Source organism: Aeromonas sp. MdU4 (assembly GCF_041929505.1).
Classification (GTDB): domain Bacteria; phylum Pseudomonadota; class Gammaproteobacteria; order Enterobacterales; family Aeromonadaceae; genus Aeromonas.
The window spans coordinates 1-56,342 of the sequence record NZ_JBHFMW010000028.1 but is presented as its reverse complement, the minus strand read 5'-3'; the positions used below and the strand labels follow the sequence as shown (position 1 = coordinate 56,342).

The following is a 56,342-nucleotide window of genomic DNA, read 5'->3' as shown; positions in this document are numbered from 1 at the left end:
GGTTTAGATACGGCCTGAATTAGCGTGGTTAGCACCTGTCTGGCACTGTGGATCCAAAGCAACAGCTCAAAAAGCCCCGCCATCAGGCGGGGGAAATGTGAGTGGCTCTTTGCGCTGAAAACTCAGGGCCGACAACCGCTGTCAATGTCCGAAACGGGTTGCTTCAAAGCGGTTGAGTAACTGGTGAATGAGGTAACAGGCTACCAGCGTAGCGATGATGGCGCACAGTATGCTGCTTACCCGGTAGAAGGCACTGAACACCAGATCGTTACCCGGGGTGAGAGACTGGCCGAACAGAATGCCCAGGGTGGTGGTTGCGCCAAAACCTACGCCAGACCCGCTTGCCTCTTTTACGTGAGCGTGACTGAACAGCATGGCCCCGAGCCAGAGTAGCGGTGCGATCAGCAGTAGCTGGCCAGACCAGTCATAGAGCACTATTTGACCGAGCAGCCCGAATGTCGCGCCAAGCAGGGTTCCCATGGCCCGTTTTTTGGCATCACTCAGGGCTCCATTCCAGTGCATGGGAAACAGCATCAGGATGGTTGCTGCTTGTGCCGACAGGGAATCGTTTAGGTTTAGAACCTGAAAGGTAAGAAACGAGAGGGTTGCGACAGTGGCGCCTAACAGGGCCTCATGGCGCATTCTGTGCGGGGCCTTGGGATGTGGCACATGTTTGGGGCGCTCTGTTACATCCGGTATGAGTGCGGTCATTGTGTAGGCAATTAACACCGACAAGACACAGGCTCTGAAGTTGTTGAAGATCAGCTCATTGAGATTGAGCTGTGGGTAGCTGGCAAAGTGCAGCATGATGCTGAGCGTCAGCACGCCATAGGCACCGAACAGAAACAGGCTGCCCCGCGACATGGCAGTAAACCGGTAGAAAAACAGCAGAAAGGCGATCGGTGTCATCAACCCCGGATGACTGCCAAATAGCCCTCCCAGTAATCCCACTTCCAGTCCACTGATAGATGATGCGGCAATAATCTGGCGTGCGGCATGGCCGTTCATCACGGGGACAATGCCCAGCAACAGCATGGGCGTGACCGTGTAGAAAACCCCGTAATTCCAGTTACACAGCTTGCATAGCAAAAATCCCGTGGTACAGCCAAACGCGATGCGCAGACACTGGCGCAAGTCGTTGGTCGTAAGGGGCCGGTGCCAGAGATTGATGAGCGCTTCACCGGTTGAACGAGTCGGCCCGCTGGCAGGAGAGGAGCCCGAGTGGATAGCTCCTGCGGTATTAGTCGACACGGTATCAGTAGACCCAGTATTAGTAGACATAGTGCAGCAGACTGAGCAGATGGATCTGGCCACGAGCCAGCAGGGCGGTCAGCGGATTTTCTGGCAGCAACTGGACGGTCGCCCGGGCCCCGGCTGGCAGGTTGCTTGGCATAGTGTCCAGCTCCAGATGCAGGCGCATCCGTTGGGCATCCCGCACCCAGCGATCCGATTCCACCGGTGCTGCCAGCCGACCGTTGGCATCAAACTGGCCAGCACTGACGCCGGCATCCATGCTGCTCACCCGTGCAGCGTAGAGCTGGCCCGGTTTCCCATCGAAGGCAACCAGTGCCCGGGTATTCTCCCCAACATAGCGCAGGCTCTTCTCCCGAAAATCGGCGATCACGTCTACCTGCTCTGATACCAGCGCCAGCAGGGGGTTACCCGTGGTGGCTATGCTGCCTGGTTTAAGCTGCAGGTTGGTGATGGTGCCATCCTGATCTGCATGTACCCGGCTGTAAGCGAGTGCCAGCTTTGCCTGTGCCAGTTTGTTGCGAGCCTGGCGCAACAACAGATTGTCATCGCCTCCCAAGCCGCGACTCGCTTTGAGCTGTGCCAGTTTTGCCTGACTCGCCCGCAGATTGGCTTGGGCACTGCGCAGGGCGCTGTCGGCTTCATCTTTTTGTTGCAGAGAAATCATGTGGCGCTGGAACAGGGCATCTGTCCGTTCCGCTTCCCGCCATCTCTGGCTGGCAAGGGTCTCTCTGGCGTTGATGTCGGCGGCGGCTGCGGTCAGGGCGGCATCCAGCTCGTGGTTTTGTTGCTCAGCTTGAGCCAGTGCCAGTTGTGCCTGCTCCACGGCCAGTTCGAATGGTTCTGGAGCCAGGGTAAATAGCAGGTCTCCCTTTTTTACTCGCTGGTTATTGTGAACAGCGACATCGATTACTTTGCCGCTAACCTGAGGCGCCAGTTTGGTGACAACCCGGGTTGCCATTGCCTGGGGGGTGAGGGGCATCAGCAGATCTGCCATCAGAAAATAGGCAAAAAGTGTTGCAAAGCCAGCGATGGACCATTTGATCCAGCGGGCAAATTGTTGATCCGGGGTCATCTTATTCTCTCTCTTCTGCAGCCTCGGCATTGGACGGGCTGAGCTCGTCTCCGACCTGTTTATCTTGGTGTTGTTCGATTTTGCTAATGGCATTGGCCGAGATCTGTTGCACCGTCTCTTCAAACAGACGCAGCGTCTGCTCATCTATATTTCCCAGCAGCTCTCTGCGCAGTTTCATGAAGTGATCGGAAAGTTGATCGAGCAGCTTTTGACCAGATGGTGTGACGCTCACGATGCGGGCTCGTTTGTCCTGACTGCAGCAGTGGCGCTCGATCAGCCCTTGCTCCTCCAGCTGGCCCAGGGTACGCATCAGAGACGGGAGCTCTATTTCGAGGGCATTGGCCAGGTTTTTTTGGCTGACATTGCCTCCCATGCGAGAGAGTCGCCAGAGTGCACTCCAACGGGGATGGGTCAGACCCAAAGGAGCAAGCTCCAGCTCGGCCGCGGTGCGCCATAATCGGTGCATACGTGCCACTTGCTCGGCGAGCGATAGCTCGCGCAACCTTTCCAGATCCGTCATTTAGTCCTCTCGACTTACTTAGCATGCTAAGCATTATACTTAGTTAGCAGGCTAAGTAAATGGCAATGATGCGCCATCTTTTCAGGCTGGGCTATCAGGGAAGAAAATGAGGTTCATCGGAATCTGAATTTCTGTTCCTGGTGAATATGGGTCACAGCTATTTGCTTAGCGGGATTCCACATGCCGGTTTGGTGATATTGGCCACTATTTTCAGAAAATTTTCAGGTTCAGCGAGCGGCTCATTTTTTATCCGCTAATATAGATGGGGTTATAAAAAAGGGGGAAACGGGTTGTGGATGGATATGACAGTGGATGTGTGTATCTGGCAATTGAAACTCTGCTGAGTGATAGGGAATATGGTGCAGAGTCACCTTATGGCGTGAATCGGGATGATGCGGTCAGCAGTACCGATATCAGTCATGATTTTGACCCCGCCAATATTCCAATGTTGTTGGCAGAATAGACCTGACCGTGTGTGAACCTTGTGAGCTCAAGCCAGTGCTGTGGTGTTCGCTGGCTTGACTCATCACTATTTCAATGATCTTCCTTGTATCTCTCCTCCCACCATTTTTCATCTCGCTTGGCTTGCTGCCTGCGCTCTCGCACAAACCTTGATACGGCCTGCCGTGGCGCTCGCATCATCGCGATGACGTGACCTGCGGATAATCACTCACAGGTTTTGTGAGGATAAATGGTCGCAGGGTTTGCCATCTGACTCTGTTATTTCCCGAAAGGGGATAGATCATCGCATCACTATTACTGCTGATCACCAAAATAACCGCTATTCATGTCGCTCGTTTTCTATTCCAATTTCCTTGTCGGGTCGGATTTCGGTGGCATGGTGATCTATTGAGCTGCGCAGTTTGGCGGCACCATGATGTTTAAGTTTTTAATGTTTTTATATGGCTTTGCAGCCTGGCTAACCGACAAGGGCGAGGGGGATCAATAAAGTAGCGGCCACAATCACACGCAGAGACCATAACAATGAAAAACCTCTCTACCCTACAAACCACACAAGAAAAGGCCGCTTTTATGGGCGGCCACCAAATTGCCGGTATGCCGCTCTTTATATTTCTCGGGTTGGCGACCTGCGTTCTCTTTTCCGGCTGGAACGGTTCGCTTCCGCTCGGCATGGTCGGGGCGCTGGCGCTGATGTTCGTGCTGGGTACCCTGCTGACCGAGCTGGGTGAGCGGATCATGCCGATCCGTGAATATCTGGGGGGCGGCACCATCCTCGCCATCTTCGGCGGTGCTGCCCTGTTCGAATATCAGCTGCTGCCGGTGCAGGCCGGACAGGTCATCACCAACTTTATGAAGGAGGGGGGCTTTCTCAACTTCTTTATCGCCAGCCTGGTTACCGGCTCTGTGTTCGGCATGAGCGGCGCTTTGCTGAAAAATGCCGCCATGCGCTATCTGCCGGTCATTCTTGGCGGCGTCGCGCTGGCGCTGCTGAGCGTTGGTCTGGTCGGCTCCCTGATGGGGTACGGCTTCAAGAATGCGGTGCTGCTCATTGGTTTGCCGATCATGGGCGGCGGCATGGGGGCGGGCGCGGTGCCTTTGGTGGAGATCCTCTCCGGCCCGATGCAGATGTCCAGTGCGGATCTGCTGTCACGCATGGTACCGGCGGTGGTGATCGCCAACACCCTGGCCATTCTGGTGGGCTCCCTGCTGGCGCGCCTTGGTCGCCGCTACCCCTCCCTGACCGGCAACGGCAAGCTGATGGTCAAAGAGAATAGCCAGCGCATCGCTGACGAGCAGGCCGAAGCGCCGACTCTGCAGAGTCTGGGGATGGGCCTGTTTATCAGCTCCAGCATGTTTGTACTGGGCTCGCTGCTTGGCAACTTTATCCCCATGCACCCCTTCGCCCTGATGATTCTGGCGGTCGCCTTTATCAAGGTGAGCGGCGTGCTGCCGCGCCGTTATGAGCAGGCGGCGGCCGACTGGTATCAGTTTGTGGTGAGCAACCTGACCCCCTCGCTGCTGGTGGGGATCGGTGTCGCCTACACCAGTATTCCGGAGCTGATCAGCGCTTTTTCCATCAGCTACTTCGTGCTGGTCATGGTGACCGTGATTGGCGGTGCCCTCGGTGCCGCGCTGGTCGGCAAGATGATTGGCTTCTATCCCATCGAGGCAGCCATCACCGGCGGACTCTGCATGGCCAACATGGGCGGTACTGGCGACGTAGCCGTGCTCTCGGCGGCTCAGCGGATGAAGCTGATGCCCTTTGCCCAGATCTCCTCCCGTCTCGGCGGTGCCGTGATGCTGATTTTGGCTACCGCGCTTATCTCTCTGCTCGCTTGATCACTGAATACAGGAAACAGACATGAACGACATCATGATGGGCACCAGCCTCCCCTATGCCGAACGCAAGCGTCAGGGCGTGCGGGGTCGCATGCCCCACAAGGAGGAGTCCCTCTCCCAGCAGCGACGCCGGATCTACCGGTTGGTCAGCGCCATGCAGAGTCCGTTTGACCAGCATCTGCTGCTGCGCCAGCTGCAGGAGGACAACCCGGTGCTCTTTTACGATCTGGTGCGCCACCACCTGCCGGAGCTGCTGCCGATCATCTATACCCCGGTGGTGGGGGAGGCGTGTCAGCGTCACAGCGACCTCTATCTGCGCAGCCACGGCCTCTATCTCTCCTGGCATGACAGGGACGATCTTGACGACATCCTCGAGTCGGTGGAGCAGGAGGTGGACGTGATCGTCATCTCCGATGGCGAGCGGGTACTGGGGCTCGGCGATCTCGGTATCGGCGGCATGGGGATCTGCATCGGCAAGCTGGCGCTCTACTCTGCCGCGGGTGGCATCAACCCGGCGCGCACCCTGCCGCTGTGCGTTGATGTGGGCACCAACAACCCCGAGTTGCTGGAGGATGACTCCTACCTCGGCTGGCAATCCCCGCGCATCGACGGCGAGAGCTACTACCACTTCATGGACAAGGTGGTGGCTGCCATTCGCAAGCGCTGGCCGCAGGTAGTACTGCAGTTTGAAGATTTTGCCGGCAAGCACGCCGCCAACCTGCTGAGCCGCTATCGCGACGAGCTCTGCATGTTCAACGATGACATTCAGGGGACGGCGGCGGTCGCTTCTGCCTGCGTGCTGGCCGGGTTGCAGCAGGCGGGTACTGCTCTGTGCGATGCGCCCGTGCTGATCGTCGGTGCTGGCTCGGCCGGTTGCGGCATTGCTGCCATGCTGGCCCAGCTGGCGGGGAGTCACAGCGGGGTCTGGCTGTTTGATCAGGATGGGGTGGTCTGCCGCGATCGTGCCACTCTGACCCGCGCCCAGCAGCCCTTTGCCCGCGAGGTGAGCGAGGCCTGCGGTTCGCTGCTGGAGACCATCCGTCAGGTGCGACCGGCGGTGCTGATCGGGGTGAGCGGTCAGGGTGGCCTCTTTACTCAAGAGGTGCTGCAGGCGATGGGCGAGGTGTGCGAGCAGCCGGTGATCCTGCCGCTCTCCAACCCGACCCGCAGCGCCGAGGCAACGCCCGAGCAGGTGTGGGCCGCCACCGATGGCCGCGCCCTGCTGGCCACCGGCAGCCCGTTTGCGCCGGTGACGGTAGCGGGCGAGCGGCGGGTGGTCTCCCAGTGCAACAACGTCTATGTCTTTCCGGGGATTGGCCTCGGAGCCTGCGCCGTCAAGGCGCGCCGCATCAGCGATGGCATGTTGCTGGCCGCGGTTCGGGCGGTCGGTGCCTATCCGCTGCTGACTGGGCGATTGCTGCCCCCCATCGAGCAGGTGGGGGAGGTGGCCCGCGCGGTCGCCAGGGCGGTGGCGCTCTGCGCCCGTGAGGAGGGATTGGCCGATTTTAGCGGTGATCCGTCACCTTTGATTGACCAGACCTGGTGGCATCCGCACTATTGGGTTGCGTCCTGACGTTTTAAGGTTTGTGCATGAAACTTCGCCATCAGCTGGTCACCCTCTCTTTGGGGCTCTCCCTGCTGCTGATCATCATTCTGGGCAGTCTGCTCGCACTGTTCATTCGCCATATTCTGGAGAGCAATCTGGAGGATAAAGGCGGCGATTTGGCTCGTATTCTGGCCGCGGATACCCGAGTGGTCACTGCCCTGCAGCAGGGCAGTGACCCGACCCTGCGCGACTATGTGGAGGGGATCTGCAGCCGTACCGATGCCACCTATATGGTGGTGACTGACGAGCATGGTCGTCGTCTCAGCCATCCCCGCCCCGAATTGATCGGCCAGAAGTTCCGGGGGGAGGATATCTGGCCAGCATTGCAGGAGCGGCGCAGTTACTGCTCCAGAGATCGGGGCACCATGGGGCTGGCGATCCGCTGTTTCTCACCGGTGCTGGGGGCGGATGGCCGCACCATGGGGGCCGTGGTGGTCGGCTATTTGATGCAAAAGGTCGAGGGCATATATATGGAGCGGGTTGCCCTGCTCATCTGTGCCATCGTGGCCGTGCTGGGGTGCGGCTTGCTGCTGGCGCTCTGGGTTCAATATCTGCTGCGCAAGACCTTGCTCGATCTGGAGCCCGAGACCATAGTGCGCCGCTTCACCCTTCAAGATCTGGTGCTGGAACATATCACCGAGGGGGTCATCGCCCTCGATAGCAGCGGCAATATCAGCATGATCAACAGCACTGCCAGCTATCAGCTGCGGTTACCCGCCACCGGGCGTCATGCCCTGCTGGGGCAATCGTTGCCCGAGCTGGTACCCCCTCTCGCTCCCTGTCTGGAGCAGGAGGCGGGCGAGGTGAGTTTCACCATTCAGGGCGATGATTTTGTTGGCCGTTGGCAGGCGGTGCAGGGCAAGACGCCGGGGCGGCTGCTTATTTTCAGTCGTCCTGAAGTGGCGGCCAGTCTCGGGGTGCAGGTGACCCACCTGCGCCAGTATGCCGAGATGCTGCGGATGCAGAGCCATGAGTTTGCCAACAAGCTGAGCAGCCTCTCCGGCCTGCTGCAACTGGGTCATGTGGATCAGGCGGTGGAGCTGATCCAGCAGGAGAACGAGGCGTGCCAGACCATGCTGCAGGAGCTGTTGCGGCTGATCGATAACAAGCCGGTGGCGGGGCTTATTCTCGGCAAGTTCAGCCGGGCCCGCGAGTTGGGGGTGACGCTGGAACTCGATCCCGATTCGGCGTTGGCGGAGTATCCGGCTTCAGTCTCGGCCGATCTCATCACTCTCATTGGTAACCTGCTGGACAACGGCCTGCAGGCGGCCTGGCGCAACCGCCAGCAGCGTCCGCCCCGGGTATTGCTCTCTCTCTGTGACGTGGGGCGGCGACTGGTGATCGAAGTGGAGGACAGTGGTGAAGGGGTTGACGAAGATCTGGCTGATCATCTGTTTGATTACGGTGTGAGTCGTCAGAGCGGCGATCACGGGGTAGGCCTCTTTCTGGTCAAGGAGACAGTAGGTCGGCGCGAGGGTGTGATAGAATGGCGGCGAACTGCCGAACAGACCACCCTGTTTGGTATCTACTTGAATAAAAACCAATTAATGTGAGCCATGGACCCAATAATCACGCTTGTTATTGAAGATGACGATCGGATCGGTGCCATCTTGTCAGAGTTGGTGGCGGCTACCTCCGGTTTCTCCCTGCTGGGGCGGGCTGGCACCCTGGCTCAAGCCGATGCCATGATGGCCGGTGTGGTGCCCCAACTGCTGCTGGTGGATGTCTCCCTGCCTGACGGCTCCGGCCTCGAGTGGGTGAGCCGCTTGCGCAGCCACAACCGCGAAGCCTATGTCATCATGGTGACCGCCTCGCGGGATGTAGAGACCATCCAGCAGGCCCTCAATCTGGGGGTTCATGACTACGTCATCAAGCCATTGCGACTGTTTCGCATCCAGCAGAGTCTGGACGAGATCCTGCAACTGCACAGCCGGTTGTGCGAGCGTGGCCGGTTGGAGCAGGAAGATCTCGACAAACTGCTGGGCAAGGGGGGACGCTCCCAGATCAAGGAGATGCGTGTCACCCCCAAAGGGATCGACAGCATTACCCTGCGTCAGGTGCTGGATCTGCTGGCCGGTGAACCGGAGAACGTCTTCTCCACCGACACGGTGGCGCTGCGCTTGTCGCTCAGCCGCACCACGGCGCGCCGCTATCTGGAGTATCTGGAGTCGGAAGATCGGGTGGATGTGGATCTCAACTATGGTCAGCGGGGGCGGCCGGAGCGGCGCTACCGTTGGCGTAGGGCGGGCTGAGACCCCGGTGGATGCCAACACGCACGTGTAAACAACAAGGGAGCCAGCGGCTCCCTTGTTGTTACTTGATGAGGTGTGATCTCAGGTGGCTTCGCTGGCGACCAGCGGAGCACGCCTCTTCCACTGGGAGGCGATCACCCCGCCGATGATGAGGCCACCGCCCAGCAGGTGATAGCCGTGGATTGGCTCCCCCAGAGTGATAACGGCGATCAGGGCAGTACAGAGTGGCAGCAGGTTCATAAAGACTGAGGCGCGAGCTGCCCCGAGGCAGACGAGTGCACGCATCCAGCTATAGGCGGCCAGCAGGGAGGAGGCGAGTCCGGCAAACAACACCAGCCCCCACCCTTCGGCCGGTACCGCCAGCGAATCGGCACTTAGAGCAACCGGTACCAGCAGCAATACTGCCAGCAGGATCTGCATATAGAGATTGAGCCAGGGGCCGAACGGCAGCTGCCAGCGGCGGATCAGCAGTCCGTAGAGGGCGTAGCTGACAGAGCCCAGCAGCATCATGCCATCACCGGGGTTGATGCCGTTGTGCAACAGCGCCAGCGGCTGGCCCTTGCTCAACAGCCAGAATACCCCGAACAGCGAGATGATCATGCCTGCCAGCGCCTGTTTGCCGGGGCGTTGACCGAAGAAGAGAGTACTCAACAACAGGGTGAGCAGTGGAACTAGCGAGCCGATGACCCCCATATTGGTCGCCGAGGTGCTATGGGCCGCGTAGTAGGTGAGGCATTGGAACAGCACCATGCCCAGCGCCGCCAGCACCAGCAGCTTGCCAAACCAGGGGCGGATTTCGTGACGGCGGCGCAACAGTTGGGGCAGACAGAAAGGAGTCAGCGCCAGAGCGGCGATCACCCAGCGGTAGAAAGAGATGGCAGCAGGATCAAGTACGCTGGCCGCGGCCTTGGAGACTACTGTGTTGGTAGCCCAGATCAGCACCGCCATCAGCGGAAAGAGGAGGGGGGAAAAGATTCGCATCAGAGGCTCCTTAATTAGCAGGGGGCAAGTCTAACCTTGTCTTTCTGATGTTAAGTAGCGTAAAAAAGACAAATGATCCTGAAGAAAGGACAACCCACCATGGTGGCCCATCACTATCATCCCACTGACAGCGAATTGCCCGCGCCCAATCCGCTCTATTTCCGTTATCAGCAGTTGCGGGCGGACAGTATTACCTCACTGCACTCTCACCCCTGGGGGCAGCTCAGCATGATCAGTCTGGGGGTGATGGAGATGGCGTTAGGTGAACAGCGGCTGGTGGCGCCAGCAGACTATCTGATCTGGATGCCTGCGGATCTGGAGCATGCCGCCTATAACGAACAGGCGCTTGACTACACCTCCATCTACGTCAGTCACGAGCAGGCGGCCAAGCTGCCGCCAGAGCCCAGATTGCTGCTGTTGACCCCGCTGATCCGCGCCCTGCTGAACGATTTTTGCGAACGCCGGGTAGGTCACATGATGGATGAGTGGGATCAACGGCAGGCCGAGTTGCTGGTCGAGCGGCTGGCTGGCACTCGCTGTCAGGAGAGTTACCTGCCGATGAGTCAGGATAAACTGTTGGCCCCCATGCTGGCAGTGTTGCACCAGGATCCTGCAGATCATCGCACTCTGGCCCAGTGGGCCGGGCAGTTGCATACCACTGAGCGCACTCTGGCGCGGCGCTGTCTGCGGGAGCTGGGCATGAGCTTTGGTCAGTGGCGGGCGCGTCTGCGGCTGCTCAAGGCGCTGGCATGGCTGAAAGGGGATTTGCCGATCCAGGAGATCAGCTGGCGGCTCGGTTATGGCTCTACCTCTGCCTTTATCGCCATGTTCAATCGCGAGTTGGGCTGTTCACCCCAGCGTTATCGCCAGCAGTCGGCTGAGCGTGGCAGCGCGATGGTGGGAAAAGGTGACGCAGCGCTGTAAACATCTTGATAAGTGACATGTTTCTTATCGTTTCAGGCGTTATTATAAGGGTCTTGTTAGCGCAAGCCACTATGGGGCGAAGGCGAGTCGCCCGCCCCCATCTTCTGGTTCGTGCATCCACATTTGATGCGATGGGGTAAGCATGATTGCTTCCAGCTCCCGTTTTGCCGAGTCGCTATTCTGGTATCTGCTGGTGCTCACCGGCTGCGCCATACTGCTGTTCGAGTTCGGCCCCGAGCGGGTGCTGGATATCAAGGCGTGGCCGCTCACCGTGGCCGTGCAGCAGCCAGCGGATGCTGCATCCGGGGTGGCTCGTTACCGCCCTTCGGTAGAGGGGCATCCGGGGGTGGAGTGTACTCTTGTCACCAGTCCAGCCAGTTATCCTGGTTGTGGTCTGATCCTCACCCTTACCTCCCGCGACCAGGGGATTAATCTGGCTCGTTTTGCGACCCTTCATATCCGGTTGAGCGTGACCGGGAGCGGCGAGCAGGATTGGCGTTTCTATCTGCGCAACTTCAATCCGGTATACGACCAGAGCGATGATCCCGTGCAGCCCAAGTTTAACGAGATCATCTTTCGACCAGCCGATTATGGCCAAGAGCATGAGGTGCCGCTGGATGTGTTTACGCCAGCGACCTGGTGGATTAAGCGCTACAAGGTACCGCTCCAGCGGCAGGGGCCCGATCTGCATCGGGTATATGCGATGGAGATTGTTGCCGGTTCAGAGATGTTGCCGGGCGTGCACAGGGTCGTGATCGAGGAGCTGCAGTTTCACGGCCCCTGGCTTGATCCCACCCTGTTCTACCGACTGATCCTGCTGGTCTGGTTTATCTATGGCAGTGGGGTCTTGCTGATCAACCATCTCGCCATGAAGCAGCGTTTGCAGCATGCCCATCAAGCCAAACTGGAGGTGGAGGCGCTCAACCGGAGCCTGAGCGAAGAGAGCCGCCGCTCGCGCGAGCTGGCTTGCTACGATCCCTTGACCGGCGCCCTCAATCGACTGGGTGGTGAACGGTTGCTGGCCGAGCTCGGTGAGCTGGCGTGCTCCTTCATCTATATCGATGTGGATCACTTCAAATTGATCAACGATACCCATGGCCATCCGGTCGGTGACGAAGTGCTCAAGCATCTGGTCAGCAAGATCCTGCTGCACTGCGATGCTCTCTGCCATCTGGTGCGTTGGGGCGGGGAGGAGTTTGTGCTGGTTTGTCTTCATTACGATGCGCTGCGAGCCTGTGCCCTGGCCGAACGGCTGCGCGCCGCTCTGGAGTCCTGCCCTCAATGGCCGCTTGCCTTGCGGGTGACGGCATCGTTCGGAGTGGCCGAACGGACGAATGAATCGTTGGATCAGGTACTCAAGCGTGCCGATGAGGCGCTCTATCAGGCCAAGACGCAGGGGCGCAATCGGGTGGCCTGCAATTAATCGCGGTGCATGAAAACATCGTGCCGCTGTCTATGAACCTCTTTTTCTATATGAGCAAGCTGATATGACACGACAATTCCTGGGGGCTCTGACCCTGCTGGTGGCCGATTATGACGAGGCCATCACCTTCTTTACTCAGGGCTTGGGTTTTGAGCTGCTGGAGGACACCGCGCTCGATGAGCCGGGCAAGCCGGGCAAACGCTGGGTGCGCGTTGCCCCCAAAGGTGCCCCCGGCTCAGCCCTGTTGCTGGCGCAAGCCGCGAATCCGCAGCAGCAGGCCGCCATCGGTCAGCAGGGGGGCGGACGGGTATTTCTGTTCCTCGAGACCGATGACTTCTGGGCTGATTACCAGCGGATGCAGGCGTACGGAGTCCATTTTTGTGAACAGCCTCGCGACGAACCCTACGGCATGGTCGTGGTGTTCGAGGATATCAGTGGCAACCGTTGGGACCTGCTGCAACGTGCTGCTGCCAACTGAATCTGAAAACGTTTATCATCCCGTAGCCGGTCATAGTCATAAAAGTGTCACAGAAAGTTCTAATAATTGGCGCACCCATCTTCATAGAGGAGAGAGAAGGGAATGGCTAAGCGAATTCTGGTGGTCGAGGACGAAGCACCGATCCGCGAAATGCTCTGTTTCGTGCTGGAACAGAAGGGATATGAGACGATTGAAGCGGAAGATTTTGCCGATGGACTGGCGAAGGTGCGCGAACCCTACCCGGAACTCATCGTGCTCGACTGGATGATGCCTGGTGGCAGCGGTATCCAGTTCATCAAGCAGCTCAAGCAGGATGAAGTGACCCGCCAGATCCCGGTGGTGATGCTGACCGCACGTGGTGAGGAGGAGGACAAGGTCCGTGGCCTCGAAGCGGGGGCAGACGACTATATCACCAAGCCGTTCTCGCCCAAGGAGCTCACCGCCCGTCTTCACGCGGTGATGCGCCGCGTCTCTCCGACCTCGGTGGACGAAGTGATCGAGGTGCAGGGTCTTAAACTGGATCCCGTCTCCCACCGGGTCAGCGCCGAAGAGAGGGCGCTCGACATGGGGCCAACCGAATTCAAGCTGCTCCACTTCTTCATGACCCATCCCGAGCGGGTCTACAGCCGCGAGCAGCTGCTCAACAATGTCTGGGGTACCAATGTGTACGTCGAGGACAGAACCGTGGATGTCCATATTCGCCGCCTGCGCAAGGCGATCGAAGAGACCGGGCATGACAGATTGATCCAGACGGTGCGTGGAGCCGGATACCGCTTCTCAACCCGTCTCTAGAGGCCGTTATGTTGCAACCTTATGCCTGGCGGCGACAACTGTGGCGGATGGCGTTTTTCTACGCGCCCTTCGCATTGGTCGGCTGGCTGATTGATCATCTTTCCCTCAGCCTGCTGGTGGCCGCTGTACTCCATCTGGGGTGGCACTATCGCTTCCAGAAACGGCTGTCTGACTGGTTGTGGCACGACCGCAGCCTGGTTCCTCCCAATGGCAAAGGCAGTTGGGAGCATATCTTCAACGGCATTTACAAGTTGCAGCAGCGTCACCGCGCGCGGCGCCGCGAGCTGGCAGGTCTTATCCGCCGTTTTCGGGAGGGGGCCGAGGCACTGCCCGATGCTGCCGTAGTGCTGCGCGATGATGGCAGCATCCTCTGGTGCAACCGACTGGCGGAGCAGTTGCTCGGTTTTCGCTGGCCGGAGGATGCCGGTCAGCATATTGGCAACCTCATTCGCAATCCCGCCTTTGCCGCCTATCTGGGAAAAGGGGTTTATGACGAGCCCCTTGAGCTGGCTTCACCGGTCAACGAAGAGCGGTTTCTCGAGTTCCGCATCATGCCCTATGCCGAAGATCAGGCGATGCTGGTGGTGCGGGACGTCACCCGCCTGCGCAGTCTCGAGAAGACCCGCAAGCACTTCGTCTCCAACGTCTCCCACGAGCTGCGCACCCCGCTGACCGTGCTCAAGGGCTATCTGGAGATGACTGAAGAGCCGCCCCCGCCCGCCATGTGGGCCAAGGCGCACAAGGTGATGATGGAGCAGACCATCCGGATGGATAATCTGGTCAATCAGTTGCTCACCCTGTCCCGTATCGAGGCGGCCCCCTCGGTGGATCTCTCCCATCTGGTGGACATGCCCGCCATGCTGGGGCTGCTGGAGCAGGAGGCGCGGGCACTCTCGGGCGAACGGGCCCACCAGATCGAGTTCGTGGTGCAGCCCAACCTCTTGGTGCGCGGCGATCAGGAGCAGTTGCGCAGCGCCGTCTCCAATCTGGTCTACAACGCAATCAATTACACCCCGGCTGGGCGCAAAATTAGCGTGGAGTGGCGCAAGCAGGGGGCGATGGCGCTGTTTGCCGTGAGCGATGAGGGGGAGGGGATCGCGCCTGAACATTTGGCCAGGCTGACCGAACGCTTCTATCGGGTTGACCGCGCCCGTTCTCGCCATACCGGCGGCTCCGGTCTTGGCCTTGCCATCGTCAAGCACGCCTTGAGTCATCACGACTGCCAGCTCGACATCGAGAGCCGGGTTGGCTTCGGCAGTCGCTTCAGCTTTCTCATCCCCGGCCGGATGGTAGTGATAAAATAGTCTTTTATGACAAGGCGTTAGATATACCGGCAGGGCTGCGTTGGCAGCCCTTTGCCATTTAAACAAAAGCGCCACCATGTCATTAAAGTGTCACATTAAATCCATAAATTTGTCACTGCCAGGTCAGATACTGGCGCCGTTTTAAGAACGGACCTTCTGTAACTTTGGAGAGATTGGATGAAACTCAACAAACTGGCTGGTGTAATCGGATTCACCGCAGCAACCCTGTTTTCTGCCAGCACCCTGGCCTATGGTGTCGATAAAAACCTGCCGGAATACACCCCGACCAGCGGCATCTCGGGCAACCTGTCCTCTGTCGGCTCGGATACCCTGGCCAACATGATGACCCTGTGGGCTGAAGAATTTAAGCGCATGTATCCCAACGTCAACGTGCAGATCCAGGCTGCCGGCTCCTCTACCGCGCCGACCGCTCTGACCGAGGGTGTTGCCCAGTTTGGCCCGATGAGCCGCGCCATGAAGGCCGGTGAAGAGGAAGCATTCGAGAAGCGTTACGGTTACAAGCCGACTGCCATCCGCGTAGCGGTCGATGCGCTGGCCGTGTTCGTCAACAAGGACAACCCCATCAAGGGGCTGACCATGCCGCAGATCGACGCCATCTTCTCCAGCACCCTCAAGTGCGGCGAAGCCAAGGCGGCCACCAAGTGGTCTGATCTGGGTCTGGATGGCAACTGGTCCAGCAAGGATCTGCAACTGTTCGGTCGCAACTCGGTATCCGGTACCTACGGTTACTTCAAGGAGCACGCCCTGTGTAACGGCGACTTCAAGAGCGGCGTGAACGAACAACCGGGTTCTGCCTCCGTGGTGCAGTCTGTCTCTGCCTCCCTGAACGGTATCGGCTACTCCGGCATCGGTTATGTCACTTCCGGCGTACGCGCCGTCCCGCTCTCCAAGGATGGCAAGACCTTTATCGAAGCGAATGCTGACAACGCCATCACCGGCAAGTATCCGCTCTCCCGCTTCCTCTACGTTTACGTTAACAAGCATCCGAACAAGCCGCTTTCTCCAATGGAGCAGGAGTTTGTCAAAATGATGCTCTCCAAGGCGGGTCAGGGCATCGTAGCCAAAGATGGTTATGTGCCGGTACCGGCCAAGGTCGCACAGGCCGACCTCAAAAAGCTCGGCATCATGTAACTGCCCGCTGCCAAGATGTGATGAACAACGAGCCCGCTACGGGCTCGTTTTGTTTTGAGTGATATCTGTGTTGTTAATGGTTGCCCCGGGATCTTTTTCGACGTACCGGAGGATGGCTCCCTTGCGTCGCGGGGCGGCATTTCCGAGAATAGGGCATTGTTATGGCAAAGGATCCTTTCATGATTGCGTCCCTCACCAAGTTTGGCCTGGTAGCCCTCTGCAGTTCCCTGCTGGTCGCCTGCGCCCAGTCGCCAACTGGTCGTAGCCAGATGTTGCTCTACTCTCCCCAGCAGATGAACCAGCTGGGCGCCGACTCCTTTGAGCAGATGAAGCAGCAGGAGAAGGTGAGCAAGGATGCCAAACTCAATGCCTATGTCTCCTGTGTTGCCAAGGCGGTGACCGCTCAGGTGCCTGCCAGTTATGGCATTACCAGTTGGGAAGTGGTGGTGTTTGACTCCCGCCAGGTCAACGCCTTTGCCCTGCCTGGCGGCAAGATCGGGGTCTATAGCGGCCTGCTCAAGGTGGCCAAGAATCAGGATCAACTGGCGACCGTCATCGGCCACGAGTTGACCCATGTGCTGGCCCAGCACTCCAACGAGCGGCTCTCCCGCAGTCAGCTGGCCGGTATTGGTCTGGCGGCGGCAGATATCGCCATGGGGGGGAGTGAGTATAGTGGCGCCACCATGGCTGCGCTCGGACTGGGGGTAGAGGTGGGCATCATGCTGCCTTATGGCCGTACTCAGGAGAGTGAAGCGGATCGGCTGGGGCTGGAGCTGATGGCCCGTGCCGGGTTCAATCCGGCTGAGGCTGTTCCGCTGTGGCAGAACATGAGTGCCGCCGCCGGTGGCAACACGCCACCACAGCTGCTCTCCACCCACCCGAGTAACGAGAACCGGATCGCCGAGTTGCAGGCACAACAGGCTCAAGTGTTGCCGCTCTACGAGCAGGCGCGAGCCAACGGTCTGGTGCCCCAATGCAAGGCATAAGCTTGCGCATGGCGCGTAGCGAAGATGCTGCCGCCATGACGGTGGTGCAGCGGGCCAGCTGGCTCGCTGCCTATGGTCAGGTGCTCGGTGCCGATATGCTTGAGCAGCTGGATGTCAGCGCTCACCTGCAGATCTGGCAGCGTCGTCTGGCGGAGCCCGGCCCAAGGCCCATGCTGCTCTGCCTCGATGAAGTGGTAATTGGCCTGCTTTACTGGCAATCACAGCAGGAAGAGGGGCAGAACTGCGCCCTGATCCGCGCCTTTTACCTCCATCCCGATCACTGGCGGCAAGGCTATGGCAAACGGCTGTGGCAGGCGGTGGCGATGCAGATGCGTCGCGCTGGTTGTGGCCGCGTCAAATTGTGGCTGCTCGACGGTAATCACATTGGCGAGGGGTTCTACCTGCGTCGCGGCTTCGTTTTCGATGGTCAGGAGCGCGTCCTGACCAGCCTTGGTCAGCCCTGCCTGCAGCGACAAATGAGTCGTTTGCTCTGATTTCTCTCCCGTTTTTCGCCCCCGGTCACTTTATTTTTTTTGCGAATTAATACAATGTCCCCCCTGAACAGAGTTGGATGAACACGGGCTGACAAGGGAGTGCGGGCATGTATTACGGCTTTGATATCGGTGGAACCAAGATTGCCTTTGCGGTGTATGACGGTGCGTTGAACCTCTGCCACGAAGAGCGAATGAGCACACCTGGCAACGATTACGCAGGGCTGCAGCAGTTGATCCGTAGTCGGGTCGAACAGGCGGATGCCCGCTTCGGTGCCAGAGGCTCGGTCGGCATCGGTTTCCCCGGTGTCATCAACAGCCACGACCACAGCATAGTGGCGGCCAATCTTCCCGCCATCAATGGTCGCCATCTGGATGCCGATTTGGCGGAGCTGCTGGAGCGGCCGGTCAAGGTCGATAACGATGCCAACTGTTTCCTCTGGTCCGAAGTACATCAGGGGGCGGCCGACGGCGCAGGCAGTGCGCTCGGCGTCACTATCGGCACCGGTATCGGCGGCGCCGTCTATCTGGGGGGTAAGCTTATCCAGGGGCGTAACTGGCTGGCTGGCGAGATTGGTCACTACCCCCTGCCTGCTACCATGCTGATGAAGTACCCCGATCTGCCCCGTCCTCGCTGCGGCTGTGGCCGTCTGGTCTGTTTTGAAACCTATGCATCCGGCACCGGTCTGGAGCGTCTCTATCACCACTTCCATGGCCAGCGCGCCACGGGTCACCAGATTGTGGGGCGCTTCGAGGCCCATGAGCCCCATGCGGTCGAGACCGTCGACTGCTGGTTGGAGATTATGGCCGCCGGACTTGCCACTGCCATTTCGGTGGTTGATCCCGAGGTGGTGGTGTTGGGCGGGGGGCTCAGCGGCCTGCCCGCACTTTATGAACAGTTGCCGCTGCGTCTGCCCGGTCATTTGCTGCCCGGTGTGGCGTTGCCCGAGATCCGCCAGGCCCGCTTCGGTGGTGCCGGTGGGGTGCGCGGCGCCGCCTTGCTTAATTTATGAGATCAGATGTGGGGTCTGATCTCCCCGATTAAAGGAGTCCTCATGACCCGTCTTGAAATCTGTATCGACAATCTGGAATCCCTCTTTACCGCCCAGCAATCTGGCGCGAATCGCATCGAGCTCTGCTCTGCACTGGGACTGGGGGGGCTTACGCCTTCCTATGGTTTTATGCAACTGGCTGCCCGTCACGCCACCGTGCCGGTGTACGCCATGATCCGTCCTCGCGCCGGGGATTTTTGTTTCAACGACGGCGAGTTCGAGATGATGCTCTTGGATATCGCGGCCGCTCGCGCTGCGGGCCTGCAAGGGGTGGTGGTTGGTCTGCTTGATGAGGAGGGGCGGGTGCCTGCCGCCAAACTCAAACAGCTGGTAGATGCAGCAGGCCCGCTGGGGGTCACCTTCCATCGCGCCATCGACCTCTCCTCTGACTGGCGACTGGATCTGGAGACCATAGTCGCCGCCGGTTGCGAACGCATTCTGAGTTCAGGACACGCGGCGACAGCACTGGCAGGATTGGAAACCCTGCAGGAGATGCATCAGGTATTGGCAGGCCGCGCCAGCCTGATGCCTGGGGCTGGGGTCAATGCCGATAACGTGCGCACCATTATCGAATTTACCGGGGTGAGCGAAGTGCATATGTCCGGTATGGGCTGGCGTGGCGGCATGGTGCCCCATGGTGTCAACATGGGCACGTCAGACGATGGTCGGGTCAATATCACCGACGGTGCCAAGGTTGCAGCAGTCAGATCGCTGCTCGACAAGGCGTGAGGAAAGCCGGATGGTGCTTCTCTAGGCTCGCGGTCGTCAGAGCCTTGCGGGATCGCGGTTAAGCAGAGCGCCGCCGTTGGGCGGCGTTCATCCGCTTCTTGTGTGAAGTTCCTCCCACTGACGGGGAAATCAGGGGTACCCCCGGCAGCACCTCGGACAAAAGTCTGATATTATCCCGCCTCTTTACTACATGGATCTGGAGCAACGTCTCAATGTCTCAATACGACTCTATCGAACAGAAGGCCAGCTATGGCATCGGCCGCAACATGGGTGATCAGCTGGCGCAGCAAGCTTTCGCCGGTCTGGATATCCCGGCCCTGCAGCAAGGTCTGGCAGATGCCCTGAATGGTCTGGAGTTCGCGGTCAGCCGTGACGATATCAATGATGCCTTCCAGGTGATCACTGCGCGCATGCAGGAAGAGCAGGAAGCCGTTGCCAAGGCTGCCGCTGCTGATGGCGAAGCCTTCCTGGCTGACAATGCCAAGCGTGCTGAAGTGAACGTGACCGATTCCGGTCTGCAATACGAAGTGATGGTTGAAGGTAACGGTGCAGTACCGGTAGCCGGTCAGTCCGTACGTGTACACTACCACGGTACCTTCACTCACGGTGGCGTGTTCGACAGCTCCGTCGCTCGCGGCCAGCCGGCCGAGTTCCCGGTGACCGGCGTGATCGCTGGCTGGGTTGAAGCGCTGCAACTGATGCCGGTTGGCTCCAAGTGGAAGCTCTACATTCCGCACGATCTGGCTTACGGTGCTCGTGGTGCTGGTTCCATCCCGCCCTACTCTGCACTGGTATTTGAAGTCGAGCTGCTGGACATCCTGTGATCCTGCTTGCTTGATACTGACGGCGACCCTCGGGTCGCCGTTTGTTTTTGGCGCCCTTGTGATAGACAGCATTTGTCGCGGCCAGCGTGCGGCGGGGGAGTAAATGGCAACACTTTTGTCTCCTTGGCTGGTTTTTTCAAAAACGGGCGCTGGCATACTGCGACTGATTCGACAGGATAAGGAGAACCCGATGAGCAAGAAGATGAAGAAGGTAGCGGGGCTGGCCCTGTTGTTGCTGAGTATTCCGGCCAGTGCCGACGCCATGCGTTGCAAGAACGCGCTCATTACCGAGGGCGACAGTACCGCCGAGATGCTGCTCAAGTGCGGTGAGCCCATGTTGCGGGAAGAGATTACCCGTAACGAGGAGAATCAGTACGGCAACGTGGTCGAGGTCAAATATGGCGAACGCTGGACCTACAATTTCGGCAAGAACGAGTTCATGCGCTTTGTCACTGTGCGCAACGGCAAGGTGATTGACATAGAAAATGGCCCGCGTGGTGAGTAGCCAGCGGGCGAAAGGCATGGATGCACAACAGACAGCAGGGCACGTCCCTTGACTCACATCTCCGGCAAGGGGTCGCGGTGACCAAGTTGGCTGACCGCCAGATTGATCTGGCGAGCAAGCCTCAGCCGCTGGTGGCAGGTCAGGCCATGGAGGGCGATCCTGCCAGCGTTGAATTCAAATGTCCCCAATGTATCGATGGCAAAAGAACCTCGATGAAAGCTCTTGATGTAGCGAGCGATCTGGCGTGGGGATAACTGCTTGAACACCTTCATCACAACAAACCCTGATTGAACCGGACGGGGGATATGATGGGACTCGTATATGACATGCTGATGACGGTTCTGCGCGTACCTCATTAATCCGGCCACGATCACGTACGGCAACGCGATCATGAAAAAGTTGTGCGGTGCAAAGGGTTAGCCCCGATATACTGCGAGCACTTTGACTGGATGAGCAAAAGGGCCTGCGCGTGGAATGGGTTGATGTAGTGGATGCGGATAACCGGGTGATTGGCGTGGCCGAGCGGGCCAAGGTGAGGCGCGAGAATCTCTGCCATCGGGCCAGCTACATTCTGGTGCTTGACGAGGCGAACCGCATCCTGGTGCAGCGGCGCACCCTCAGCAAGGATTTCTGCCCCGGCATGCTGGATGCCTGCGCCGGTGGCGTAGTCACTACCGGGGAGGCGATGGAGCCCTCTGCCCGGCGTGAACTGGCCGAGGAGCTGGGGATCCGCGATGTGCCACTCGATGCATTCGGTGAATTCTATGCTGAAGGCGAGGGGTATCGGGTCTGGGGCGGTCTTTTCAGTTGTCGTTATCAGGGGCCGCTGCAGTTACAGGCAGAAGAGGTGAGCGAGGTGCAGTGGATGACTCTGGCCGAGATTGCCGAGCGAGCCTCCGAATTTACCCCCGACTCTCTGCTCGCCATCGCCACCTGGCAGGCGCGGCGTTAAGAGTGCAGTCACAAAAAACGGGCAGCCTGTGGGCTGCCCGTTTTTGTTTCGTGGCTCTTTTTTTCGTGTCTCTTTTTTCGTATCTATAGGAGCGTGAGCTGGTGGTTGGTGCGCCCGCAACGGCTGGCTCTGGTCAGCCAGTAGCCCTGCCAGTCGGTGGCCAGACGCAGCAGCGGATACTCCAGATCGAGCCTTGTCACCACCAGTTGTCCCGGCTCTTCCCCCGCTACCGGCTTACCGCTGGCCGGGTCGATGATCTCGACGATACAGCTCTCGTTGACGATAAAGCCCTGACCGGGTCGACTCTCGTAGGCCACCACCCCGACATCCTGCCACAGCAGACAGTTGAAGGCGGCAATGCCGTGGATCGCTTCAAGCGGCGCCGTCTCGGGGTGGGTCACCTCACACAGTAGCGCGTGGCGCAGGCATTCAGTGGGGGTCTCGGCCAGCTCGGCGGCTTCCAGCAGATCGAGCAGAGTGACCAGCGGGCCGACGAAACCGGTGGGTTGATAGCGACGCAACGCTTCGAGCTGGCGCTGGGTGTCGTGGGGACCGCAGGGCACCACGGGGCAGCCGAGTTGGCGCGCCCCGTTATCGAAGATGAAGGCGGTAGGGCCTGCGTGATAGTCGTGGCAGTTGAGCAGCACCTCTCCCGCCTTGAATCCGGCAGCAAAGAGCGCCCGTGCGGCACCCCACCAGTCGGCACCGGCATATTCGGGGATGGCCAACTGCCCGGGGCAGGAGAAGACCCGCAGCGCCTGACTGGATGGCCGACCGGTAAGACCGGCAAAGGGGGGATAGGCTTGCTGGGCGGCAAAGAGATCCGTGCTGTCGAGCAGCGGCAGGGAGGCGAGTTGCTCCAGATCGTCGAGACGGCAGTGGCGATAGGCGCTGGAGTAGCCGGAGCAATACTGGCTGACATGGGCGAGTTGATGATTGAGCTGATCCAGCTGTTGCTGTGCGCGCAGGGCGGGAGGACGAATTTCCAGCCCGTCGTAATGGTTATGCATGAAGGCCTCCTGAGTCGGCTGATCCTGCTCAAGATTAGTTCAATTGGCCCCGGTAGAGAGGGGCCTGTGTCACATGGTGGGGGTGAGGTAGACTGAGGCTCTTTTCAGCTACGTATTTCCACTTACTTATTCCCACTTACTTAAGGACGAGCACGATGATTGCGATGGGTCAGCCTTTGCCTGCAGGCGAATTTACCTTCATCACTCCAGAGGGAAAGCAGCAGCGAGATACGCTAAGCCTGTTTGGCAGCAAGCGAGTGGTGCTGTTTGCGGTGCCCGGTGCCTTTACCCCCACCTGTTCCAATGCCCATTTGCCGGGTTACGTGGTGCTGGCCGACCAGTTCATGGCCAAAGGGATCGATGCTATCTGTTGTCTGTCGGTCAACGACGTCTTCGTGATGAAGGCGTGGCAGGATGCCCAGAACGCTGGGGCCATCACCATGCTGGCCGATGGCGATGGCAGCTGGACCCGGGCGCTGGGTCTTGCCAAAGAGACCGGCGCCTTTGGCGGCGTGCGTGCCCAGCGTTTTGCCCTCATCGCCAATGACGGGGTGGTGGAGCAGCTTTTTGTGGAGCAGCCCGGCAAGTTCGAGATCTCCGATGCGGCGAGTGTGCTAAGCAGATTGTAGAGATTAATCATTGTTTGATTTCCCCTTGAATTGACAGGCGGCGCCGTTACACTGGGCGCCACTTTCCGATGGCGCCAGCAGCGTTTGCTGGCGCTCCTGTTTACTGGCGATGGGATAGAGACCTTATGACCCTGGCTTTTGTTGCCCTGATTGCCGGACTGGCGCTGCTGGTCTGGAGTGCTGACAAGTTTGTGGACGGGGCGGCGGCGACCGCCCGTTATGCGGGGATGCCGCCGCTGCTGATCGGCATGGTGATCATCGGCTTTGGCACTTCGGCTCCCGAGATGGTGGTGTCGGCGCTGGCCGCCTCTCAGGGTAATCCCGGCTTGGCCCTTGGCAATGCCTATGGCTCCAACATCACCAATATCGCGCTGATCCTGGGTCTGACGGCACTTATCAGCCCCATCGCAGTCGCCTCTCAGGTGGTGCGCAAAGAGATCCCCATTCTGCTCGGTATTACCCTGCTCTCTGGTGCCTTGCTGCTTGATGGTCATCTGGACCGGACGGATGCCGCCATTCTCGGGGTCGTTTTCGTTGGCCTGATGGGTTGGTCCATCTGGGCTGGCATGAATGGCAAAGGGGATGCGCTGGATGTAGAGACCGAAGAGGATATCGCAAGCGAGGGGATGTCCCTCAAAAGCGCCATCTTCTGGCTGGTCATTGGGCTGGTGCTGCTGATCGGCGCCTCCCGCCTGCTGGTGTGGGGAGCTGTCACCATCGCCCAGACGCTGGGAATCAGCGATCTGGTGATTGGTCTCACCATCGTCGCCATCGGCACCTCGCTGCCGGAGTTGGCCTCATCGCTGATCGCCATTCGCAAAAACGAGCATGATCTGGCCCTCGGCAACGTGCTGGGCTCCAACCTCTTCAACACCCTGGCGGTGGTGGGTATTGCGGCGGGCATTCATCCGCTCGATGTGGCGCCGGAAGTGCTCACCCGTGACTGGAGCATCATGATGGGGCTCACCTTGCTGCTGCTGGTGATGTGTCTGGGTCGCAAGGGGCAGGGGCGGATCAACCGGCTGGAGGGGGGCGTATTGCTCACCTGCTTCGTCGCCTACACCGGCTGGCTACTGGGTAGTCAATTCGTCTAGCCATAATCAGGCAAGATGAAACGAAAGAGGGGAAGCCATGGCTTCCCCTCTTTGCATTTTGTTGACGGCGCTTAAGCGACGGCCACCAGCTTCTGCCCCTTCTGGCTGCTGTCGAGCACCAGAATGTTTGCTTTGGGGAAGAAGTTAAAAGTGGAGGCTGAGGCCCAGGTGTAGGCACCCATGACGCGACCCACCACCAGCTCGCCAAGCTCGAGATCCGGCAGCATGATGCCCTCGCGGATCACATCCACGCTGTCGCAGGTTGGGCCGGAGAGCACCGAATTGTGCAGCTCGCCGCTGGCATAGGGCGTACTCACCGGATAGGTGACGTGGTCGTAGAGCTGGCCGTTGTAGCTGCCATAGAGGCCGTCATCCAGGTAGTACCAGATCTTGTCGCCGCGGTGGGCCTTGCCCATTACGCTGGAGACCGAGGTCATGGCTGGCGCGCTGATAAAGCGGCCCGGTTCGGCAATCTTCTGCACGGTGGCCGGCAGCTTGGCCAGCGCCTCGCGGATCGGCGCGCAGAAGCCGTCGATGTCGAACTCGCCACCCTCATAATCGACCGGGAAGCCGCCGCCGATATCCAGCACCCAGGGCTTGAGCCCGAGCGCCCAGGCCTGCTCCATGATCTCGCGGCAGGCGTCGATGGCCTGTACATGGCGACGGGCGTGAGGCACCTGCGAGCCGACGTGGAACGACAGCCCCATCACCTTGATCCCCTTGGCGTGGGCCAGCTGCAGCAGCGGTAGCGCCTGCTCGGGGGTACAGCCGAACTTCTTGGAGAGGTCGACCTTGGTCTCGGGGTTGGGGAAGCTGACCCGCAGCAGCAGTTTCACTTCGTCCTTGTAGGGGATGAACTTGTCGAGCTCCAGCGGGTTGTCGTAAACAAACACGGTGCAGCCGTACTCCAGTGCATAGCGGATATCGCTGTCGCGCTTGATGGGGTGAGTATGAATGCAACGTCCCGGGCGAACTCCCTGACTGCGCACCAGATCCACTTCGCCATTGGTGGCCAGATCAAAACAGGCCCCCTCTTCTTGCAGAACAGAGACCACCGCCTCATGGGGCAGGGGTTTGAGTGCATAGTGCAATCGTACATCGGGCAGGGCGGCGGCCAGCGCCCGATACTGTTTGCGGACAGCTGCCTTGTCGAGCAGCAACAGGGGGGAGCCGAATTGTTCAACCAACTGGCGGTAATCTTGTGCGACAAGGGTCTCGTTCATTCTCTTTTGGTCATCCTTAGGGGGCGTGATATGCCCAAGCCATATGCGATTGAACCGGCGACGGCCGGGTCAGGCGAGTGGTCCGGTGGGACCAACCGAACACAATGCATAAATTGATGGCAAAGTGCTTGGTTATGCGTCGGATTATCTGCTTATTGACTCTGTGTGCAAGCTATTTGATTGGATATGTTGGCAAGATTTTCTGGCCGAAACGAGTGAGAGCATTGTTATCAATTCAGCCACTTTCCTTATCGAACCGTTTCGCTGCCGATCGAGCTTAACCTGTTGATAGTTAACTAACATTTAACATGTTGGCGAGGGTTTGAGCGCAGGACAAAAAAGTGCGGCAGCGGGGTTTCAAGTGCGAGACAGCTCACATTTTTTGGATTAACATGCCCGCTTCCTAATCCAAACTAGTTCGGATGAAGGTAGCAGGAGAGCGATGGTTAACCATCCACCGAAGAAGTGAATCTTTCAGGTACCGGGCAACCGGTGTGGACTGCTACTGGACGATACTCTGGAGAGACCCGTTTAATCGGGCGCCGAAGGAGCAAGGCACCATGATTGCATCGCAATCTGGCGCCGGAAACTCTCAGGCAAAAGGACAGAGGGGATGGGATGGTTGTACCTGAGCTTGGAACTGTTCACGATCTGTAACGAGAGGTCGTCAGCAAGGTAAAGTGCAGCGCAGGAACCAGAGTGTATGTGAATACATGAGCCTCTTGGTCCGACATAAGCGAGCAGCACATGCGCCTTGATCACGTCCTCGTAGTAAGAGCGTAAACAAGTTCTTGGCCCGCATCCGATCGCCTCTGGCCGATCGCGACACCTATGGGAAGATCATCCTTCTCCTCCTTAATTTTTGTTTCTTAAGGAGGATGCATGTCATCAATTCAATCGGCGTTAACCGCCATCGATAGCTTTATCTGGGGGCCACCCCTGCTGATCCTGCTGGTCGGGACCGGTATCTACCTCACTTTGCGTCTGGGTCTGCTTCAGGTCGTGCGCTTGCCGCTCGCTCTGCGACTGGTCTTTGGGCGCGATCAGGGCCATGGCAAGCAGGGGGATGTCTCCAGCTTCGGCGCCCTCTGTACTGCGCTTTCTGCCACTATCGGCACCGGCAACATCGTCGGCGTCGCCACTGCGATCAAGCTGGGGGGCCCGGGTGCCCTGTTCTGGATGTGGATGGCGGCGCTGTTCGGCATGGCTACCAAGTACGCCGAGTGCCTGCTGGCGGTCAAATATCGCGAGCAGGATGCCAACGGCCAGATGGCTGGCGGCCCCATGTACTATCTGGAGAAGGGGCTCGGATCCAAGCCGCTCGCCAAACTGTTTGCCCTGTTCGGCATCGGCGTCGCCTTCTTCGGCATCGGCACCTTCCCGCAGGTCAACGCCATCTCCGACGCCATGAGCCTCTCCTTCTCGGTACCCCGTGAAGCGACTGCCGTGGTGCTGACTCTGATCGTGGCGCTGGTGACCCTGGGGGGCATCCAGTCCATCTCCAGCGTGTCGAGCAAGGTGGTGCCTTTCATGGCCATCTTCTACATCGTTGCCTGTCTGGGCGTGCTGGTGAACAATGCCAGTGCCCTGCCGGAGGCGATCGCTCTGGTGATCGATAGTGCCTTCACCGGCCATGCAGCGACCGGTGGCTTCGTCGGTGCCGGTATCATGCTGGCCATTCAGTCCGGGGTGGCACGCGGGGTCTTCTCCAACGAGTCGGGACTGGGCTCGGCCCCCATTGCGGCAGCGGCAGCCAAGACCGACTCCTGCGTAGAGCAGGGGCTGGTCTCCATGACCGGTACCTTCATCGACACCATCATCATCTGTACCATGACTGGTCTGACTTTGGTGGTGACCGGAGTGTGGAGTGGTGATGCGAGCGGCGCAGCCATGACCAGTCTGGCCTTTGCCCAGGGGCTTGATGCCCATGTCGGCCAGTATCTGGTGAGCATTGGCCTGTTGTTCTTCGCCTTTACCACCATCCTTGGCTGGAACTACTACGGCGAGCGCTGCACCGAGTACCTGTTCGGGGTGAAGGCGATCAAGCCCTACCGCATTGTCTATCTGGTGTTGGTGGCGAGCGGTGCCTTCCTCCATCTGGATATGATTTGGCTGCTGGCCGATATCGTCAACGGCTTGATGGCGGTGCCCAACCTCATCGGTCTCATCGGCCTGCGCCACGTGGTGATCGCCGAGACCCGCGCCTACTTCGGCCGCGAACAGGATGGTGAAGCGGAGCCGGAACCGCAGACTGCCTGATCCCGCAACAATCTATTTAAACGGAAAAAGCCACGACCCGGGTCGTGGCTTTTTTATTGCGCTCTGTTCGTCGAGCGATCAGAGAGGCTGTTTGCTGCGCTTGGGCAGCAGCAGGTTCATCAGGATGGCGGTGAGGCCGCCGGTGGCGACACCGTAGGAGAGCACGCTTCTGGCCAGCTCCGGCAGGTGCTGCAGCACTTCCGGCACCTGCGCCACCCCGAGGCCCATGGCTAGCGACACCGCCAGGATCATCAGGGCGCGGCGATCCAGCTCCTCGCGGGAGATGATGCGCACCCCGGCCGCGGCGATAGTACCGAACATCACGATAGTGGCGCCGCCCAGCACCGGCTCGGGGATCTGCTGTACCAGACTGGCGACCGCCGGGAACAGGCCGAGCAGGGCCAGCATGGCGGCGATAAAGAGGCCGACATGACGGCTGGCGACGCCGGTCAGCTGAATAACGCCGTTGTTCTGGGCAAAGGTGGACATGGGGAAGGTGGAGAACACCGCCGCCAGCATGGAGTTGGCGCCATCGGCCAGCACGCCACCCTTGATCCGCTCCATATAGACAGGCCCTTCCAGCGGCTCGCCGGAGATGTCGGAGGTGGCGGTCATATCGCCGATGGCCTCGAGCGCCGTCACCACGAAGATGATGGCGAGCGGCACGAACAGCTGCCAGTCAAAGCCGAGCCCGTAGTGGAGCGGAATGGGCACCATCAGCAGCGGACCGTCGAAGGTAGGGGCGTTGACCTTGCCCAGTAGCAGCGCCACGGCATAGCCCGCCAGCATGGCGATCATGATGGCGGAGAGGCGCAGCCAGGGACTGCGGCTGCGCTGCAGCAGCACGATGAGGCCGAGCACCAGCAGGGAGAGGAACAGGTTGGTGTGGCTGGCGAAGCTGCCGTCCGCCAGCGCGCCGTAGCCACCACCCATGCTGATGAGGCCCACCTTGATCAGGGTCAGGCCGATCAGCAGCACGACGATGCCGGTCACCAGCGGGGTGATGATCCGTTTGACCAGATGGAGGAAGCGGCTCATCACCACGATAGTGAGGGCGGCAGCCAGCATGGTGCCGAACAGGGTGCCCAGCAGGTCCTCGGTGGGCATGGCTGCCTGCTTGAGGGCGAGGCCGGAGGCGATGATGGGGCCGAGGAAGTTGAAGCTGGTGCCCTGCACTGAGAGCAGGCCGGAACCGATGGGGCCGAAGCGGCGGGTTTGAATGAAGGAGGCGATGCCGGACATGACCAGCGACATGGAGACGATATAACGAGTGTCGGCGGCAGGGAGGCCGAGGGCGTTGGCAATGATGAGAGGGGGGGTAATGATGGCGACAAACATGGCGAGCATATGCTGCAGGGCGGCGAACAGGGTCTGGGGCAGGGGCGGGACATCGTCTATGCCATAGACCAGTTCGCTATGAGCTCGCCTGGGGGGATGGGCCTCTCGGGTTGCGCGTACGGCAGCAGCCTGTTCCATAAGTACCTCGAATGTGTGGGGGAGGGGGGAGAAAATTGGCCGCTATTTTAGTGATTGAAATGGCGCTGACCAGCGTTAATCAGGAGAAAAAAGGTTTATTTTTTGATGGGTTGAAACGTTTGCGCGGCGCGATTATCATCTGTCGGTTTGTGTGATATTCATCACGGTTTATTTTCCCCTAATTCCCCCCCAACTCGGTGTAGAATGAAACCTTTGTGGTTGTGGGGAGATCCCGGTGCTGAAATTGGCGGAGTTCTGGAGTGCCAAGGTTCACTCCGAAGACTTTACTCGTACCCGTATGGGTTTTATGACGGTGCGTTTACGTCTGCTGACCTGTCTGCTGATGCTGGGCCTGCCCGCCTGGGCCGTAGTGGATTGGGCCACTTTGCCTTCCATTCATTTCGAGCAACTGTTTCAGGTCAGGATCTTCTGTACCCTGGCGCTTTCGCCGATCATTCCGCTCTCGTACCTTATTCACTTCAAACGGGAGCGGATGAAGCTGGCGCTGGGCTATTTGATGGCTGTGATGATGCTCTTCTCCCTCTTCTGTCTGCACAGTTTTGGCGCCGAGCAGGAGTTGCAAGCGGGCTACGTTGCTTTTCCCTATCTGCTGATCTCCCTGTTTGCCATCTTTCCCATCCCACTCTCTCTCGGTTTGCAACTGGCTGGCGTGGTGTTGACGACCATGCTGCTGGGTCACTGGTTGCTGGTGGGGCAGAGCCTCTGGAGTCAGGCCACCCTGAATCAGGTTTGGGTGCTCGGGATGTTCACTATGGCCAGTTGCTGGGTGCAGTGTGGCCAGCTCAACATGCTGCTGCGGCTCTATCGGGAATCGACCACCGATGAGCTGACCGGCATGATGAATCGTCGGTTGCTGATGAAGCAATTGGAACAGGCCAGAGAGAAGCTGCAGGCCAAAAAGAGGCCGTTTGCGGTAATGCTGCTGGATCTCGATCGTTTCAAACGGATCAATGATATCTACGGTCATCTGGCGGGGGATGCCGTGCTCAAGGAGGTGGCTACGACACTGGGTGAGCAGCTGGAGCCTGACATGGTGCTGGGGCGTTATGGGGGCGAAGAGTTTGCCATCCTGATGCACAACTGCAGTGACCCGGTGCTGGCGTGCAAAATGGCCGAGCGGCTGCGGATTGCGGTCGAGGCGCGGCTGGTCAAGAGCCCCACATCCGATGAACTGCTTGAGGTGACGGTGAGTATCGGGATTGCTATGGCGCGTGCCGACGACAGCATTGATCTCCTCATCAACCGTGCTGACGAGTGTCTCTATCAGGCCAAGATGGCGGGGCGCAACTGCGTGGTGGTCGAGCACCGGCAGAACGAAAAAACAGATGCCGCCTGAGGGCGGCATCGTGCGGGCTGTGTGCTGGCGAGATTAGCTCAGCTTGTATTTGCCGGAGAGCTGCTGGGCCAGCAGCTTGAACATATTGAACACCGCCATGGTCTTGCCGGTCGGGGTGCCATCTTCAGCCAGGAAGAACTCCCCCTTGAACACCAGAATATCCCCCCGCTGCTCCACCGAATCGGCGCGCATACCGTGGATGAAATCTTCGTGGCTCTTGATGATCTTGTTGGCCATCTCAAGCAGGGCAGTCTCGGTGATCAGCTCTTTCTGTGGTTGCATGCTCGTCTCCTTAAACGACTACTGGGCAGGGGCATTGAGCCATTGCATGTGGCGGCGCCCTGCCTCTGATTGAAGAGGCGGCTAGCATACTGCAAACGGGGTTTTTCTGTCATTGATATGACCCCGATTTGTGGTGGTTTATCCCATCACCAGATTCTTCAACCAGCGGCGCTGGCGAATGCGACGCTGCACCAGCAGTACCTTGGAGAGCTCTTCCAGCAGCACTACGGCAACCACCCAGGAGAGGGGCCAGCCGAGCAGGCTGACTGCCACCCAGGCGAGCGGGATGCCGATGCACCACATACCGACGATGTCGATGAAGATGGTGTAGTTCACATCGCCGCCAGAGCGGAGTACCCCGATGATCCCCACCATGTTGAACACCTTGAGCAGCATCCCCAGACACATGATGCCGAGTACCTGTCCCGCCTCTGCCATCAACTCGGCAGGCAGGTTGCCGACCCACTGCAACAGATTGGTTTGCAACAGCCAGACGGTGAGCCCCACCAACAGGGCGCCAATGGGAGCGAGCAGCAGAAAGAGCTGGGAGTGCTGCCAGGCGATATCGTACTCCTCGGCGCCGAGTCGATGGCCAAGCAGGGTGGAGCAGGCCACCGCCAGCCCGAAGAAGAGCGAGATGAGGATGCTCTCCAGCGTCCCGAGGGTGGTCATGATGGCCAGCGAATCCGTGCCCAGATGGGCGTAGAGAAAGCCGTAGATCAGCATGCCGAACGCCCAGAGCCCGTCATGGAACAGCAGCGGCAGGGCGATCAGGGTAAAGCGCACCACCTCCTTGCGCTTGAAGGCGGCCAGCCAGTCATTTTTTCGCGGGATCAGGCGCGCCTCGTAGCGTCTCACGTAGAGCAGCAGCAGGGTGGTTTGCAGCAAGCGCGAAATGGTGGTGCCCCAGGCCGAGCCAGCCACCCCCATCGCCTCGAAGCCAAAATGGCCGAAGATGAGGGTGTAGTTGAGGATGACGTTGGCAATGATGGCGATGATGCCGATCCGGGTGGGGGCGGCCGCATTGCCGACTGAGCGCAGGGCTGACTCCAGCGGTACCACAATAGCAGTGCAGAGGATGGTGGCGCCGGTGATCATCAAGAACTGATCCGCCAGTGCTCGCAGTGCCGGCTCCTGGCTGGCAAAACCCAGCACGCTGCCCGGTGATAACACATAGATGAAGGCAAAGGGCAGGGTGACCAGCAGGGCGCCTACCAGCGCCAGCGCCAGTGAGCGGCGTACGCCAGCCATTTCGCCACGCCCGAAGTATTGCGCTGCCAATACCGAGACCCCGCCTGCGAGGCCTGCTATTACCAGCAAATTGAAAAAAAATACCCGGTTACCCAAGCCGACCGCTGCCACAGCTGTGGTGCCAAGCTGGCTCACCATCATGATATCGATGAGGCCGAGCAGGGAGAACATCATGGATTGCAGCGAAACCGGCAGAGCCAGCCGCCACAATCGGGTCATGAACTCGCGATCGGTGGTTTGTTTTAAAATCGCTTGCCAATAATTCATAGTTGTTAACCGGGCATGAGAAAAGCAAGGTTCGTCAGGGGTATGATAGGTGCTTGTCGGGTAGTGGCCACTGTGTGCAGCTCTCGATTTTCTTGTGCAAAACTATCCTGTTGAGGTGTTATGCCATTTATCAGAGAGTGTCTGGAGATAGCGCCAGCCTGTGAAGAACGGATGCTGGGACGTGAAGGTCTGCCCCTGCTCGGCGAGGCGGGCATCTTCCTGACCGGCCTCTCGATGATCCGTGATCACTACCTGATCCGGCGCAACTCTCCCGAGTTTCACATTCTGATGGTGAGCCACGACGGGGGCGGTGCGCTGCTCACCGATGCGGGGGAGCAGCCCATTCCCGCTGGCTCGCTCATTTTTCTGCCTGCCGCCGTGCCCGGTGGCCTCAAGCTGATTGGCGAGAGCTGGCAGATCAGCTGGATCCTGCTTGATGACGTGCCGCGCTGGCAGCACCTGCATCGCCTCGGTCACCGTATCTGGCAAGGGGATGGCGGCGATCAGCTCTACCATCTGCTTAGTTTGATGCTGGGGGAGGGCACTCGCTCTTCGTTGCAACCCCAACTGCTCAGCCTGTTGTTGGCGCTACTGGAGCGAACGCTGCAAGGGGAGGTGCGTGGCACCCCGGAGCTCAGGTTACAGGCACTGTTTCGCCGGGTGGAGGCGCGGCTCGACGAGCCCTGGAGCGTGGCTCTGCTGGCCGAACAGATGGCCTGTTCGGTTCCACATTTGCATCGCCTCTGCCAGCAGATGTTTGGCATGGGGCCGATGGCGCGGGTGACCGAGCTCAGAATGAACAAGGCACGCCAGCTGCTGCTCTACACCAACTGGCCGCTCAGCGAGCTGGCGGCTCGGGTGGGTTACAGCGATGGGGCCAACTTTGCCAACCGCTTTCGTCGTCTGACGGGTCAGACCCCGGGATCATTTCGTCGCCTGGGTCGCAAACCTTTTGCAACGGATATGCAAACTCTTTGAAATTAATGACACAAGCCCATAGGATCGGCGGGTTCCTGCGTCTAGCTAACCGTTTAGGTACCAAGATCCATGTTTGAAGATAATAACCAGAAACGTCCCCTCTACATTCCCTACGCTGGCCCCGCCCTGCTGGAGACGCCGCTGCTCAACAAAGGTAGCGCCTTCACCAGTGAAGAGCGCAGCAACTTCAACCTCGAAGGGCTGTTGCCCCAGAATATCGAGACCATTGAAGAGCAGGCCGAGCGCGCCTATCGCCAGTTCATGGCGTTCGGCAACGACATGGACAAGCACATCTATCTGCGCAACATCCAGGATACCAACGAGACGCTGTTTTATCGTCTGCTGCACAACCACCTGACTGAGATGTTGCCCATTATTTACACCCCGACCGTCGGCAAGGCGTGCGAGGAGTTCTCCAACATCTATCGCCGCGCCCGTGGCCTGTTCATTTCCTATCCGGACAAGGAGAGGATCGATGACATGCTGCAAAACGCCACCAAGCAGAACGTCAAGGTGATCGTGGTCACCGACGGAGAGCGGATCCTGGGTCTGGGTGACCAGGGAATCGGCGGCATGGGTATTCCCATCGGCAAGCTCTCCCTCTACACCGCCTGTGGCGGTATCTCGCCCGCTTACTGCCTGCCGGTAGTGCTGGATGTGGGCACCAACAACCAGCAACTGCTGAACGACCCCTTCTATATGGGCTGGCGCAATCCGCGTATCTCCGGCGAAGAGTATGCGGAGTTTGTCGATGCCTTCATTCAGGCGGTCAAGCGCCGCTGGCCCGACATCCTGCTGCAGTTCGAGGATTTCGCCCAGAACAATGCCATGCCGCTGCTCAATCGTTACAAGAACGAGCTCTGCTGCTTCAACGACGATATTCAGGGTACCGCCGCCGTGACCCTGGGCAGCCTGATTGCCGCCTGCAAAGCCTCCGGCGCCAAGCTCTCCGAGAAGCGGGTCGCTTTCCTCGGTGCGGGCAGCGCCGGTTGCGGCATTGCCGAGCAGATCGTGGCGCAGATGAAGGCCGAGGGGCTGACCGATGCGCAGGCTCGTGGTCGGGTCTTTATGGTGGATCGTTTCGGTCTTATCACCGACAAGATCCCCAACCAGCTCGACTTCCAGCGCCGTCTCTCCCAACCGGTGGAGCGCATCGCCGACTGGCCGGTGGGGGACAATATCTCCCTGCTGGAGGTGATGGAGCACGGTCGACCGGATATCCTGATCGGAGTCTCCGGCCAGCCGGGGCTGTTTACCGAGGAGGTGGTCAAGACCATGCACAAGCACTGTGCCCGTCCCATCATCTTCCCGCTCTCCAACCCCACTTCCCGGGTCGAGGCGACACCGGCAGATCTTATTCGCTGGACCGACGGTCAGGCGCTGGTGGCAACCGGCAGTCCGTTTGCACCGGTGGAGTACAAGGGCAAGCGTTACGTCATCGCCCAGTGCAACAACTCCTTCATCTTCCCGGGGATCGGCCTTGGTGTTATCGCCTCCGGTGCCACTCGGGTGACCGATGCCATGCTGATGTCGGCCAGCCGCGCGTTGGCGGAGTGCTCGCCGCTGGTGAAAGGGGAGGAGGGCTCTCTGCTGCCGGATCTGGCGGATATCCATCAGGTCTCCCGCTACATCGCCAAGATGGTGGCCAAGACCGCCATGCTGCAGGGCAAGGCGGTGCAGACCCCGGACGAGGTGATTGAGCAGGCGATCGAAGCCAACTTCTGGCACCCGGAGTATCGCCGCTACCGCCGTACCTCCTTCTGATACAGATCAGCGCTAAATAGCCGTAAAAACAAAGGGATGCCATGGCATCCCTTTTTGTATCCAGAGGGGATGCAGCTACATCCCCTTGATGTTGTCAGACGTGATTACTGAGTCACTTGCTGGACGCCGGTGACGCGCACTTCAACGCGGCGATCCGGAGCCAGGCAGGAGATCAGCTGAGCTTTGCCCTTGATGCCGTTGCACTGGGTGCCGGTGACAGGGTTGGCTTCGCCACGCCCTTCGATGGCCACTTTGCCAGCGGGCAGACCTTTACTCACCAGGAAGTCGGCGACGGTACGGGCACGGGCTTCGGAGAGCTTCTGGTTGTAAGCGTCGGAGCCGATGCGGTCGGTGTAACCGACCACCACGGCGCTGCCATCTTTCGGCTGAACGTCGACGATCTGCTGATAGAGGGTGTTGAGCGCTGCGACACCTTCTGGCTTGAGAGTGGATTTGCCAAAGGCAAACAGCACGTCAGAGCTCAGGGCGAAGTTCTTGTCGACCACCACTGGCTCGGGAACCGGCTCAGGGGCGGGGGCGGCAACCGGGGCAACATAAGAGGTGCGGTTGGGGTGCATCACCAGTTCCAGCGTGGCGACACTCATGTCGCTCTCCCAGGTTTTCTGCTCGCTGCCCAGATTCCACAGGTAGCGATAGCGGGCTTGCACATCGATAAGGTCAGAGAGCTTGGCGGTCAGTCCCAGACCGGCCAGTGGCGCAGTGCCGTTGTCGCTGTTGCCATTGCCATTGACGTGATTGAAGTAGGCGCCACCTTCAGCGAATACGGAGAAGATGTCATTGAGTGGCAGACGTGCAATACCGGAGAGGGTGCCCCCCTGGGTTTTGAAGTCGGTGCCGTTAACGCCCGCTTTACCGGCATAGAGATAGCCCAGCTCAGCCGCGTAGTAGTCGTTGAAGTTGTAGCCACCGAACAGACTCAGTGCGGTAGCGTCTTTATCAGTATCCTGACCCTGCACATCATCCAGATTGTGGGCATATGCCCAACCTGCGCCGATACCGGTATACCAGTCATCGGCAGCCTGTGCCGTCGTCCCTGCTGCGGCCAGCGCCAGAGCGATCAGGGTAGGTGCCATTTTGATTTTCATCGTTATATCCTCGTTGCGTAAGCCCGGATCGGGCATGCAGTGCACTTTTATTGTTGCGAATAGTCGCCAACAAAGCGGATAGCGGAACGCTTTTGGACACTCATGATGCGTTGGCGTCATGGACAACAGGCCGGACAAGAAGCGCTTTCTGGTGCTTATCCAATACCTTACAGGCGCAACTACTGTATTCCTTTGGGGGATGGCAGGCAAGCTGGGGGAGGGAAGTGGCGGTGAGCAGAAAGGGCGGATAGAGAGAAACAAAAGGGGATGCAATAGCATCCCCTTTTCGCATTATCTGAATCAGATCAGATTACTTCTGAACTTCTTGTACGCCAGATACGCGAACTTCTACGCGACGGTCCGGAGCCAGGCAGGAGATCAGCTGAGCTTTAGCTTTCACGCCGTTGCACTTGGTGCCGGTCACCGGGTTGGCTTCGCCACGACCTTCGATGGCAACCTTGCTGGCAGCCATACCTTTGCTTACCAGGAAGTTGGCAACGGTGCGGGCACGGGCTTCAGACAGCTTCTGGTTGTATGCATCGGAACCGATACGGTCGGTGTAACCAACAACAACAGCGTTGCCATCTTTCGGCTGGAACTCAACGATCTGCTGGTACAGAGCGTTCAGGGCAGCAACACCTTCCGGCTTCAGGGTCTCTTTGCCAAAGGCAAACAGCACGTCGGAGTTCAGTGCGAAGTTCTTCTCAACGATCTGCGGAGCGACCGGAGCAGGGGCTTCTGCAACAACCGGAGCAGCGACCGGTGCTACGTAGGAGGTACGGAACGGGTGGTATACCGCTTCCAGAGTGGCAATGCTCTGGTTGGACTTGTAGCGAGCAGTGGCAGCGTTGCCATCTTCGTCATAACCGGAGATGTTCAGGTCAGCCACGTCCCACATGTAGCGATAGCGAGCTTGCAGATCCAGCGCGTCGTTTACTTTGTAAGTCACACCGGCGCCTGCCAGCGGGGAAACTTTAGTGTCGCTTATACCCAAGCCATCGGTGTGTGCCCAGTAGGCACCCGCTTCGGCAAACAGGGAGAAGCCGTTGCCAACCGGCAGACGGCCAATACCGGATAGGGTTACACCCTGGTTCTCGTAACGATCACCATCGGTGCTGCCACGGCCGGCGTACTGATAGCCAAACTCGGTACCGAAGTTTTCGTTGAAGTTGTAACCGGCGAAGGCGTTGGCAGCAGCAGCGTCTTCAGTGCCAGAATAACCACCACCGTTGATCTTGTTCAGACCGTTGAAGTGAGCAGCACCGACACCGGCACCGAAGTAGATGTCGTCAGCAGCGTGAGCAGCGGTAGCACCCAGAGCAGCCATAGCGATGGCGATCATGGAAGGAGCCATTTTCATCATAAAAAAATCCTCGTTGAGATCGCACGTTGTTCACGTGCTTCGCACTTTTTAATTTATGTAAGCTGCAGGCTCCGCCGTACGGCTGGCGTCGAGTCTGGCAGATGACCCGGCAAAACCGGGTTGCACACTCTCCTGGTGTGTCGAGTACGCTGGCATGGCACGCAATGCGTGATAAACCACTGCCAGGCAACTGATGTCGGTCCGATGACGAGGCGCACTCTATGCCGATTTTAAAACATGATCAAGCTCACAAATGAGCCCTATGGCAAATTGTGTCGTGTCGTTAAATGGCTGTTTTATCCAGATTAATTAGTGATCCAGATAAGCCCTGTGCAGTTTCTTTTCAAGTGTCATATAGGACTGAACCCAGTCGGAATGCGGGTTGGCCGGATTTGCTCTGGCGGCAAAGACAGCGAGGTAGTTCTCTTCCGTCGCATTTTGCAGCAAGGGAGTAAACGTCGTCAGGAAATGGCGAGCCAGATAGGGGTCAAGTGGCCAGATATTGAGGATGGCCCGCGCTACCGGCTGCACTGCCGCTGCGCAGAGAAAGTGGCGGTGTCCCGCTTCCAGCCAGTTGGCCATTTCAACCATACCCGTTTCGGGTACCAGCCCCCCATCACCCGGCGTGGTGGCCAGTGTCATGGTCTGGTTATTGAGGGTGATGACCTTGCCATCATTATGCAATTTGCCATCGTGGCTGCGCAGAGGAAGATCCTGATCATCCTGCTCAAGAAACAGACTGCATTTGTCTGACAGTGTGGCCAGTACCTCGCGCGCATGGCCGTGCAATGCGGCGGGGAGCCAGCATGCTTCGGCGCGATACTGTTCCCCTTGACGGAGTTGCAGCTGTAGTTGGGTCACGGTTGAAACAGGGTGCAGGCGAGAGATAATGCCGGGAAACGCCATACTTATTCCTCTTTATAGGTAGACTGCGGATTATACGAATTATTCGGGTGGCAACAATAAGGTTTCTTTTCGAGACTGTTTACCTGAAGCGGCGGAGCGATTACCATCCCCCGTGAAGGCAAGGGTTGTCGCCGAAAGGCGCTCATAAAGAAAGAGGCTCGACCATAACGAGTCCGTACAAAACTGATACACTTGACTACGAGTCGTCGCGAAAAATACAGGCGGAGTAAATCCGCCGAACGGAGTATGGAACATTATGAATTCAAATATCGTCACTGTTGGCAAGAAGATCCGTCAGATCCGTGAAGCGGTCGGTTTGAGCCGTCCGAAGTTTGCAGATTTGCTGGGTGTCCCTCCCACAACCCTGAAGAACTACGAGCTGGGTTATCGTGAAGTCGGTGGTGCCTTCCTGGTTGCCCTGGCTCACCACCCGGATCTGCACAAGTTCACCCTCTGGCTGCTGGCGGACAAAAAAGTCGCCGAAATCGGTCAGATTGGGCCGGATGATCTCACCAAGGCGTGAGCATCAATGTGACTGGAAATGCCGCCTTTTGGCGGCATTTTTTTGTTTGTAAAACAGCGCGTTTGGCACCGCTTTTTCGTTATTTGTGCTCTATATAGGGCTTTTGCTCAAAAAATCTTGGCAAGCCACCATAAACCTCAGAAAATTCCCATCCTGAAAATCCGGTTATCCTCGCATGATGCGACAGAGAGTGAGACAAGCATGAGTCAAACCACCCCCAAGGCCAGAGATGGCTTCACCAGCAAGTTCGGCGTCCTCGCCGCCACCCTCGGCTCTGCCGTAGGACTCGGCAATATCTGGAAATTCCCCTATCTGACCGGTGAAAACGGCGGTGCCGGTTTTCTGCTGGTCTATGTGATCGCAACCCTGTTGGTCGGCCTGCCGGTGATGATTTCCGAAATCATGCTGGGTCGCAAAAGCAAATCCGATGCGGTCACAACCCTGAGCAATCTCGCTCCGAAAGGGCAACCCTGGTGGCTGATTGCGGTGATGGGGGTGCTGGCTGCATTCCTGATCATGTCCTTCTATTCGGAAGTGGCAGCCTGGGTCTTTGCCTATATCTTCAAGGCGATCGACGGCTCCATCCTCTCGACCGATCCCAAGGTTACCGGCGCGGCGTTCGGTGCGCTGATCAGCAACCCGCTGCAGAGCCTGCTGTGGCAGTGGCTGGTGCTGGCGTTGATGGGCGGCATCCTGCTGATGGGGGTCTCCAAGGGGATCGAAGCGGTCACCAAGAAGCTGATGCCGGTGCTCTTTATCCTGTTGTTGATCATTGGTGTCCGCAGTCTGACCTTGCCGGGCGCCAGCCAGGGTCTCTCCTTCCTCTTCTCGCCGGACTTTTCCAAGATCACCGGTGCCGTGGTGCTCACCGCCATGGGGCTGGCCTTCTTCAAGCTCTCCATCGGCATGGGTTGCATGATGACCTACGGTAGCTACTTCCGTGATGATCAGAACATCCCGCTCACCGCGTTCCGGGTGATGTGTGCCGATCTGTTCGTCTCCATGCTGGCTGGTATCGCCATCTTCCCGGCGGTGTTCGCCTTCGGGTTCGAGCCGACCGCCGGTCCTTCCCTGCTGTTCATCACCATTCCGGCGGTGTTTGCCAGCATCCCGTTTGGCCATGTGTTCATGGTGCTCTTCTTCGTGCTGTCGGCCATCGCGGCCACCGGTGCCATGCTCTCCATTCTGGAAGTGCCGGTCTCGGTGCTCTCCGAGCGCTTCAAGATGAGCCGCCCCAAAGCGACCCTGATCAACCTGCTGGTGCTGGGTGCGGTGGGTTCCACCTGCGCGCTCTCCAACAGCGCCATGGCGGATGTGCAGATTGCGGGCAAGACCTTCTTCGATCTGTTCGACTACCTCTCCTCCAACATTCTGATGCCCCTTGGCGGTATCTTCCTCTGTCTGTTTGTGGGTTGGGTATGGGGTGAAGAGAAGATGCGCGATGCTCTGACCAATGGCGGTGAGCTGGTTCTGCCGATCCTCAAGCCGCTGTTCTTCATCATCCGCTACGTATCGCCGTTGCTGATCCTGATCGTGATGCTCAAAGGGTTGGGGCTGTTCTAAGCCAGCCGTTCCCGCATAGCAAAAGAGCGCCGCAAGGCGCTCTTTTTGTTGGAGTTGGCGCAGATGGTGGCGTTACAACAAGCCAAGCCGAGCCAGTTCATCCTTGAGCTGATCAAGGTTGCGCTCGACGCAGGCCTCCCCCTCGTTGATGGCATCGCTGGCGCGATGAAAATCCATGATGGAGAAGCTGCCAAGACGCGGACAGAGCTGGATCTCCGGCGGATCCCCCGCCATCCGGGCACGGGTAATCCGTTCCTGCATGATGTTGATGGAGCCGCTCATCACGCTCCACATGCCGGGCGTGGCAGGAGTCGCTTCGCCGCGATTAAGCCACTGGCTGAGCAGGCCACTGCTGCCCGGTTGATCGGGCTCGTCGGTCCAGGGCTGGTGCATGTCGGTGTTGAGGTTGACGGCGATGACCACTTCAGCGCCCATGGCGCGGGCCAGCGAGATGGGCACCGGATTGACCACGGCACCATCCACCAGCCAGCGGTCGTTGACCCGGGTCGGGGTGAGGATCCCCGGCATGCCGCAGGAGGCGCGCACCGACTGGCGCAGTGGCCCCTGTTGCAGCCAGATCTCGCGGCCGGTATCGAGTTCGGTGGCGACGCAGGCGAAGGGGATGGGCAGGCTTTCGAGCTCAGGGTTACCCAGATGGCTGGCGGCGAGGCCAAATACCTTCTCGCCACGAAACAGGCCGCCGGAGAGGGCCGGGTCGAGCAGGCTGACCACCTGCAAGCGGGTAAAGCCGCGCACCCATGACTCCAGCCGATCCAGCTCACCGGCCGCATAGGCGGCACCAACAAAGCTGCCGATGGAGCAGCCTGCGATCAAATCCGGTTTGATGCCGAGACGCTCAAGGGCGCGGATGACGCCAATGTGGGCCCATCCTCTGGCGGCGCCGCTCCCGAGAGCGAGCCCTACACGGGGTTTACGTGGCACGACGTTCCTCCAAAAAGGGGTTGGAGCGACCAGCTTACTCCGAGAGTCAGGAAGCGTCACCCTGCCATCTTTCGCAGCGGTTGCGGCCGTTGGCCTTGGCCTGATAGAGCGCCACATCGGCCCGGCGCACCGCTTCGTGCAGCGGAAGATGCGCTTGGTGGGGGTGATAGCCGAGGCTGATGGTGACGATCAGGCCGGATTCGATGGCCGCCCAGTCGTGGTTGGCGACGGCGCTTCTGAGCCGCTCTGCGATGTCGCTGAGGCGAGATGCGTCACCCTGGCCAATCAGCAGCAGAAACTCCTCGCCGCCCCAGCGGATTAATCTGTCCGATGGGCCGAGGTGCTGCTGGCAGATCTGCACCAGCCGGATCAGCACGATGTCGCCAACGGCATGGCCGAAGTGGTCGTTGACCCGTTTGAAGTGATCCGCATCGAACATCAGGATCCCCGCGCGCAGCCGTGCCAGTTCCCCCGCCTGTTCCTGCTGCACCAGATAGTGGCGATTGAAGGCGCCAGTGAGGGCATCATGGCAGGAGAGGTAGTTGAGCCGCTGGTTGAGGCGATGGGATCTCAGATTGGAGAGCGCGGCCAGCAACATAAAGAGGATGGCGAGCAGGGTCGGGGCGGACTGGCCGAGCATGGTCCATGCCAGCGGCAGCAGGGTGACCTTGTGAACCAGCAGTAAAGGGGTGTCGGGGATTGCCAGCGTCAGTTGCAAGGCGCCCTGTCGCCAGCGGTATTGCCTGCTGGGCGCCAGATCCCCGGGAATAACCGGCTCCCGCACACTGCTGGCCAGCACCTGATGGTATTGATTGAGCAGCAGATACTCCCCCAGCGCCGGTGTCAGCTGCTCAAGTTGTTGCTGCAGGCGGGCGAGCAGCACATCCATGCTGATCATTCCCACCAGCGCCCCATCTTTGTAGAGGGGCTGTGACATGGTCACCATGGTGCCAAGACCGGCGAAATCCTCATAGGGGCGGGAGAGGATAGTGGTCTTGGTCGGGTTGGGTGACATCACCGCGTCCTGCCAGTAGTGCTTGTCATAGACGGAGCTGGAAAACTGGAACTGGCTGGAGGGGAGCCAGGGATAGAGATAGATAAAGTCATCTACTCCGGTGAAGTAGACCCAGGCGATCTCCTTGCCGAGGTGCTGACTGGCGGTGCCCAGCAAGGGGGAGAGGCTCAGGGCCAGATGAATGCGAGCCTCCCGTTCACTGCCGGGTGGTGGCAGTGGTCCGGCCCCGGTGAGGTTGCCAGCCAGCCCGGCGGGCAGGTTGGCGGGAAGGGTGTCGAGGACCAGCCCTTTATCCGGTTGCTGCTGAATCTGGCGGTAGAGCTGACGGGTCAGGGTGGATTGGGGGTCGCTGCGCAGCCGCTCTTCGGCCTGACCGCGCATCGCCTCGAGAAACACCTCGATCTTCTTGAACTGATCCCGCAGGTGAATGGCGCTGTTGAGGGTATCGCTCTGGTAGAGGTTCTCAATCTGTTTCAGATTTTGCCGCAGGGTCAGACCAATCAGCAGGGTGACCAGGGCAAACAGCAGCCAGGTCAGGCGAGTGAAAAAGCGTTGGTCAGACATATTGGGCATAGGCAGGTATCGGATGTGGCGAACAAATGTGTCGTCAGTGTATGCGAAATGGTCTGAAAACAAACTGAACTGCACCCAGCCAGGTGATCTCGCCCCGTTCTTGTTACGTTTTGTCACATTTATACATAGTCACGGCATAGTCTGGGGCTAAAATGGCCCCCATCTCGATTTACCCTTTCACTCTTCATGGACTGTTCGATGAAAATGCGAATCTGGCTCGGCTTGGGCCTTCTTCTAATCGTTGTTGCCGGCATCTGGGCGCTGCGTCACAGCGAACCCGCTACCAAGGCCCCGGTCAGAGAGGTCAATATCCGCACCCAAACCGTCAAGCAGAGTCTGGCCGAGCCGACCCTCAAGCTGGTGGGCAAGCTGGTGGCCAACAACTCGGTGGTGATCAGCCCCGAGGTGACCGGGCGTCTGGTCAAGATTGCGGTGCAGTCGGGTCAGCAGGTCAACAAAGGCGATACCCTGATCGCGCTGGATACAGGCAAGCAGCAGGCGGAGCTGGCGGAGCAGAGCGCCAGCCTGCGCGATGAAAACCGCAAGCTGGGGGAGATGCGCAAGCTGGTTGCTCGCGGTGCCGTCACCCAGTCGGTGCTGGAGGGCCAAGAGGCCGTGGTGGCACAAGCGCAGGCTCGCCTTGATGCGGCCCGCTACGAGCTCTCCCTGCGTACCCTCACCGCTCCCTTTGCCGGTACCGTGAGCCTGATCGATCTCAGTGAAGGGGCGCTGGTTAACAGTGGCGATACCCTGCTGCATCTGGACGAGATCGACACCCTGCGTCTCGATCTGGCGGTGCCGGAGCGCTACCTCTCCCTGCTGCGCCCGGGCATGGCGGTCAACGCCACCAGCGCGGCCTGGCCGGATCAGCACTTCAGCGGCACCCTCACCACCCTCGATAGCCGCGTCTCCGACGAGACCCAGAATATCAAGGCGCGGGTGCTGATCCCCAACGGCAACGGCCAGTTGCGGCCGGGCATGTTGCTCAATGTCGAGCTGGCGTTGCCTGCCCAGCAGCTCACCCTGATCCCCGCCCAGTCGGTGGAGTACGCCGGTGAGCAGCGCTTCGTCTATCGCCTTGAGGCCGATGGCCGGGTCAAGCGGGTGCCGGTGGTACTTGGCGAGACCGAAGGGGAGACCGTCTGGGTTACCGAAGGGCTCAAGGTGGGTGATCGCATTGTGGTCGAGGGGCTGGTCAATCTCCGTGATGGCGTCAAAGTCCACGATCTGGCGGAGGTAAACGGCTGATGTGGCTCTCCGATATTTCCGTTCGTCGTCCGCTGGTGGCGGTGGTGCTCAGCGCCCTGCTCACCGTGTTTGGTCTGGTTGCCTTTAGCAAACTGACAGTGCGGGAGATGCCCGATGTGCAGACCCCGTCGGTCTCCATCACCACCTCCTATGAGGGGGCAGCCCCCTCGGTGATGGAGAGTCAGGTCACCAAGCCCATCGAGGATCAGCTCTCCGGCATTAGCGGCATCAAGAACATCAACTCCATGACCCGCAAGGGGCGCTCGATGATCACCGTCGAGTTCAAGCTGGGCTGGAACATGGTGGAAGGGGTCTCCGACGTGCGCGATGCCCTGACCCGCGCCAAGCGCAACCTGCCGGAGGATGCCGATGATCCGCTGGTGACCAAGGATAGCGGCAGCGGCGACGTGGCGATCTGGCTCAACTTCAGCAGCAGCCAGATGGATCGCACCGCCATGACCGACTATGCCAACCGGGTACTGGTCGATCCCCTGAGTCTGGTGGACGGGGTGAGCGAAGTGGAGCTCTCCGGCGATCTGACCCAGGTAATGTATGTGCGGCTGCGCCCCGCCGACATGGCCGCCCGTGGTATCACGGTGGCGGATGTGCAAGATGCCCTCAAGCGCGAGAACATCGAGCTGCCGGGCGGCGAGATCCGCAACAACAGCATGACCATGGCGGTGCAGATCGCCCGGCTCTACCACAGCGCCGAGGATTTCCAGCAGCTGCAGATCCGCACCGCGGCCAACGGCCAGAGCGTCTATCTGGCCGATATCGCCGATGTCGAGGTAGGGGCCAAGAACGAAGACAGCGCCTACCAGCGCAACGGTAAAGAGAGTCTGGGGATCGGCATCGTTGCCCAGTCCACCGCCAACCCGCTGGCGGTGGCACAGGGTATCGAGCAGAAGCTGGTGGAGATGCAACGCTTCCTGCCGGAGGGGGCGCAGCTTGAGGTCGATTACGACTCCACCATCTTTATCAAGCAGGCGATCGACGAGGTCTACCTGACGCTGGCTATCTGCGCCGTGCTGGTGGTGGCGGTGCTCTATCTGTTCCTTGGGCAGGGGCGCACCACGCTGATCCCGGCCATCACGGTGCCGGTCTCCCTTATCTCCGCCTTTATCGGCGCCTGGTATTTCGGTTTTTCCATCAACCTCATCACCCTGCTGGCGCTCATTCTCGCCATCGGTCTGGTGGTGGATGATGCCATCGTGGTGGTGGAGAACATTCACCACCACCTGCAACGGGGGGAATCGCCCTTGCTGGCCGCCTGGCACGGCACCCGCGAAGTGGGTTTTGCGGTCATCGCCACCACCGCGGTGCTGGTGATGGTCTTTATTCCCATCGCCTTTATGGATGGCATGGTGGGGCGGCTCTTTACCGAGTTTGCGATCCTGCTTTCGCTCGCGGTGCTCTGCTCCTCGCTGGTGGCACTGACCCTGACCCCCGCCATGGGCTCCTGGTTGATGCGCCCGCTGGATAAACCAAACTGCCTGACCGCCAGGCTCGATCGCGGTCTGGGCTGGCTGGAGGAGCGTTATCGCCAGCTGCTGGGTTGGCTGCTGCCCCGCTCGCGCTGGATGCCGCTGGTCGTACTGCTCTGTCTTGGCGGGATCGGTGCCCTGTTCAGTCAGGTGCCCACCAGTCTCACCCCGACCGAGGATCGCGGCGTGGTCTTCGTCTTCGTCAAGGGGGCAGAGGGGACCAGCATCGAGCGAATGAAGCGCAACATGCAGCAGGTGGAGTCCGCCGTCATGCCGATGCTGGGCAAAGGGTTGGTGCAGGCGCTGAGCTTCAGTACCCCCGCCTTTGGCCGTGGCGGCGATCAGACCGGCATGGTGATCATCCAGCTCACCGACTGGGCCGCGCGTGATGCCACTGCCACCGAGTTCTCCCGTTCGCTCGGGGCCAAGCTGTCGGGCATTCCCGATGTGATGATCCGCACCTTCCAGCCCGGTTTTCGCGGCGGTTCGACGGCGCCGGTGCAGTTCGTATTGCAGGGCAACGACTATGCCGAGCTCTACCAGCAGGGATTGGCGTTGCAACAGGCGGCGCAGGGCAGCGGCCTGATGCTGAGCCCGGATCTCGACTACGCCGAGAAGACCCCCGAGCTACAGGTAACCATCAATCGCGACAGTGCCAGCCAGCTCGGCATTCCGGTCTCCACCGTCGCCAGCACCTTGCAGACCCTGCTGGGCGGGACGAGCAAGACCACCTATGTGGATCGGGGCGAGGAGTATGATGTCTACCTGCGCGGCAACCAGAGCGAGTTCAACGGTATCTCCGATCTGGCGCGCATCTATCTGAAAGCGGCCAACGGCGAGATGGTGAGCCTCTCGACCCTGGCCACCGTCAAGCAGGTGGCGACCGCCAACCGCCTCAACCACTACCAGCGCCAGAAGGCGATCACCCTGACGGCGGATGTGCACCCCGATCACACCCTCGGCGAGGCGCTCGACTTCCTCGATGGCTGGGCCAACACCAACCTGCCGACCGGCATGACCGTCGATTACGCCGGTGACTCCAAGGATTACCGCGATAATCAGGGGGAGATGGCGATGGTCTTTGGCCTCGCCCTGCTGGTGGTCTATCTGGTGCTGGTGGCCCAGTTCGAGAGCACCCTGACCCCGGCGGTGGTGATGATGACGGTGCCGCTCGGCATCTTCGGTGGCCTGCTCGGCCTCTGGCTGACGGGGCAGGAGATGAGCATCTACAGCCAGATCGGCATGATCATGCTGATCGGCATGGTGACCAAGAACGGCATTTTGATCGTCGAGTTTATCAACCAGTTGCGCCAGCGCGGCGAAGGGTTTGAGGCCGCGATCATCGCAGGCTCGGTGCGCCGTCTGCGCCCGATCCTGATGACCTCGCTCACCGCCATTATCGGCGCGGTGCCGCTGATGCTCTCCATGGGGGCGGGTTACGAGAGCCGGATGGCGGTCGGCACCGTGGTCTTCTTCGGGCTGTCGTTGGCAACCCTGGTTACCCTGCTGGTGGTGCCCGCCATCTACCATCTGCTGGCGCGCCATGCCGGGATGACCGGACAGCGGGATCAGCTGGTGGATGAAGCGCTGGCCGCCAAAGGGGCAGGGGAGTCGCAACCTCCAACTCCCTGATCTGAATCCTGATCAGAATCCAATAGAGGCCGTTGCCAGCCTCCATCACCACAAGGGCGCCTGCGAGCGCCCTTGTTATTGCCTGTCGCAGCCCTATCCCGCGGCATCTATAGGGACAAAAAGCCATCGCTCCGCTTCGGTGCAATCGGTATAATGCGCGACCCGAATTTTTCCAGGTGTTCAAAATGCAGCCGGTACCCAACCTTTTCTCCTATCCCCGCTATTGGGCCGAGTGCTACGGCACGGCGCCCTTCCTGCCCATGTCCCGCAAAGAGATGGACAAGCTGGGTTGGGACAGCTGCGATGTCATTCTGGTGACGGGAGATGCCTATGTGGATCACCCGAGCTTCGGCATGGCGGTGATTGGCCGCATGCTCGAATCCCAGGGCTTTCGGGTCGGCATCATCGCCCAGCCGGACTGGTCATCGAAGGATGACTTTATGCGTCTGGGCAAACCGAACCTCTTCTTCGGGGTCACCGCGGGCAACATGGACTCCATGATCAACCGCTACACCTCCGATAAAAAGCTGCGCCACGACGACGCCTACACCCCGGGGGATGTGGGCGGCAAGCGGCCGGACCGCGCCACCCTGGTCTATACCCAGCGTTGCAAAGAGGCGTTCAAAGAGGTGCCGGTGCTGATCGGCGGCATCGAGGCATCCCTGCGCCGCATCGCTCACTACGACTACTGGTCCGAGACCATCCGCCGCTCCATCCTGCTCGATGCCAAGGCCGATATCCTGATTTACGGCAACGCCGAGCGGCCGCTCGTCGAGGTGGCCCACCGCATCGCGGCGGGGGAGAGCATCGACACCATGCAGAATATTCGCGGCACCGCCGTGATCCGCAAGGAGCCGCTGCCGGGCTGGAAAGGGGTGGATTCGAGCAAGCTCGACCAGATTGGCCGCATCGATCCCATCATGAACCCCTATATGGAAGGGGCCCCATGCTCGGATGATGCGACCGAAGCGGCCCCTGCCGCGCAGGAGGCCAAACCGGTGCTGGTGCAGCCAGCCAAGCCCAAGCCGTGGGAAAAAACCTACGTCAAGCTGCCGGCGTTCGAGCGGGTGAAAGAGGACAAGGTGCTCTACGCCCACGCCTCGCGCATTCTGCACCACGAGACCAACCCCGGCTGTGCCCGCGCCCTGTCGCAAGCCCACGGCGATCGCATTGTCTGGGTCAACCCGCCCGCTTTCCCGCTCGAAACCGAGGAGATGGACGGCGTATTCGGCCTGCCCTACCAGCGGGTGCCGCACCCGGCCTATGGCAACGAGAAGATCCCGGCGTTCGAGATGATCAAGACCTCGGTCAACATAATGCGCGGCTGCTTTGGCGGCTGCTCCTTCTGCTCCATCACCGAGCACGAAGGGCGCATCATCCAGAGCCGCTCGGAAGAGTCGATCCTGAAAGAAATCGAAGATATCCGTGACAAGGTGCCGGGCTTTACCGGCGTCATCTCGGATCTCGGCGGCCCCACCGCCAACATGTACAAGCTGCGCTGCCAGAGCCCCAAGGCCGAGCAGACCTGCCGTCGCGCCTCCTGTGTCTGGCCCACCATCTGCCCGCACATGGACACCGACCACAGCCCGACCATCAACCTCTATCGCAAGGCGCGCGACCTTAAGGGGATCAAGAAGATCCTCATCGCCTCCGGGGTGCGTTACGACATCGCGGTGGAAGATCCCCGCTATATCAAGGAGCTGGCCAAGTACCATGTCGGCGGCTACCTCAAGATTGCGCCGGAACACACCGAGGAGGGGCCGCTCTCCAAGATGATGAAGCCGGGCATGGGCAGCTACTACCAGTTCAAGGAGCTGTTCGACAAATACTCGAAAGAGGCGGGCAAGCAGCAGTACCTGATCCCCTACTTCATCTCCGCCCACCCGGGCACCACCGATGAAGACATGATCAATCTGGCGCTCTGGGTCAAAGAGAACCGCTTCAAGCTTGATCAGGTGCAGAACTTCTACCCGTCGCCGCTCGCCAACGCTACCACCATGTATTACACGGAGAAAAACCCGTTAAACAAGGTGAGCCGCGAAGGGGGCGATGTGTTTGTCGCCAAGGGCGAGCGCCGTCGTCGCCTGCACAAGGCGCTGCTGCGCTACCACGACCCCGCTGGCTGGCCGATGATCCGCGAAGCCCTGCTCGCCATGGGCAAGGGCCACCTGATTGGCAACGGCCCGGGTTGTCTGGTGCCTGCGGAAGGGCGCAACGAGCGCGCCGCCACTGGCAAGGGCATGAAACCGGCCCTGACTCGTCATAGCAACATTGCTCATCAGCGCGGTAATGGTGCAGGTAACAAGGGTGCCCGCAGCGAGGCTGGCGCAGGCAATGCTCCGGCGGCCAGCAAACATGGCGGCAAGGTGGGCAATGGCAAACCGGTGGGCTCCCAGTTGCAGAAAGGGGCGGGTAATGGCAAGCCTGCTGCGCCGGGTTCTGGACATGGCGAAGGCAAGGGCAAACCCGCCCATAAGGGCAAGGCCCCGACCCGCGCAGGCTCCGCCAAGCCGGGCGCCAAACCCGCCGCTCAGGGCGGCAAGCCTGCGGCCAAAGGCAATGGTGCCAAGCGACCGGCGCGGTGAGTTTTCCTGATTGGAAAGCGATAGAAATAAAAAGGCGACTGGATGGTCGCCTTCCAACCCGCTGGTGCACATGCCCAAATACTAATGCGCTAAGATTATTTAGCACCAGAGAGGTATTTTATGGTGCTAATTTTCTAAAAATATTGAGACTCAGTTTATGTTGGTTGCTTCTCACGCCAAGAGCGTTCCACAATGTACTCTGCGGTAGATAAGTTCCAATGTTCTTTAAGATAACTGCATGCAATATAAGCAAATGAGGTTGACCATGGTATTATTACCCATAAAGTACTTAATCCCCACTCTCTAATAATGTCACCTAAGAAGATCAAGGGTATCCCACTTGATATTGCTGTAGTGAAGTACCAAAAACAATTCCATCTGTCTATTGATTTTAATTTTTTGCTCGAAAATTCATTTTTGAATTGTAGAGTATGGACTCCATTTTCATTGATAGCCTGTGTTAGATATTTTTCTGCTTTTTCAAATAGTTTAAACTTAGATAATGGGTTTTGGAGTTTTAGAATAAATCGAATTTCGCTTGCTTGCAGTGGTTTCCCACCTATAGCTATGTAGCCTATTTCAAGCTGATAGTCATGCATATGCTGCCATTTATCATCAGCAAACAGTTTCTCCGCAATGTCATATTCTTCTCGTATATTTGATTTTGAACTAAAATTCATCTCCTTGAATTTGTAAAATAAAGTTATTAGCGAAATGACAAATCCAATTATTTTAAGAATACCCTCTAGTCCAATATGCTCCATACCCCCCCCATAACAAATAATAGATTAAGAAAATTTACAATCAGAATCTAAAATTAAAAGTGTTTTATTAATGCTGATAGTTAAATGCCAATTTGGTTTCGAGATTACGACTTATCAATTTAAACCATTTTGAATTCTATTAATTTCATCCAAAAGCTGGCTTATTTCTGATGCTTTAGCAGAGATATATTCATTGATTTCTCTGTTGCCGCTATATTGCTCACCTGTTGCAGAATAAAATGTGAATCCGCCATTACTTATATGGGAACTTGTCTCATATTTACATGTTGACGCTCTATTTATTTCATCTTGAAGATGGCTTATTCTTTTATAATGAATGTCAATCCTCATGGAGGATTGTTGTAATTTAAATGTATCCTCCATAAGGGAATGTTGTTTGTTTTGTGTTTCTGATATGCTTTGGTTGTATTTAGCCGTTTCCTCTAGAGCTTTTCTCGTTTCTTTCAACTCTTGTTTTTGACTGGAGTAAGCCTTGACCAGATATATTAACGCAGTAAATGATATTATAGGGTTCAATATTCCGCCAAGATAGTCACCTAAAACACCCCAGTTTGAGGGGATATCTGATATAGACTCATTGTAAAAATTAATGATATATGCGGTAACTATTAAAGATGCAATGATGAAGATCAATACGATAATATATATTGATTCTTGGGATTCTTGGGATTCTTGTATTTTACTCATATTTCATAGTGTCCATAAATAATATTGATAGAAGTTTCTGTCTCTCTTGATTGATTTTTTCAAGATTAAATCTTCTATTTAATTTAGAGTTTTTGTTGTCAATAGAAGCTCTGTGACACTCGCCTTTCTGTATGAGGCGTAACACCACCCAAATCTCACGCTACCGCCCGTGGATTACAGCTTCGAATATGCGCCCTTGCCCCGTATTGGCAACAACCCATCGCAGTTCAATAGATTCTGGGTGGATATGGTAGCCCAAACGAAACCTGCTTGGCGAGTTTTATAATGATGTAACCATCAGAATCTCATCATTTTTTGAACTTGATCAGCAAATGGAACCGGAAGGCGGCGATATAGCCATATCCCGTTTTGGCAAGCGGGGAAGGGGAGTGGGTTGGTGCGACCTGCTGGTCGCCCCTTGTGATTGCCACATCCGGATCCGGCGCGCGAAGGGTTAGCCGTTATAGCCGTAGCAGCGCTTGAGCTCCTCGAAGTCGTAGTAGTGGCTGCCGCTCTGGTAGAGCAGGCAGCCCGTTTTAAAGGCGATCTCCTTTTCGTTGTAGAGCATCTTGACCAGCACCTGCCGCTGCCCGTTCTGGTAGATATCCCACTGAATATTGGCGGTATAGGGGGAGACCCAGCTGCCACGCCACTCGTTGTTCTGCTGGCTGAACAACTGATCCGGGCTGGCGCCCTGACGGTTCCCTTCCAGCTTCATCAGGGCGGCGAGGGTGATAATGGCGTCGGCGTGGGCAAAGCGCAGGGTGGCCCGTCGGATCTGCTCGCCCTCCACTACCTGACGTTGCACCTCGCCAAACAGGCCGTCGAGCAGCGGCTGGGCAATGGCGTAGGGGGCACTCTGCTTGGCAAAAAATCTGGGACATCCACCTTTCGGAGTAAGGCGTATCACAACCAATTTCCACGCTACCGCCCGTGGATGACAGCCTCCAATATGCTCCCTTGACCCGCGCTGGCTGCAACCCATCGCAGTTCAACAGGTTCTGATTGGCCATGGTAAGCCAAGCGAAACTGCCGAGGCGAGCCTTAACCTGATGTAACTATCAGAAACGTCTCGTTTTATGACCGCTATCAAACTCTTCTTGCTCTGCGACCTTGTCGCCAACCGGGCAGAGATCGGGCACTGGCTGCTGGCCATTCGGCGGTGGCGCTTTGCCGCTGGAACCCCTTGAATTGTTTTACTGGTGCAACGCATGACTTGAGCTGTGTTGCACAAGCGCAACAATCCCATCGCGGCGCAAGGGCGGCGCAGGGTGTGGGGAGGAGAAAGCGGCCCCGCCGATCTGAACCATGGCATGGCCGACAAGGCAGCAAACGGGCGAGTTACTCGATCCGCACCACTTCTGGGTGGGCGGCGCTGGCGGCTTCGTGATAGATATCGTCAAGCCAGCGCGGGATCTCATCCTCGGTCAGAAAGTCGGGAATAATCACATCGCGGATGCGCGAGTATTTGCGCTCGGGCAGGCTGACATTAAACAGCAGCCACTGCTCCCCCTCCCGTTTTACGCCGACCAGTCGGCCAAAGACGCTGAATATCATCATGGCAATGCTCCTTCTCGTGCTGTTTGCCTGCGCGGCGGTGATCTGTTGCGTGTCGCGGCCTTGCCGCGCGATATCAGCCGCTGTCAGTGTCTGCCCATATATCTTGTTTAACGCCACGCTAAAATGGCATCGAACATGCGGGTATGGTTCACCTGCAGATTCTCCGCCTTGTTGGCAATGGCGGCGGTATAGAGCTGGGCGTCGGGCTGATGATGAAACTGCACCAGATAGTTTTTATGGCGACAGGCAGAATAGAGGGCCAGACATTTTTGCACGCAGTGGCCAAGAAACAGTGTCCCGGCGAGGCCGATAATCAGGGCGAAAATATCCATGATATTGATAGCCGACATATTAAATTGTGCCTCGACCTGCAGCGCCAGCTCATAAAGCGACACGGCAAACATGGCGGCACAGATCAGCAACTTGATGCGGGCAAGGATCGTCAGTTTCTCCTGCATACGTTCTGGCGAGACAAAATAGATATTCTCCAGATGCCGTCTCTGCTCCGTGATAAGGATCCCGCGCACATTGACTTCAACGTCGACCAGTGCCGATTCGCGATAGACCAGCCCCTGTTGTTCCCAGTCGTTCGCCAGTGTGGCGACCAGCACGGGGTAGATAACCATCGCCAGAGCGAAATAGACAGGAAGGGCAATATATCCGAGGGAGAGCAGCGCCACGGTCAGGATGATAAACAGATAGGGTGACAAGGCCTGCAGTGCCACTGACGATAGCTTCATCGTGATATATCCATAAATAACAAGGTTTATCAGGCCTGTTGGTGGGTTGTGATCACACACAGCCAATTTGTTTCACAGGGTCATTGCGATCCAGGCTGAACTCTATTGGGGAGTATATATTTTCGCCGTTCACTATTTTTTGCGCCCCATCACCAAACCGGGTGATAACGCATCGCGATGGTTGTTCGAGCTTGCCGAGAGACTATTTTTGCCCAGGGAATTGTGCTGGGTAATATTGTTGAAAAGAGGCGTGGCTGGCACAGCCTGTTGGATATTGCTCGATAAGTTGGTTGGTCGTTTGTTGAAGGGGATGGGCGATCAGGTGGCGCCTGTGTGATAGAGGGCATCCACCTGATCGTTTTCATTGGAAGGGAGAGCTCCGTTGCTTGTTAACCGGAGTTCACCTCGTGCTCATGACAAGGTCACTTTGCTTTATCGTGTTGGTAGCAGTAGGTCAGCATCTGCTTGTTGTATTCGGTGGCAAAGGCTAGCAATGAGCTGAACGCTTCCTGCTGTCCCGGCTTGATGACATCGCCAAAGCCCTCCAGAAAGCGAGTACCACAACGAGCCTTGGCTGCTTTCTGTTGTTCAGCCGGCACTCCCGGCGCCACTTCTCCCCGGCCCGCTTGTACTATCAGGCGATAGTCTTGCTTGGCGATGCTATCACCAATAGTCGGTGCCAGAGGGTCTGCATTCACTTCGCAGCCCCCCAGCAGAGCAAGTAGCAGCAGGTAATGTCGTTTCATGCCTTTCTCCGTTGCCACGCCAACAAGCCAAGGGCCAGACCCCAGAAGCCGAAGGAGCCACCGCCACCGCTGTTGTCTGTTGACGCGTCAGTTTTCACATTAGTGAGACTGCTGCCATTGGTGTCTGGGGCACTCTTGGCGTCAATCGAGTTGCTGCTGACCAAGGGGCCGACGAGTTTGGTGCGGCTTTGGTAAGGGCCGCTGAGCGCGAAGAAGATGTTATCACTGCAGGCCACTTTGAAGCGGATTTTGTTGGCAAGATTGTCAGGCAAGGTGACGGTTGCGGTTCCGCGATTGGGTAATCCGCTCCCCAGTGATGACCATGCTTTCCCTTCGTTCTGGGTCAAAAACAGATCGACTTTTTGGCAGGCAATTGGTGGCAAGTCCGTGTCTGCCACATCCCAGGTGATGTTCTGCTTACTTCCTGCCGTCAGCATCGCGGCTTTTGGTCCGGTCACTTTAAATGCGAGTCCCGTATCCACTACCCGAACCCGCATATTATCGCTTGCTACCCCACCTTGGCCATTACGAACCGTGAGACGGAAATTGAGATTGCGATTGGTGGTTGGCCAGGCTTCGCCCATGGCGAGGGTGTTCGAAAGGAGAGATGGCAGACTGGGCAAGATCCGCTCGGGTGAACTGGTGGGGGGAACGAACCGGAATAAAGGGCGTGACCCGTCATCCACCATATCCTCTACAGTGTCCGAGGCGGCACCCAGATCAAGTTCTTCCCAGGTGTAAGTCAGCGGAGCATTGTCAGATGATTTTCCATCCCCTTTGAGTACAAAGGGAGTGTTGGCTGGAATGGTGTAGTCATCCCCTGCCATTGCCTGAGGAGGAGGGTTATCTGTGAGGGGAATAGTTGTACCGCAATCCGGTACGCTCGCCATATGCGCACGCATCTGATCAATCGATGTGCTGTGAAAATAGGGGTCCGTATGCGGTTGAAGGTTTTGTACCCCACAGATGCCTGCGTAGGCCATGATGGAGCTGCCACTGCCTGGTTCGTAGGCGTGGTCAGGATTACGGTTTCTTTTACCGCAACTGCGACTCGTCCCATTGAAGGTGTGATCTGCTCCCATCTGATGACCAATTTCATGCGCGACATAATCGATGAAAAATGCATCCCCCACCGGGTTCCTGGAACCCGTCATGCCTCGGGATCTGTTACCGGTACAGAGTGATCCCAAAATAGCTACACCACCACCGTTGGTATTGACCACATGACCGATATCGAACGCTCCTAACTCATGCTCATTACGGGCTTTATTCTGCACTTGAACGTTTAAATTCATGTCTTGTGACGTATTCAGGAAAGGGTCATTTTCCTGATCTGTGAAGATCACGCTGTCGTTGCCTTCGGCAAGCTGAAACTCTACCCCCACGTCTCGCTCGTACACTTCGTTGACCCGGTTGAGCATGGTGGCTATCGCCGCAGTAGCCAGCGCCTTGGTCCCACCGTGATAGCGGGTGTATGCACTTGCGGCAGAGATGGCGATGGTATACTGCTTGCGTTCATTGCCACTCACATGGGTTTGGCGTAGCGCTTTTTTCAGGCTGCGACCAAAGACCTGATCTGCTTTTTCTTCCAGCCTGCTAAAGGCATCGTGTTGGTAATAAACGGCATAACCTTCGGCATTGTCGAGCGGGTCAACGAAGACAGTTTTGCCCTGATGGGGGCGTTGTTGCCCAAATC

The 56,342-nt window shown here is 58.4% G+C and carries 50 protein-coding genes, 1 pseudogene and 1 riboswitch; of the genes and pseudogenes, 29 read left to right on the top strand and 22 right to left on the bottom strand.

Features of this window, described 5'->3' with window-relative positions:
- Positions 1 to 141: 141 nt before the first annotated feature.
- The 3 genes from ACE1BR_RS17005 to ACE1BR_RS16995 form a co-directional block, all read right to left on the bottom strand.
- A complete protein-coding gene (locus ACE1BR_RS17005) occupies positions 142 to 1,170 on the bottom strand; it encodes a DUF2955 domain-containing protein (protein ID WP_374872376.1) in 1,029 nt (342 codons plus the stop codon).
- A gap of 100 nt (positions 1,171 to 1,270) precedes the next feature.
- Positions 1,271 to 2,326, bottom strand: coding sequence for an HlyD family secretion protein (locus tag ACE1BR_RS17000; protein WP_374872334.1), 1,056 nt, complete (start codon positions 2,324 to 2,326; stop codon positions 1,271 to 1,273).
- Between the two features lies 1 nt (position 2,327).
- Positions 2,328 to 2,846 (bottom strand): MarR family transcriptional regulator, encoded by a 519-nt coding sequence (locus tag ACE1BR_RS16995; RefSeq protein WP_374872332.1) that lies wholly within the window; start codon positions 2,844 to 2,846, stop codon positions 2,328 to 2,330.
- Between the two features lie 292 nt (positions 2,847 to 3,138).
- On the opposite strand from ACE1BR_RS16995, the gene ACE1BR_RS16990 reads away from it, so the two are divergent.
- The 5 genes from ACE1BR_RS16990 (at position 3,139) to ACE1BR_RS16970 (ending at position 9,005) form a co-directional block, all read left to right on the top strand.
- A complete protein-coding gene (locus ACE1BR_RS16990) occupies positions 3,139 to 3,309 on the top strand; it encodes a hypothetical protein (RefSeq protein WP_374872330.1) in 171 nt (56 codons plus the stop codon).
- 521 nt (positions 3,310 to 3,830) lie between these two features.
- Positions 3,831 to 5,147, top strand: a complete 1,317-nt coding sequence (locus ACE1BR_RS16985; protein ID WP_374872328.1) for a 2-hydroxycarboxylate transporter family protein — start codon at positions 3,831 to 3,833, stop codon at positions 5,145 to 5,147.
- Between the two features lie 22 nt (positions 5,148 to 5,169).
- Positions 5,170 to 6,720: an NAD-dependent malic enzyme gene (locus tag ACE1BR_RS16980; RefSeq protein WP_374872326.1), complete on the top strand. Its 1,551-nt coding sequence runs from the start codon at positions 5,170 to 5,172 to the stop codon at positions 6,718 to 6,720.
- A 17-nt stretch (positions 6,721 to 6,737) separates the two neighbouring features.
- Entirely contained in the window at positions 6,738 to 8,306 is a 1,569-nt protein-coding gene (locus ACE1BR_RS16975) for an ATP-binding protein (RefSeq protein ID WP_374872324.1), read from the top strand.
- A gap of 3 nt (positions 8,307 to 8,309) precedes the next feature.
- Positions 8,310 to 9,005 (top strand): response regulator, encoded by a 696-nt coding sequence (locus tag ACE1BR_RS16970; RefSeq protein WP_111805413.1) that lies wholly within the window; start codon positions 8,310 to 8,312, stop codon positions 9,003 to 9,005.
- A gap of 81 nt (positions 9,006 to 9,086) precedes the next feature.
- On the opposite strand, the gene ACE1BR_RS16965 is transcribed toward ACE1BR_RS16970, so the two are convergent.
- Positions 9,087 to 9,986 (bottom strand): DMT family transporter, encoded by a 900-nt coding sequence (locus ACE1BR_RS16965; RefSeq protein WP_374872322.1) that lies wholly within the window; start codon positions 9,984 to 9,986, stop codon positions 9,087 to 9,089.
- A 99-nt stretch (positions 9,987 to 10,085) separates the two neighbouring features.
- Between ACE1BR_RS16965 and ACE1BR_RS16960 the strand changes: the two genes are divergently transcribed.
- The 12 genes from ACE1BR_RS16960 to ACE1BR_RS16905 all read left to right on the top strand — a co-directional run bounded on the left by ACE1BR_RS16960 (position 10,086) and on the right by ACE1BR_RS16905 (position 20,646).
- Positions 10,086 to 10,910, top strand: coding sequence for a helix-turn-helix transcriptional regulator (locus tag ACE1BR_RS16960; protein ID WP_374872374.1), 825 nt, complete (start codon positions 10,086 to 10,088; stop codon positions 10,908 to 10,910).
- 142 nt (positions 10,911 to 11,052) lie between these two features.
- The gene (locus ACE1BR_RS16955) at positions 11,053 to 12,333 is read left to right on the top strand and encodes a GGDEF domain-containing protein (protein WP_374872320.1); all 1,281 of its coding nucleotides are present in this window, start codon (positions 11,053 to 11,055) and stop codon (positions 12,331 to 12,333) included.
- A 64-nt stretch (positions 12,334 to 12,397) separates the two neighbouring features.
- On the top strand, positions 12,398 to 12,811 hold the full coding sequence (locus tag ACE1BR_RS16950; protein WP_374872318.1) for a VOC family protein: 414 nt from the start codon (positions 12,398 to 12,400) through the stop codon (positions 12,809 to 12,811).
- A gap of 102 nt (positions 12,812 to 12,913) precedes the next feature.
- Entirely contained in the window at positions 12,914 to 13,603 is a 690-nt protein-coding gene (phoB, locus tag ACE1BR_RS16945) for a phosphate regulon transcriptional regulator PhoB (RefSeq protein ID WP_033115756.1), read from the top strand.
- 8 nt (positions 13,604 to 13,611) lie between these two features.
- Complete coding sequence (gene phoR / locus ACE1BR_RS16940; protein WP_374872316.1) at positions 13,612 to 14,907, top strand: phosphate regulon sensor histidine kinase PhoR; 1,296 nt, start codon at positions 13,612 to 13,614, stop codon at positions 14,905 to 14,907.
- Positions 14,908 to 15,084: 177 nt separating this feature from the next.
- Entirely contained in the window at positions 15,085 to 16,059 is a 975-nt protein-coding gene (locus ACE1BR_RS16935) for a PstS family phosphate ABC transporter substrate-binding protein (protein ID WP_374872314.1), read from the top strand.
- A 179-nt stretch (positions 16,060 to 16,238) separates the two neighbouring features.
- On the top strand, positions 16,239 to 17,045 hold the full coding sequence (locus ACE1BR_RS16930) for a M48 family metallopeptidase (RefSeq protein ID WP_374872312.1): 807 nt from the start codon (positions 16,239 to 16,241) through the stop codon (positions 17,043 to 17,045).
- The gene (locus ACE1BR_RS16925) at positions 17,033 to 17,539 is read left to right on the top strand and encodes a GNAT family N-acetyltransferase (protein WP_374872310.1); all 507 of its coding nucleotides are present in this window, start codon (positions 17,033 to 17,035) and stop codon (positions 17,537 to 17,539) included. Before ACE1BR_RS16930 ends, ACE1BR_RS16925 begins: the two co-directional genes overlap by 13 nt.
- A gap of 107 nt (positions 17,540 to 17,646) precedes the next feature.
- Positions 17,647 to 18,549, top strand: coding sequence for an ROK family protein (locus tag ACE1BR_RS16920; protein ID WP_374872308.1), 903 nt, complete (start codon positions 17,647 to 17,649; stop codon positions 18,547 to 18,549).
- Between the two features lie 42 nt (positions 18,550 to 18,591).
- Positions 18,592 to 19,317, top strand: coding sequence for a copper homeostasis protein CutC (locus tag ACE1BR_RS16915; RefSeq protein WP_374872306.1), 726 nt, complete (start codon positions 18,592 to 18,594; stop codon positions 19,315 to 19,317).
- A gap of 212 nt (positions 19,318 to 19,529) precedes the next feature.
- Complete coding sequence (locus ACE1BR_RS16910; RefSeq protein ID WP_374872304.1) at positions 19,530 to 20,141, top strand: FKBP-type peptidyl-prolyl cis-trans isomerase; 612 nt, start codon at positions 19,530 to 19,532, stop codon at positions 20,139 to 20,141.
- A gap of 190 nt (positions 20,142 to 20,331) precedes the next feature.
- A complete protein-coding gene (locus ACE1BR_RS16905) occupies positions 20,332 to 20,646 on the top strand; it encodes a DUF2845 domain-containing protein (RefSeq protein WP_374872302.1) in 315 nt (104 codons plus the stop codon).
- A gap of 53 nt (positions 20,647 to 20,699) precedes the next feature.
- Here the strand turns inward: ACE1BR_RS16905 and ACE1BR_RS16900 are convergent, their stop codons facing one another.
- Positions 20,700 to 20,918, bottom strand: a complete 219-nt coding sequence (locus tag ACE1BR_RS16900; protein ID WP_374872300.1) for a DUF1107 family protein — start codon at positions 20,916 to 20,918, stop codon at positions 20,700 to 20,702.
- A gap of 197 nt (positions 20,919 to 21,115) precedes the next feature.
- Here ACE1BR_RS16900 and yfcD point away from each other — a divergent pair, with 197 nt between their 5' ends.
- The gene (gene yfcD / locus ACE1BR_RS16895; protein ID WP_374872298.1) at positions 21,116 to 21,598 is read left to right on the top strand and encodes an NUDIX hydrolase YfcD; all 483 of its coding nucleotides are present in this window, start codon (positions 21,116 to 21,118) and stop codon (positions 21,596 to 21,598) included.
- Between the two features lie 83 nt (positions 21,599 to 21,681).
- Here yfcD and ACE1BR_RS16890 read toward each other — a convergent pair whose 3' ends face one another.
- A complete protein-coding gene (locus ACE1BR_RS16890) occupies positions 21,682 to 22,608 on the bottom strand; it encodes a phenylacetate--CoA ligase family protein (RefSeq protein ID WP_374872296.1) in 927 nt (308 codons plus the stop codon).
- A gap of 155 nt (positions 22,609 to 22,763) precedes the next feature.
- Here ACE1BR_RS16890 and ACE1BR_RS16885 point away from each other — a divergent pair, with 155 nt between their 5' ends.
- Together ACE1BR_RS16885 and ACE1BR_RS16880 are read left to right on the top strand one after the other, a co-directional pair.
- Positions 22,764 to 23,237, top strand: a complete 474-nt coding sequence (locus ACE1BR_RS16885; protein WP_374872294.1) for a peroxiredoxin — start codon at positions 22,764 to 22,766, stop codon at positions 23,235 to 23,237.
- A 125-nt stretch (positions 23,238 to 23,362) separates the two neighbouring features.
- Positions 23,363 to 24,331, top strand: coding sequence for a calcium/sodium antiporter (locus ACE1BR_RS16880; RefSeq protein WP_374872292.1), 969 nt, complete (start codon positions 23,363 to 23,365; stop codon positions 24,329 to 24,331).
- Between the two features lie 71 nt (positions 24,332 to 24,402).
- Here ACE1BR_RS16880 and ACE1BR_RS16875 read toward each other — a convergent pair whose 3' ends face one another.
- Positions 24,403 to 25,554, bottom strand: a complete 1,152-nt coding sequence (locus ACE1BR_RS16875) for a type III PLP-dependent enzyme (RefSeq protein ID WP_374872290.1) — start codon at positions 25,552 to 25,554, stop codon at positions 24,403 to 24,405.
- 507 nt (positions 25,555 to 26,061) lie between these two features.
- Positions 26,062 to 26,172, top strand: a riboswitch (glycine riboswitch).
- Positions 26,173 to 26,436: 264 nt separating this feature from the next.
- Between ACE1BR_RS16875 and ACE1BR_RS16870 the strand changes: the two genes are divergently transcribed.
- Positions 26,437 to 27,813 (top strand): alanine/glycine:cation symporter family protein, encoded by a 1,377-nt coding sequence (locus ACE1BR_RS16870; protein ID WP_374872288.1) that lies wholly within the window; start codon positions 26,437 to 26,439, stop codon positions 27,811 to 27,813.
- 78 nt (positions 27,814 to 27,891) lie between these two features.
- Here ACE1BR_RS16870 and ACE1BR_RS16865 read toward each other — a convergent pair whose 3' ends face one another.
- Positions 27,892 to 29,289 (bottom strand): nucleobase:cation symporter-2 family protein, encoded by a 1,398-nt coding sequence (locus ACE1BR_RS16865; protein ID WP_374872286.1) that lies wholly within the window; start codon positions 29,287 to 29,289, stop codon positions 27,892 to 27,894.
- 235 nt (positions 29,290 to 29,524) lie between these two features.
- On the opposite strand from ACE1BR_RS16865, the gene ACE1BR_RS16860 reads away from it, so the two are divergent.
- Positions 29,525 to 30,646, top strand: a complete 1,122-nt coding sequence (locus ACE1BR_RS16860; RefSeq protein WP_374872284.1) for a GGDEF domain-containing protein — start codon at positions 29,525 to 29,527, stop codon at positions 30,644 to 30,646.
- A 33-nt stretch (positions 30,647 to 30,679) separates the two neighbouring features.
- Here the strand turns inward: ACE1BR_RS16860 and ACE1BR_RS16855 are convergent, their stop codons facing one another.
- Positions 30,680 to 30,928 (bottom strand): DUF2498 family protein, encoded by a 249-nt coding sequence (locus ACE1BR_RS16855; protein WP_374872282.1) that lies wholly within the window; start codon positions 30,926 to 30,928, stop codon positions 30,680 to 30,682.
- Between the two features lie 138 nt (positions 30,929 to 31,066).
- Complete coding sequence (locus ACE1BR_RS16850; protein WP_374872280.1) at positions 31,067 to 32,446, bottom strand: MATE family efflux transporter; 1,380 nt, start codon at positions 32,444 to 32,446, stop codon at positions 31,067 to 31,069.
- A 120-nt stretch (positions 32,447 to 32,566) separates the two neighbouring features.
- Here ACE1BR_RS16850 and ACE1BR_RS16845 point away from each other — a divergent pair, with 120 nt between their 5' ends.
- A complete protein-coding gene (locus ACE1BR_RS16845) occupies positions 32,567 to 33,424 on the top strand; it encodes a helix-turn-helix transcriptional regulator (RefSeq protein WP_374872278.1) in 858 nt (285 codons plus the stop codon).
- A gap of 69 nt (positions 33,425 to 33,493) precedes the next feature.
- Complete coding sequence (locus ACE1BR_RS16840; RefSeq protein ID WP_374872276.1) at positions 33,494 to 35,188, top strand: NAD-dependent malic enzyme; 1,695 nt, start codon at positions 33,494 to 33,496, stop codon at positions 35,186 to 35,188.
- A gap of 104 nt (positions 35,189 to 35,292) precedes the next feature.
- Here the strand turns inward: ACE1BR_RS16840 and ompA are convergent, their stop codons facing one another.
- The 3 genes from ompA to ACE1BR_RS16825 form a co-directional block, all read right to left on the bottom strand.
- A complete protein-coding gene (ompA, locus tag ACE1BR_RS16835) occupies positions 35,293 to 36,294 on the bottom strand; it encodes a porin OmpA (protein WP_374872274.1) in 1,002 nt (333 codons plus the stop codon).
- 310 nt (positions 36,295 to 36,604) lie between these two features.
- The gene (locus tag ACE1BR_RS16830; protein ID WP_374872272.1) at positions 36,605 to 37,657 is read right to left on the bottom strand and encodes an OmpA family protein; all 1,053 of its coding nucleotides are present in this window, start codon (positions 37,655 to 37,657) and stop codon (positions 36,605 to 36,607) included.
- A 309-nt stretch (positions 37,658 to 37,966) separates the two neighbouring features.
- Entirely contained in the window at positions 37,967 to 38,563 is a 597-nt protein-coding gene (locus ACE1BR_RS16825) for a hypothetical protein (RefSeq protein ID WP_374872270.1), read from the bottom strand.
- A gap of 256 nt (positions 38,564 to 38,819) precedes the next feature.
- Here ACE1BR_RS16825 and ACE1BR_RS16820 point away from each other — a divergent pair, with 256 nt between their 5' ends.
- The gene (locus ACE1BR_RS16820) at positions 38,820 to 39,086 is read left to right on the top strand and encodes a helix-turn-helix domain-containing protein (protein WP_374872268.1); all 267 of its coding nucleotides are present in this window, start codon (positions 38,820 to 38,822) and stop codon (positions 39,084 to 39,086) included.
- 201 nt (positions 39,087 to 39,287) lie between these two features.
- Positions 39,288 to 40,649 (top strand): sodium-dependent transporter, encoded by a 1,362-nt coding sequence (locus ACE1BR_RS16815; RefSeq protein ID WP_374872266.1) that lies wholly within the window; start codon positions 39,288 to 39,290, stop codon positions 40,647 to 40,649.
- 72 nt (positions 40,650 to 40,721) lie between these two features.
- Here the strand turns inward: ACE1BR_RS16815 and ACE1BR_RS16810 are convergent, their stop codons facing one another.
- The gene (locus ACE1BR_RS16810; protein WP_374872264.1) at positions 40,722 to 41,591 is read right to left on the bottom strand and encodes a patatin-like phospholipase family protein; all 870 of its coding nucleotides are present in this window, start codon (positions 41,589 to 41,591) and stop codon (positions 40,722 to 40,724) included.
- Positions 41,592 to 41,637: 46 nt separating this feature from the next.
- A complete protein-coding gene (locus tag ACE1BR_RS16805) occupies positions 41,638 to 43,179 on the bottom strand; it encodes a diguanylate cyclase (RefSeq protein WP_374872262.1) in 1,542 nt (513 codons plus the stop codon).
- A 198-nt stretch (positions 43,180 to 43,377) separates the two neighbouring features.
- On the opposite strand from ACE1BR_RS16805, the gene ACE1BR_RS16800 reads away from it, so the two are divergent.
- The 3 genes from ACE1BR_RS16800 (at position 43,378) to ACE1BR_RS16790 (ending at position 50,128) form a co-directional block, all read left to right on the top strand.
- Complete coding sequence (locus tag ACE1BR_RS16800; RefSeq protein WP_374872260.1) at positions 43,378 to 44,427, top strand: efflux RND transporter periplasmic adaptor subunit; 1,050 nt, start codon at positions 43,378 to 43,380, stop codon at positions 44,425 to 44,427.
- A complete protein-coding gene (locus ACE1BR_RS16795; RefSeq protein ID WP_374872258.1) occupies positions 44,427 to 47,543 on the top strand; it encodes an efflux RND transporter permease subunit in 3,117 nt (1,038 codons plus the stop codon). Before ACE1BR_RS16800 ends, ACE1BR_RS16795 begins: the two co-directional genes overlap by 1 nt.
- Before the next feature lie 185 nt (positions 47,544 to 47,728).
- Positions 47,729 to 50,128, top strand: coding sequence for a YgiQ family radical SAM protein (locus ACE1BR_RS16790; protein WP_374872257.1), 2,400 nt, complete (start codon positions 47,729 to 47,731; stop codon positions 50,126 to 50,128).
- A 155-nt stretch (positions 50,129 to 50,283) separates the two neighbouring features.
- Here the strand turns inward: ACE1BR_RS16790 and ACE1BR_RS16785 are convergent, their stop codons facing one another.
- The 7 genes and pseudogenes from ACE1BR_RS16785 to ACE1BR_RS16755 form a co-directional block, all read right to left on the bottom strand.
- Positions 50,284 to 50,892 carry a hypothetical protein gene (locus ACE1BR_RS16785; protein ID WP_374872255.1) on the bottom strand — a complete coding sequence of 203 codons (609 nt, stop codon included), beginning with the start codon at positions 50,890 to 50,892 and terminating at the stop codon, positions 50,284 to 50,286.
- A gap of 114 nt (positions 50,893 to 51,006) precedes the next feature.
- Positions 51,007 to 51,600, bottom strand: coding sequence for a hypothetical protein (locus ACE1BR_RS16780; RefSeq protein ID WP_374872253.1), 594 nt, complete (start codon positions 51,598 to 51,600; stop codon positions 51,007 to 51,009).
- A 454-nt stretch (positions 51,601 to 52,054) separates the two neighbouring features.
- Positions 52,055 to 52,471, bottom strand: a pseudogene (locus ACE1BR_RS16775) (histidine-type phosphatase); the annotation flags it as partial.
- A gap of 470 nt (positions 52,472 to 52,941) precedes the next feature.
- Positions 52,942 to 53,160: a hypothetical protein gene (locus ACE1BR_RS16770; protein WP_374872251.1), complete on the bottom strand. Its 219-nt coding sequence runs from the start codon at positions 53,158 to 53,160 to the stop codon at positions 52,942 to 52,944.
- A gap of 107 nt (positions 53,161 to 53,267) precedes the next feature.
- Positions 53,268 to 53,900 (bottom strand): hypothetical protein, encoded by a 633-nt coding sequence (locus ACE1BR_RS16765; protein WP_374872249.1) that lies wholly within the window; start codon positions 53,898 to 53,900, stop codon positions 53,268 to 53,270.
- A gap of 422 nt (positions 53,901 to 54,322) precedes the next feature.
- Positions 54,323 to 54,646 (bottom strand): hypothetical protein, encoded by a 324-nt coding sequence (locus ACE1BR_RS16760; protein ID WP_374872247.1) that lies wholly within the window; start codon positions 54,644 to 54,646, stop codon positions 54,323 to 54,325.
- Positions 54,643 to 56,342 (bottom strand): reprolysin-like metallopeptidase (locus ACE1BR_RS16755; protein WP_374872245.1); only part of this gene is annotated, 1,700 nt, incomplete at its 5' end. The genes ACE1BR_RS16760 and ACE1BR_RS16755, both read right to left, overlap by 4 nt.

Excerpts from the sequence above, each read along its gene's own strand:
- ACE1BR_RS16770 (WP_374872251.1), bottom strand. The coding sequence starts at position 53,160 with ATGATGATATTCAGCGTCTTTGGCCGACTGGTCGGCGTAAAACGGGAG.
- ACE1BR_RS16885 (WP_374872294.1), top strand. The coding sequence starts at position 22,764 with ATGATTGCGATGGGTCAGCCTTTGCCTGCAGGCGAATTTACCTTCATC.
- ACE1BR_RS16970 (WP_111805413.1), top strand. The coding sequence starts at position 8,310 with ATGGACCCAATAATCACGCTTGTTATTGAAGATGACGATCGGATCGGT.
- ACE1BR_RS16790 (WP_374872257.1), top strand. The coding sequence starts at position 47,729 with ATGCAGCCGGTACCCAACCTTTTCTCCTATCCCCGCTATTGGGCCGAG.
- ACE1BR_RS16865 (WP_374872286.1), bottom strand. The coding sequence starts at position 29,289 with ATGGAACAGGCTGCTGCCGTACGCGCAACCCGAGAGGCCCATCCCCCC.
- ACE1BR_RS16825 (WP_374872270.1), bottom strand. The coding sequence starts at position 38,563 with ATGGCGTTTCCCGGCATTATCTCTCGCCTGCACCCTGTTTCAACCGTG.
- ACE1BR_RS16915 (WP_374872306.1), top strand. The coding sequence starts at position 18,592 with ATGACCCGTCTTGAAATCTGTATCGACAATCTGGAATCCCTCTTTACC.
- ACE1BR_RS16955 (WP_374872320.1), top strand. The coding sequence starts at position 11,053 with ATGATTGCTTCCAGCTCCCGTTTTGCCGAGTCGCTATTCTGGTATCTG.
- ACE1BR_RS17000 (WP_374872334.1), bottom strand. The coding sequence starts at position 2,326 with ATGACCCCGGATCAACAATTTGCCCGCTGGATCAAATGGTCCATCGCT.
- ACE1BR_RS16930 (WP_374872312.1), top strand. The coding sequence starts at position 16,239 with ATGATTGCGTCCCTCACCAAGTTTGGCCTGGTAGCCCTCTGCAGTTCC.
- ACE1BR_RS16985 (WP_374872328.1), top strand. The coding sequence starts at position 3,831 with ATGAAAAACCTCTCTACCCTACAAACCACACAAGAAAAGGCCGCTTTT.
- ACE1BR_RS16765 (WP_374872249.1), bottom strand. The coding sequence starts at position 53,900 with ATGAAGCTATCGTCAGTGGCACTGCAGGCCTTGTCACCCTATCTGTTT.
- ACE1BR_RS16870 (WP_374872288.1), top strand. The coding sequence starts at position 26,437 with ATGTCATCAATTCAATCGGCGTTAACCGCCATCGATAGCTTTATCTGG.
- ACE1BR_RS16795 (WP_374872258.1), top strand. The coding sequence starts at position 44,427 with ATGTGGCTCTCCGATATTTCCGTTCGTCGTCCGCTGGTGGCGGTGGTG.
- ACE1BR_RS16950 (WP_374872318.1), top strand. The coding sequence starts at position 12,398 with ATGACACGACAATTCCTGGGGGCTCTGACCCTGCTGGTGGCCGATTAT.
- ACE1BR_RS16845 (WP_374872278.1), top strand. The coding sequence starts at position 32,567 with ATGCCATTTATCAGAGAGTGTCTGGAGATAGCGCCAGCCTGTGAAGAA.
- ACE1BR_RS16910 (WP_374872304.1), top strand. The coding sequence starts at position 19,530 with ATGTCTCAATACGACTCTATCGAACAGAAGGCCAGCTATGGCATCGGC.
- ACE1BR_RS16880 (WP_374872292.1), top strand. The coding sequence starts at position 23,363 with ATGACCCTGGCTTTTGTTGCCCTGATTGCCGGACTGGCGCTGCTGGTC.
- ompA (WP_374872274.1), bottom strand. The coding sequence starts at position 36,294 with ATGAAAATCAAAATGGCACCTACCCTGATCGCTCTGGCGCTGGCCGCA.
- ACE1BR_RS16805 (WP_374872262.1), bottom strand. The coding sequence starts at position 43,179 with ATGCCCAATATGTCTGACCAACGCTTTTTCACTCGCCTGACCTGGCTG.
- ACE1BR_RS16760 (WP_374872247.1), bottom strand. The coding sequence starts at position 54,646 with ATGAAACGACATTACCTGCTGCTACTTGCTCTGCTGGGGGGCTGCGAA.
- ACE1BR_RS16890 (WP_374872296.1), bottom strand. The coding sequence starts at position 22,608 with ATGCATAACCATTACGACGGGCTGGAAATTCGTCCTCCCGCCCTGCGC.
- phoR (WP_374872316.1), top strand. The coding sequence starts at position 13,612 with ATGTTGCAACCTTATGCCTGGCGGCGACAACTGTGGCGGATGGCGTTT.
- phoB (WP_033115756.1), top strand. The coding sequence starts at position 12,914 with ATGGCTAAGCGAATTCTGGTGGTCGAGGACGAAGCACCGATCCGCGAA.
- ACE1BR_RS16830 (WP_374872272.1), bottom strand. The coding sequence starts at position 37,657 with ATGATGAAAATGGCTCCTTCCATGATCGCCATCGCTATGGCTGCTCTG.
- ACE1BR_RS16875 (WP_374872290.1), bottom strand. The coding sequence starts at position 25,554 with ATGAACGAGACCCTTGTCGCACAAGATTACCGCCAGTTGGTTGAACAA.
- ACE1BR_RS16995 (WP_374872332.1), bottom strand. The coding sequence starts at position 2,846 with ATGACGGATCTGGAAAGGTTGCGCGAGCTATCGCTCGCCGAGCAAGTG.
- ACE1BR_RS16850 (WP_374872280.1), bottom strand. The coding sequence starts at position 32,446 with ATGAATTATTGGCAAGCGATTTTAAAACAAACCACCGATCGCGAGTTC.
- ACE1BR_RS16925 (WP_374872310.1), top strand. The coding sequence starts at position 17,033 with ATGCAAGGCATAAGCTTGCGCATGGCGCGTAGCGAAGATGCTGCCGCC.
- ACE1BR_RS16815 (WP_374872266.1), top strand. The coding sequence starts at position 39,288 with ATGAGTCAAACCACCCCCAAGGCCAGAGATGGCTTCACCAGCAAGTTC.
- ACE1BR_RS16820 (WP_374872268.1), top strand. The coding sequence starts at position 38,820 with ATGAATTCAAATATCGTCACTGTTGGCAAGAAGATCCGTCAGATCCGT.
- ACE1BR_RS16980 (WP_374872326.1), top strand. The coding sequence starts at position 5,170 with ATGAACGACATCATGATGGGCACCAGCCTCCCCTATGCCGAACGCAAG.
- ACE1BR_RS16800 (WP_374872260.1), top strand. The coding sequence starts at position 43,378 with ATGAAAATGCGAATCTGGCTCGGCTTGGGCCTTCTTCTAATCGTTGTT.
- ACE1BR_RS16785 (WP_374872255.1), bottom strand. The coding sequence starts at position 50,892 with ATGGAGCATATTGGACTAGAGGGTATTCTTAAAATAATTGGATTTGTC.
- ACE1BR_RS16960 (WP_374872374.1), top strand. The coding sequence starts at position 10,086 with ATGGTGGCCCATCACTATCATCCCACTGACAGCGAATTGCCCGCGCCC.
- ACE1BR_RS16900 (WP_374872300.1), bottom strand. The coding sequence starts at position 20,918 with ATGAAGGTGTTCAAGCAGTTATCCCCACGCCAGATCGCTCGCTACATC.
- ACE1BR_RS16935 (WP_374872314.1), top strand. The coding sequence starts at position 15,085 with ATGAAACTCAACAAACTGGCTGGTGTAATCGGATTCACCGCAGCAACC.
- ACE1BR_RS16965 (WP_374872322.1), bottom strand. The coding sequence starts at position 9,986 with ATGCGAATCTTTTCCCCCCTCCTCTTTCCGCTGATGGCGGTGCTGATC.
- ACE1BR_RS16905 (WP_374872302.1), top strand. The coding sequence starts at position 20,332 with ATGAGCAAGAAGATGAAGAAGGTAGCGGGGCTGGCCCTGTTGTTGCTG.
- ACE1BR_RS16855 (WP_374872282.1), bottom strand. The coding sequence starts at position 30,928 with ATGCAACCACAGAAAGAGCTGATCACCGAGACTGCCCTGCTTGAGATG.
- ACE1BR_RS16780 (WP_374872253.1), bottom strand. The coding sequence starts at position 51,600 with ATGAGTAAAATACAAGAATCCCAAGAATCCCAAGAATCAATATATATT.
- ACE1BR_RS16840 (WP_374872276.1), top strand. The coding sequence starts at position 33,494 with ATGTTTGAAGATAATAACCAGAAACGTCCCCTCTACATTCCCTACGCT.
- ACE1BR_RS16975 (WP_374872324.1), top strand. The coding sequence starts at position 6,738 with ATGAAACTTCGCCATCAGCTGGTCACCCTCTCTTTGGGGCTCTCCCTG.
- ACE1BR_RS16920 (WP_374872308.1), top strand. The coding sequence starts at position 17,647 with ATGTATTACGGCTTTGATATCGGTGGAACCAAGATTGCCTTTGCGGTG.